Genomic DNA, 57,671 nt, shown 5'->3' with positions numbered 1-57,671 from the left:
TATGATGAAATTTTAAAGCGCCTAAGAGAAAAAAGTGATGATTTTGAGTTTAGAAGATCACTGATGATAAAGGCATTCGAGCATACAGCGGCATATGATAGCATGATCGCAAACTATATGAATGATAGATTTAATGGTGGTTTTGGCGATGCTAGATTTATCGTGGGAAGCAAGGTTTTTGACACAAGATACGGAGAAAATCCACACCAAAAAGGCGCACTTTATGAGTTTGATTATTTCTTCACAAACAACTTTAGAGCCCTAAAAGGCGAGGCAAGTTTCAATAATATGACCGATATAAATGGCGCATTGATGCTTGCAACTAGCTTTGATGACGCGCCAGCAGTGGCTATTATCAAGCACGCTAACCCTTGCGGCTTTGCGGTAAAAGATACGTTGCTTGAGAGCTACGAGGCTGCGCTTAAATGCGATCCGATCTCAGCATACGGCGGCGTGGTAGCAATAAACGGCACACTTGATGAAAAGCTAGCTAAAAAGATAAATGAAATTTACGTTGAGGTGATAATAGCTGCAAATGTCGATGATGCTGCGCTTAAAGTATTTGAGAGTAAAAAACGCATCAAAATTTTCACTCAAGACAATAAATTTTTAGTTCGCTCAAATGATAAATTTGACTTTAAGCACATCGATGGCGGTTTTGTATTTCAAGAAAGAGACTTCGTAAAAGACGAAGAGCTTGAAAATATGAAGCAAATGAGCAAGAAATTTGCAACTGGCAGCGAGCTAAAAGACGCTCAAATAGCGTGGAAAGTGGCTGCGCTAACGAAGAGCAACTGCGTAGTTTATGTAAAAGATGGTGCAATGGTAGCTATTGGCATGGGTATGACAAGCCGCGTTGATGCTGCTCGTGCGGCCGTGGCAAAGGCAAAAGAGCTAAAAATTGATCTAAGTGGCTGCGTGCTTGCTAGTGAGGCGTTCTTTCCATTTAGAGATAGCATCGACATCGCCAGCAAAGTGGGCGTAAAATGCGTCATCGAGCCAGGCGGCAGCATCAGAGATGATGAGGTGATAGAGGCTGCCAATGAGCATGGCATGTCGCTATACTTTACTGGCGTTAGACACTTTTTGCACTAAAATTTAGGGGCACTTGCCCCTTTCTTCACACTTTATAACTTTGATTTTCGTATAATCTTTCAAAAACGAAAGGAGATAGAATGAAAAATATCTTAAAATTTATCTTAATGGCGGCAGTGTTTTTTGGTCTAAATTTGATGGCAAAAGATGAGCTTATAAAGGAGCAGACGATGGCAGGGCAAAATTTGAAAGAAATTTATCTAGCAGGCGGTTGCTTTTGGGGTATGCAGGGGTATTTTAAAAAGATATTTGGTGTAGTGGATACAAAGGTAGGCTACGCAAATGGCAAGAGCGAAAATACTAGCTACCGCGAGCTTCATGAGAGCGATCATGCCGAGACGCTTTATGTAAAATACGACGAAAACAGAGTCGCTTTGGCTGAAATTTTGGCTCACTTTTTTAGAGTGATCGATCCGACCTCATTAAATAAACAAGGCAATGACGTCGGTAGGCAGTATAGAAGCGGAATTTACTATGTGAGCGAAAGTGATCTGCCAACGATAGAGAGCTTTATGAAAATAGAGCAAAAGAAATTTAAAGATAAGATCGTGGTTGAGGTGGCGCCACTTAAAAATTTTGTCTTAGGTGAGGAGTATCATCAAGACTATCTTGATAAAAATCCTTTTGGATATTGTCACATTGATCTAGGCTTAGCTGATAAACCGCTTTATGATGAGGCGAAATTTAAGCCGCTTAGTAAAGATGAGTTAAAGAAAAATTTAAGTAGCGAGCAGTATGCCGTGACGCAAGAAGCGGCGACTGAGAGGCCATTTAGCAGTGAGTATGATAAATTTGATAAAAAAGGCATTTATGTAGATATAACGAGTGGAAAGCCACTTTTCTCAAGTGCAGATAAATTTGATGCAGGATGTGGCTGGCCAAGCTTTACAAAGCCTATCACGACAACAGCTCTTTCGTATAAGGAGGACAACTCTTTTATGATGAAACGGGTCGAAGTTAAGTCTCAAAATAGTGACGCGCACCTTGGGCATGTTTTTGATGATGGTCCAAGCAATAAGGGCGGACTAAGATATTGCATAAACGGTGCGAGCCTTAAATTTATACCGCTTGAAGATATGGCAAGACTAGGATATGAGGAATTTATACCTTATGTAAAATAGCTTTTGTTGAAGCAAATCAATAGTTTGAAAAGTTTAATCAGAGTATAATTCTCCAAAATCAAAAGGAGAAAAAATGAGCGATTTTTTCAAAAACGCGGAGCAGTTTAATGTCGATGGTGCAACTGTGCCATTTTATAAATTTAATGAAAATGGTGTAAATTTTGTTGGCTTTGATTCACGTCCTTGCGTGCCGCCAGAGCCAATGGTCAATGCATTAATCGCTATTAAATTTGCTGATAAAAATACAAAAATTATGATGCTAAATCATAAATTTCCAGCTGGTCTTATACCAAAGATAGATAAGAGCTTTGATATAGAGCGTGAAGATATAGATGGTGGGGCTGTAAAGATGATTTTTAGCCTAAAAGATGGTGCAAATATAGAAGACGTAGATACTAGTCTTTGCCACTAAGATGCTTTTAAATACTTACGCACCACCATTTAAGCTAGTTGGTGGATATTTTATTGCTGGAATTTTCTTTTTAGCATTAAGTGTGCCGGCATTCTTTTATGCAGATTTTGATGCGATTAGCTCACTAAATACAGCTGGTTTTTTGCATATATTTTTTGTTGGCTTTGTTATGAGTATTATTATCGGAGCGCTCTATCAGCTAACCTCAGTCATCTTAGAAAAGCCGTTTTTTACAGCAAAAGGTGCTATTTTAAATTTGGCTATTTTTTGTCTATCATTGCTGGGCATGTGCTACGGGATGTTATTTGCTGAAGCTAAAATTTTACAAATTAGTGGAGTTTTGCTTTTTTGCTCGCTTGCTTTTTTTGCTACGACTTACGCATTAAGCTTTATGGATAATGAAAAAAAGAGCTTTGCAGCCTTTGCACTTTTTGTTTCAGCTATCTTTTTGATAATTGGAATAACGCTTGGTTTTTGCTTGCTTATGATACTTAGTGGCACGCTGATGCTTGATTTTGAGATGACACTAAAATTTCATGTTTATTTTGTGCTGGGATTTGTATTTCTTGTGATACTTGGAGCTGCTAGTGTACTCCTACCTATGTTTGCATTGGCTCACGATCTAAAATTTACACTTAGTAAGGTCTCACTAGCATGCCATATTTTGGGCGGTGTCTTACTAGCTTTTAATGAAAATTTATCTATTTTGTCAATATGTGTGGCGGCTTTACTTTTTATAGCTCAAGCACTTTATATTTTAAAAAAGCGCGTTAGAAAGGCGTATGATTACTGGAATGTAAATATAGTGCTTTCGTTGGTGGCTTTGCTTGGTGCCGCTGTTTTTATAGCTTTAGATAAATTAAATTTAGCTGCATATTTTTTAATATATGGCTTTTTGTTTGCTTTTATCGTAGCTCATCTTTACAAGATCGCACCATTTCTCATATGGTATCACTACGTAGCGCCTTTTGTCGGAAAGGTAAAAGTGCCACTTCTTGATGCCATGATACTAAAAAAGATAGCTTATTTTGGTATAGCTTTTAATGCTATCTCGCTTCTTTGCTATCTTCTCTCAACTTGCTTTGAACTAGAAATTTTAGTGCAAGCAGGTATGATTTTTATAGCTCTTAGTATAGTTTTACTATCAATAAATATAATAAATATTTTTAGATTTACTGGTTTTAAAGGATAAAAAATGAAAGAAAAAATTTATAACGCACTGTCAAATATTGTTGATCCAGAAGTTGGCTTTGATATCGTTTCGCTTGGACTTATATATGATGCGAGCTGCGATGAAAATGGCAAAGCAAAGGTTACTATGACTCTTTCAACCAAATCTTGCCCACTGCACGAAATGATACTTGGCTGGGTAGAAACTGCCGTGCTTGATATAGAAGGTGTCAAAGAGTGTGAGATCGATCTTGTCTGGGAGCCTGAGTGGAATATACAAATGGCAAGCGATTTTGTAAAAGCCCAACTTGGAGTTTAAATTTTAAGTTTTTGGATTTAAAGGTTTGTAAATTTCTAATAAGCTAGAGAGCAAAAGCTCTCTAGAAATTTTAAGGAGTTTGTTTTTTATTAGTCCATTTGATGGCGCATAAATGATGGTACATCAAGTTGTGACATATAGTCTTCGTCATATCCACCACTAACTTTTTTAAGTCTTAATATACGCTCTTTTTTTATGATATCGCTTGCATTAGAAGTTTGTACTTCATCTTTTTTTTCAGCTTCTTTTTGTGAGCTTTGAAAACCTGTTGCTATTATTGTAACTTCAACTTTATTGTCTTCTATTTTGTCATCAGTTGTTGTACCAAATATAATTTCAGCATCTTCATCCGCTGCCTCATGAATAATACTCATCGCATTATTAATATCAGCTAGTGGGCAACTAGGGCTTATTCTAAAATGAACTAAAATACCAAATGCACCATTTATTGTCATGTTATCAAGAAGCGGTGATTGTATAGCATTTTTTATAGCTTCTTGTGCTGCATCTTCGCCACTTGCTTCGCCGACACCCATTAAAGCCAGTCCTCTATGGCTCATAATCGTTCTAACATCTGCAAAGTCTAGGTTTATATCACTTTTTCCTGAATCAAGTACAATCGTACTCATACCATTGACGGCTCTTGCAAGTACTTCATCAACCATTTCAAAGCTTTCTTTTATGCCAGCATTTTTATCAATTAATGTTAAGAGCTTATCGTTTGGAATGACAACAATAGAATCGCTTTCTTTTCTGAGCTCCTCAAGGCCACAATCAGCTAATTTTCTACGTTTTTTTCCTTCAAACATAAAAGGCATAGTAACAACTGCAACTGTTAGTGCACCAATATCTTTTGCAGCTTGAGCAACAACTGGAGCAGCACCTGTACCAGTTCCACCACCAAGTCCTGTACCAATGAAAACTATATCTGATGTCTCAAGTGCACTTTTTACTTCATCGTAGCTCTCTTCAGCAGCGGCTTTTCCTATTTCAGGTCTCATGCCTGCACCTAGACCTTTTGTTGTCTTTTCTCCAAGCTGTATTTTTGTATGTGCAAGAGAATTTTCAAGAGCCTTAGCATCTGTATTAGCAACAATAAGATCTATATTTAAATTTGGATTAACTCTTATTATGTGGTTGACCATATTGCCACCACCTCCACCTACACCTACGACTTTTATCTTTGCACCATAGATGCTTTTATTTTCTTCTACTGTGAAGCTACTCATTTTTGAAATTCTCCTTAAAATAATTGTGTAATACTATACCAAAATTTTGCAAAAGCATTTGGCTTTTTTTCTTGTTTGCTAATATCTGCAATATTGGCAAGCTCTTCTTTGTTTTTTGATTTATTTGCTATCTCTAATTCAAAATCTTTATCAGAAAAACTATCCTCTTTTTCATTTGGATCCTGCACCTCTTGTCCAAAATTTTGTACATTTTCTTCTTCTGCAAAAACATTTCTAAAATTTACTTTCGGTTTTGAGGCTATTTCCCCTTGGTATCTCATTTTTTTCTCAGAATCAATCTCGTATGGACTAAAATTACCAGCACCATACAAACAAAGCCCTATAGCACAAGAATTTGCTGGGTCTCTTAAAATTTCAAATAATCCATCCATTTCTTTTGGTTTTGCTATACGAACTGGCATTTTGTCAAATATCGCGGATGCAAGATCTCTAATACCTTCTAGCTTAGTCATACCGCCAGTAAGTATTATTCCGGCACCAATGCTATCTTTATAGCCACTATCTTCTAGCATCTTGGCAAGTACCATAAGAGTTTCTTCTGCTCTGGCATATATAACATTTGATATTATATCTAGTGAAACTTCGTGGCTTTTTGTTTCATCTCCAAGGATCGGAAGCTCTATTAGATCAACTGACTTATTTATTAAAGCGCCATAACCTAATTTTATCTCTTCTGCCTTTGGAAGTGGTGTATGTAGAGCCATAGAAAGATCATTTGTAATGTTTGCTGAGCCAACAGGTAAAAATTCATTGTATCTTATAGAATTTCCAGAATGCACTACAAGATTACAAGTAGCACCACCCATATCAACAAGTGCGGCACCAAGCTCTTTCTCATCTTTTGTTAATGTTGCTATCGCAGAAGCATATCCTGAAAGGACTATGTTATCTAGTTGAACGCCTGCTAAATTTACAGCTTTTCTTAGGTTGCTAATAGATGATTTTTGTACTGTAACAATATGTGTTTGCACTTCCAGTCTACTACCATTCATGCCTATTGGATCTTCAATGTGTTCTTGTCCATCTACTTTAAAATTATAAGGAAGAACATGTAATTTTTCATATTCATGAGGTATATCGGCTGTATGATCGGCCATTTGCATAGCACGTTCGATCTCTTTTATACCTATTTCATGATTTGGTATATTTACTACACCACTACTATCAACACTTTTTGTATACGCACCAGAAATAGAAACTATAACTTTTTCATAGCGTGTTCCTGCAACTCTTTGTGCTTCTATCAATGCATTTTTTATTGACTTTGCAGCTTGCTCAATATTGGTTATAACGCCTTTTCTTATTCCCTGCGTTTTTTCAGTTCCAATTCCAATTATCTTAATACCGTTTTCATCATGTTGTGCTATTACTGCACAAATCTGGAAAGAGCCGATATCTATACCTAAAATTTTTGTACTCAAGATAAATTACCTTTTGATATATTCTTTAATTTCATAGTATTTTTTAAGTTTGTTTGTTAAATCTTTTATTAACTCATTATTTTTAAGCATTGTAACGTTTTGCTGTGTTATTTGCTTATAGTTATTATCTATATTATCTACAAGCAACCTTTGTTCCAAAATGTCGTATATAACGGCCTTATCTTCTAATATAACATAATCTTTTTTGTTGTTAGTTTCAAAAAGTTGAGAAACAAAAGCTCTAGTTTCACTTTCATTTAGTCCTAAGATAGAGCCATTTATATCTCTATTGATAAAGCCTATATCAGTTCCTTTGAAATTTTGTAAAGACTCTTTTGCTATGGTTATTAAGCTTTCTTTTTTCTTTTTATCTTTGTAAATTTCAAGCACCATTGCTCTTGCTTGTTCAAAACTCATAGGTTGTGGAGGAGTTATACTTTTTACTCTAACTATCAAATATCCATCTTTATATGTAAACGGTTTTATCACCTCACCAACTTTTGCCCCTTTTATTTCATCGAGCGAGAATGTCGCATTATCTTCATTTATACTAACAAATTCATTTGTTGCAAGCTCAGCTTTTTTGATAGAGGTATATTTTTTTAAAGCATCGGTCTTACTTTTCTCAATATTGTAGTCTTTGACAACTTCAGTCTTTACTTCGTCAAATGATTTGATTTTATCATCAGAGCCTTTGTATCTCTCCTTGTTTTCGTTATAGTAGTCACTCAAAGTAGTTTGATTTACATCATTTTTATTTGACTCTATAAAGTATGTTTCTAGACCGTATATAGTCTTTGTCATATAGTTGTTTTTATTTGCTTCCCAAAGATTCTTTAGCTCTTTTTCATCTATTTTTATATCGCTTTGATTAGCATTTATTATCTGTATTGCTAATTTGTCTTGCATAAAAAAGCTTGCTTCCATCATTGCAATGTCTTCTTTGCTAGCTGGTAAATTTAAAATAGTTCTAAGCTTATCAAGTAGTATTGTTAGTTTTAAATTTTCTTCAAAATCAGTTGGATTTATTCTAGCTCTTCTTAAAATATCGTAGTATAAATTTTTATCAAAAGTACCATCTTTTTGAAATGTTGGATCAGCGATTATATATTTTAAAATATCATCTTTACTAACACTAAGACCTATATCGTCTGCAAAATTTAATAGTAAATTCTCTTGAATTGTAGCCTGAAGTGCGGCATTTTGTAAACCTAACTCATTGGCCTTTTCTTGCGTTAATTTACCATCAAAAAGATTATTGTAGTATTGATATAAACTATCGTATTTTTGTTGCAGTTCTTGAATGCTTATATTTCTGTGTCCTACTTTTGCTACTGAAGTGGCTCGATTGCTGTTTAAATCATATGCTCCCCAGCCTACAAAGCCTGCTCCAACAAAGGCTATTGTACTTACCCAAATGGTAACAACTAGGTATTTTTTATGTTTTTGCATCCAAGACAACATTAAATTTTCCTTTAAAAGACTAACGAAATTTGTATGATATATTATATAAAATTGCCTTAAATAAGCTTAAAATAGGGGCTTTAAAAATATCTTTGTGGAGGATTTTGCTAACAATTTTTTAGTATTGTTAGCAAAATTTTTAAATACTATAATCGCTATAACCACTAGTTAAATGAAGCAATTTGCAGCTATTTTCTAGCAAAGCTATCTCTTTTGCAAGAAGCTGAGGGCTTCTACTGTATGCGTAAATGCCATATCCTTTAACGATAATAATGTTTGTATTTTTTTCTAGCATATATCTATAAATTTCAGTTTCTGCACGTTCATACCAGTCATCATATTGTTTTGGATCATAAACAGAAATTTTATCAAATCTCATATACCCAAAATAATCTTTCGGTACAATTTTTTCATGTTTCATTGCGTAGGCAGTTGCGTATGGTGGCATCGCGTAGCAAACAAATCTTGCCTCGTTTATATTTTTATAAATATTTAAGTGTATATCAGCATCAAGACTAGCTTCATTCCAACGATAGTCTTTTTTTGATGAAAGAAGCGTCAAGTCATCATCTTTTAAATTATCAAAAATGGCATTTTGTTTATTGATTATAAATTGATTTTTTTCAACTCTTGCTGAAATCGAGCCGTGAAAGACGCCAAAAAAATTCTTTCTAAACATAGAAAGTGATATTGTTTTTATCTCATTTATTGAGTGTTCTAGCTCCATTTTTTCTCCTACATTTAATCGATTATATTTAAGCTATCTTAAAATTTATGTAAAATTTTGTGTAATGATAGCTTTTTAAGTAAAATTTCGATAAATTTTCCACACTATTTACTATAAAGAGGCAGTATTGCAAAGTCCACATATCAGTGTTTTACTTGATGAAGTTCTATCTTTTTTTAAAAATTTAAATGGAAATTTTATAGATTGCACGCTTGGATATGCCGGACATTCTAGTGCCATTTTGTCTCAAAATAAAAATTTAAATTTAATTGCCTGTGATAGAGATAACGAAGCTATAAATTTTTCACTAAAAAAACTTGAGCCATTTGGTAGTAGAGTTAAAATTTATAAAAGTAACTTCTCTGAATTGACTAGCAAGCTAAGTCAAGAAGAAATTTTAAATGTTAGAGGAATTTTGGCTGACATTGGTGTTAGCTCACTTCAGATAGATAAAGACGATAGGGGCTTTGGTCTTGGCTCAAGCATGCTTGATATGCGCATGGACAAAGAGCGAAATTTTAGTGCATATGACGTTGTAAATGATTACTCTTTTGACGAGTTGGTTAGAATTTTTAGAGATTATGGCGAGCTAAAAAATGCTGCCGGGATTGCAAACAAGATTATAAATGCTAGGAATTTAGGCAAGATAACGAGTGCAAAGGAGCTTGCAAATTTAATAGGTACAGCCCAGATAAAAGGGCGCGGAGTTAGCCCTGCAATACTTGCCTTTCAAGCCATCAGGATAGAAGTAAATGGTGAGCTAGATGAGCTAACAAATTTACTTGATAGTATAGAAAAATGTGGGTTTAAAGATTGTCTTGTGTCGATTATTACATTTCACTCGCTTGAAGATAGGATCGTAAAAGAGCGCTTTAAAAAATGGGCTAATAGCTGTATCTGCCCGCCTGGTGTTTATAGATGTGAGTGCGGAAATAACCACGAACTAGGCGAAATTTTGACCAAAAAGCCACTAACAGCAAGCCAAAATGAGCTAAAGATAAACTCACGAAGCAAGAGCGCAAAACTGCGGGTTTTTAAGATAAAGGGATAAAGATGCAAGAAAAAGAAGAGCTATTGACGCTTCATGATGAGGAGCAAAAACGTGAGGTAAATTTAAGCTTTAAGACATTAGTGATGGTCTATTTAGCTGTTTTTATAGCTCTAGCTATATTTTTGCCAAAAATTTACATAGCAAATCAAATTTATTATATAAGTAGAGATATAGCGGACATTAGCGGTAAGCGAGATATGCTTTTAGAGGAAAATAGAGCTCTTAATATAAAGCTCGAAAATTTACGTTATAAAAATCAAATTTTAAATAATATGCAAGAGCGTCAATGGAAATAACTGAACATTTAAAGTTTTTAAATTTCGGTGATTCAATTACATTGGCAAATAATATAGCCATTTTGTATATAACTGCACAAAAATAAAATTAGCTCAATAAACAAAGCCAAGCTTAACTTGCTAATTACTTTCTTTTTGAGAGATTAGCTTTTCATATATATATTGTTCTAAATCTTTTTTTGATACGTCATTTTTTATAGCAGTATTATAAATTTCTTCGACCTTGCTTGAGTATTTTTCATAGCTAAAATAAGGAAAATGCACACTCCAAGCTTTCTTGATAAGATCGTGACTTATCTCTCTTCTTGCCCAAACTTTAAACATATCAAAGCCAATGAAAACGGCCGAAGTGACGACAGCAGTCGCTATTATCGATATATGCGCGTCAGTTTTTGCTAAAAAATGATGCGTGATGATTAACAATGGAAATAAAATGACAAAACAGATAAGTGCGTAAATCTGATAGAGCTTGATGTGGTTAAATCTAAAATTTAGCTTTGCTCCATCTATTAGCATGCCTTCGTTAAAAAGGGCATTTGCTTCAAGTATATCCCTGAATAAAACTGGCTGTTTTGAAACAAAAAAAACGTTTTTTATGATTCTATCTTTTAAAGTTTCTTGCATTTTTTATAGACTTTTTACCTTTGAAATTTTGGCTCATTATATCTAAGAATCTATAAATTCAAACAAAATTAGATACAATTTGCCCAAAATTTAAGGAGCTAAAATGGCAGATCAAGCTTTACAAACCGTCTTTTTAAATGGAGAATTTTTGCAAAAAGACGAGGCAAAAGTTAGTGCTTTTGATAGAGGATTTATATTTGGTGATGGAATTTATGAGGTTGTGCCTGTGATAAATTCAAAAATGGTTGATAAAGATGGATTTTGGGCGAGATTTGAAAGAAGCTTAAACGAGATAGATATAAGCTTGCCCTACGAAAAGGAAAAATTTGAGGCGATCTTAAACGAGATAATCTCCAAAAACGCTTTAAAAGAAGGCGGAATTTACATGCAAGTAACAAGAGGCGTGGCGTTTAGAAATTTCTATTTTATGGAAAATTTAACACCAAGCGTCTTTATCTTTTGCTACGAGAGTGAAATTTTAAACAATCCTGCTGCAAAAACTGGCATAAAAGTCGTAAGTGTCGAGGATATCAGGTGGAAAAGGCGCGACATCAAATCTATCTCGCTTCTAGCTCAGTGCTATGCTAAAAATGAAGCTCACAAAAAAGGCGCAGACGAGGGCTTTATGGTGGAAAATGACTTTGTCACAGAGGGCTGTAGCTCGAGCGCTTTTATCATCAAGGATAAAACTTTAATCACAAAACCGCTTTCAAATGAAATTTTGCCAGGAATTCGCCGTATGAGACTTTTAAAGATCGCTAAAGATATTGGCCTTAAGATAGAGGAGCGAAAATTTAGTATGGATGAAGTTTATAATGCTGATGAAGTCTTTATCTCGGCTGCTACGCTCATACTCTTACCAGTCGTTTATGCTGATGGCAAGGCGATAAATGGTGCAAAAGTAGGAGAAATTTCAAGCAAACTTCGTGAAATTTATGCTGGTGAACTTTTAAAAGAAGTCGGGCTTTGAGAGAAAAAATCTTAATAAGTGCTTGCCTGGTCGGCATAAATTGTAAATTTAACGGCGAAAATAATCTTTTAAATAAAGATGTTTTAGATGAAATTTCAAAGAAATTTCATTTGCTTTTTGTTTGTCCTGAAGTTTATGGTGGACTTAGCACGCCGAGGGAACCGGCTGAGATGAAAAATGGTGTGGTTGTTTGTAAATTTTCAGGTAAAGATGTGAGTAAAAATTTTAAAAGTGGAGCAGAAATTTGCCTAAAGATAGCCAAGCTAAATGGTTGCAAAAAGGCTATTTTAAAATCAAAAAGTCCAAGTTGTGGAAGTGGACAAATTTATGACGGAAGTTTTAGTAAGAGGCTTATTTTAGGCGATGGCATCACAGCAAAACTGCTAAAAGAAAATGAAATTTTAGTTTACAGCGAAGATGAGATAGTAGGGCTTGATGTTTGATAAACTAAAAGACAAAACGTTATTTTGAGATGATTTTTAAGTGTGTCGTGGTAAGGTTTTGTAAATGCTCTCAATGATGTAAAAGTGGGTGAGCTTTCAAAGAAATTTGGCTCTGATATTGTAGAAATTTTAAAATCAAATGGCATAAAAGTAAAAAGCGAGAATGAGACTATGAAGCAAATTTGTAAAAACAACGATGAAAAGATGTTTTATATTTTTGTTTTGATTGTAGAAGCTATTTTTAAGGATAAGGAAAAAATTTGAAAAAAGGTATATTTTTAGCATTTAGTGTTGCTTTGTTTTTGGGATGTTCACAGACCCAGCCAAAGCCAAGTGTGCAAAATTCTTTACCGGATGAAAATGTATATAAGCCAAATGAACGCATTAATTTGCTTGATTTTGAAATGAAGCAGGATGCCTCGTCGCTACCGCAAAATATGCAAAGTGTAAGCTTTGACCAAGAAGAAATTTTAAAAAGAAGGTTTAAGGTTTTTACATTAAGGGGCGTAAAATTTAATCCAAACGATGTCTTTTGGGCGTTTAATATATATAAGCCAAGCGAAAAGAGAAAGTATTTTGGTTCAAATTTTAGACAGATACCTCAAAGCTGGTTTGACGCACAAAAGGACAATGCAAATTTTTCAGCTCTTTCAAGTATCTCTGCTTATGCTCTAACTTCGGCAAACACAGCTTTAAGAAATTTTCCAACCGATGAGCCGATATTTTTAAATCCGCAAACTCCGGGTGAGGGCTATCCGTTTGATTATCTACAAGAATCAACCCTAAGCATCGCTCATCCACTTTTTGTCTCACATCTTTCTAAAGACAGGGCATGGGCGTTTGTTAGCGATGATGCGGTTTGGGGCTGGGTAAAGGTCGAGGATATAAAATTTATAAGCGACGATGAGGTAAATGCCTATCAAAAGTCAAGTTTTGTGACTATAAAAACGGATAAAATGCCAGTTTATGACAAGGCCGGAAATTTCTTGTTTTACTCAAGAGTTGGAGCGATACTGCCTGTTTTGGCGCAGGATAGTAAAAACTACTACGGTAAAATTTATGTAAGAAATCTCTTGAGAGAATTTGTGTTACCAAAGTCTCTTGGCGCTCTTTTTCCTCTTAAATTTAATGACTCAAATCTAAAAACACTTATTAGCTCTCTTCTTACTCAGCCTTATGGTTGGGGTGGGGTCGATAAGCTAAGAGATTGCTCGCTTTTTACAAAAGATCTGCTAGCTAGCTTTGGTGTGTGGCTACCTAGAAACTCAAGGGCTCAAGCAAATATGGGACAAAAATTTGATCTAAAAGGACTTAGTAACGCTGCTAAGACAAAAGAGATAAAAGAAAAAGGTGTGCCATATCTTACGCTTGTGCATCTGCCAGGGCATATCATGCTTTATGCCGGATACAAGGGCGATGATATATATGTGGTGCATGATGCTTGGGGGCTAAAGACTGAAAACAACGGCAGGGCATTAATCGGTGCTACGGCAGTAACTACGTTAAACATCGGACAAAACAGAAGCGACATACAAAACTCAAATTTGCTCATTTCAAAGGTCGATTCTATAAATGTGATAAAGCCCGAAAATGTAATAAGCGATAAAGCTAGAAAAATTTCAGCTTTACAAAGGGCTTATGATGTTAAGGTTGAGGATAATTTGGTCAAATTTGGTGATGGAACAATATTTGTCTATGATGACTTTAAACAAAAAGATGATGAGTGTAGTATTGGTGCTGATATAGAGGATATGAATTCGATTGATTATGCTGCATTTTCGCCGCTTAGCACTGCACTAAGTGATGCTGGCAGATGTAGAAATTATGAATTTTTAGGCAAAATTTATGGCTCAAGCGAGAGCGCGGTAAAAGCAAATTTAATAAATGTCATCTGGCTAAAGGACTTTTTAAATTTGCCTTTGAAATTTAACTCTAAAAATGGAGCTGCAGCCGCTTTGCAAGAGGTTAGCAACGAGCTAAATGAGATGGTAAAACATGATATGAGTTTGCTTGAGTATTTAAAAGATCCAGGTGGGACATTTAAGTGGCGAGTTATTGCTGGTACAAACCGCTTGAGTGCGCACAGCTACGGCATCGCGATCGATATAAATGTAAAAAAGAGCCACTACTGGCAGTGGAGCAATGGCTATCAAAACCTCATCCCTGAAAAGATAGTGCGTGTTTTTGAAAAACATAAATTTATCTGGGGCGGACGCTGGAAGCACTTTGATACGATGCACTTTGAGTATCGCCCAGAGATGTTTGAGTAGATGAAAGATCAAATTTTAGAAATTTTATCTCGCTCAAACGTCTTTTTAACAGGCGGCGGCGGTGTTGGCAAGAGCTATCTAACGGCCTCCATCATCAGACACTACAAAGAAAATTTTAAAAACGTCATAATCCTTGGCTCAACTGGCATAAGTGCCGTTAGCCTTGGAGGAGTTAGCTTGCATAGCTTTTTTAAATTTGGCTACTGCAAGGACTATGAGGAGCTAAGGCGCTTTGACTATCATCAAAAAGACAAACTAAGCAAGCTAAGAAATATGCTAGATGCATGTGATCTGCTTGTAATTGATGAAATTTCAATGGTGAGCTCAGATTTAATGGAGATGATAAGATACCGACTGCTTACTTCCAAATTTAAAGGTAGGGTGCTTATAGTGGGTGATTTTTATCAGCTTCCACCAGTGAAAAGGGAGCAAAATGAGAGCAAACTTTTTAACTTTTTATACGCTTTTAACTCCAGTGCGTGGGAGGATATGAAATTTACAAATGTTGAGCTACTGGTCTCAAAGCGCACAAGCGATCTTAAATTTTATGAGATTCTCTCTCGTCTTAGAGTAGGCGAGCTAGATGATGAAATAATGAGCTATATAGAGAGTTTAAGAGTGACCAAGATAGAGCCAGATGATGATACTAGCGTGCTTTTTGGCAGAAACGCCGAGGCTGAAATGCTAAATCAAAAAAGGCTTTCAGAGCTTAGTACACCACTTGAAATTTCAAACTCAGATGTGAGCATTTTGGATGAAAATTTAGATAAAAAAGAGTTTGAAAAATGGGCAAATACGCTAAATATATCAAGGGATTTGGAGATGAAGATAGGCGCAAAGATCATCTTTACTTCAAATAAATGGGGTGAGTACTATAACGGCGAGCAAGGCAAGATCATGCAAATTTTAAAAGAAAATGGCATTATCTCAAGCGTGATCGTGAAAAAAGATAGCGGCGAAATTTGTGAGATAGAAAAAGCTGCTTATATATTTAGTTCGTTAAATTTAAACGAAGACGAGATCGAAGAAAATGTGCAGGCATCGCTATATCAGTTTCCATTTAAACTCGCTTACGCTCTAACTATCCACAAGTCCCAAGGAATGAGCATAAACTCGCTCATTTGCAATATCAACCACATTTTTGCCAAAGGACAACTCTACGTCGCACTTTCTCGTGCAGTAAGTCCTAAAAATTTAAAACTTTTTTATGATAAAAAAAGTGATTTTAGGCAGCATTTAAGAAAAGTGGTTAAAATTGACGACGAAGTTAAGAAATTTTACCAAGAAAACGTATTTTTGCATATTAAGGAGAATTCATGAAAAAGCTATTTTTAAGCCTTGCTTTTTGTATTTTTGCATTTGCAGACGTGCTAAAAGTAAGAGATTTTCAAACAGATATCTACTCAAAAGCTGGACAAAATTTAACAAAAAAGATAAATATGAACCTTGAAGTCGTCGGACGTGATGTTGAAGAAAATGAAGCGTATGTGCTTGATGCTTTAAACATAATAGTTGGCAGCTTTTACGTGGAAGATATTTTAACCTCAATGGGAAAAGAGAAATTTAAAGAGCTTTTCATAAAATACGCAGCCAAAAAACACTCTCTTGATATTGATGATGTGCTTATCTTAAATATAAAAGTGATAAATAATCTTGAGCTAAGCGAGATCATAAAAGCAATAAAAAGCCAAAATTTATGCTCCGATCCAAGTGTTAATGAAGAGATTGTAACAAAACCAGAAAAGAAGAAAAAGGGCAATGAGATCATCATCTCGCCAGATCCAAATGACGTAGTTCAAAAGCCTATTGATCTAAATAATGTGCAGGAATTTGGAAAAGATTTTGGAGAGAAGTAAGTAAATTTGGCTAAAGCTAGCCAAATTTATTGATTTACAATGTCGTAACCTTGTGGGATAACTGGAGTTAGCGTCTCTTGTGGTATGAGCGCGTCTTTTACTGGGTTGCTTAGAGTTATTTTTATTTTATTTGAAAGTTTATCTTTATAGTCAATCGTCGTTGGGAGCGTGTTTTTAATAGTTATAAAGTATTCAACTCCGTCATATATCGCTTTGTAAAGTGTTGGTTGAATTTGCTCCGCATGAGCCAAAACTTGCGTCAAATTTGGCGTATCATCAAGCTTTGAAATGATAGCTTGCTCAAGCTCGTCCTCAATCACGATCACACGTTCTTTGTTAAAATAAATTCTCTTTGGCGTTGGACTTTCATATATCCAAAGTGCAGTATTGTCGTTTTTTGCGTAAAATCTACCCTTGTAATTTATGCTTTTGCCTTCGCTAAATACAGTTTGCGTAAAGTCACTTTGAAGGCTTTTGAAATTTAAGCCAGCACCAAATGAGCAAACTGCAACGAGAGATGCAACTAAAAATTTTCTCATTTTTTATCCTTTTTTGGCGTATTCTAGCCCAGTTTAATTAAATAAATAGTTAAACTATGCTAAGATCCAAAGTTTAAAAATTTAGGAAGGTAAAGTAATGATTTCATCGGTATTTAGAAAGATTTTTGGCACCAAAAACGATAGAGAAGTCAAAAAGTATATAAGACGCGTTGCACAGATAAACGCGCTAGAACCAGCTTATGAAAAGATGAGCGACGATGAGCTTAAGATAAAATTTAACGAGCTTAAATCCCAAGTAGTAGAAGAAAAAGTCACTTTAGATGAAATTTTAAATGATGTTTTTGCGATCGTTAGAGAGGCTAGTAAAAGGGTGCTTAGGATGCGCCATTTTGACGTACAGCTAATTGGCGGTATGGTGCTAAACGAGGGCAGGATCGCTGAGATGAAAACGGGCGAGGGTAAGACCTTGGTTGCGACTTTGCCAGTTATATTAAACGCGATGACCGGCAAAGGTGTGCACGTAGTAACAGTAAATGACTACCTAGCAAAGCGTGACGCGACGCAAATGGGCGAGCTTTATAACTTTTTGGGCTTAAGCGTTGATGTAATACTAAGCGGCGGATACGATGATAATGTAAGGCAAGCTGCTTATAATGCCGACATAACATACGGCACCAACTCAGAATTTGGCTTTGATTATTTACGTGACAATATGAAATTTGAAGCTGGTCAAAAGGTGCAAAGAGGCCATAACTTCGTTATTGTAGACGAGGTCGATAGTATCTTGATAGATGAGGCTAGAACACCGCTTATAATCTCAGGTCCAACAAACCGCACGCTTGATGGCTATATAAGAGCTGACCAGGTCGCAAAACAGCTTACTAGAGGCACTCCAGCCGATCCAAACGTGCCAGGCTCAAAGCCAACGGGAGACTTTATAGTAGATGAAAAAAATAGAACGATCATGATCACAGAGGCTGGAATAAGCAAGGCTGAAAAGCTATTTGGAGTTGAAAATTTATATAACCTTGAAAACGCCGTGTTAAGTCACCACCTAGATCAAGCTCTAAAGGCTCACAATCTCTTTGAAAAAGACGTTCATTACGTCGTAAAAGATGGCGAGGTAGTCATTGTTGATGAATTTACTGGACGTCTAAGCGAAGGCAGACGCTTTAGTGAGGGGCTTCACCAGGCACTTGAGGCAAAAGAGGGCGTAAAAATCCAAGAAGAGAGCCAAACTTTAGCCGATACAACATATCAAAACTACTTTAGGATGTATAAAAAGCTTGCGGGTATGACTGGTACAGCTCAAACTGAGGCTACAGAGTTTTCTCAAATTTATAACCTCGAAGTTATCTCGATCCCTACAAATTTACCAGTTAAAAGGATAGATCAAAACGATCTTATCTATAAAACCCAAAATGAGAAATTTAAAGCAGTTATTGATGAGGTTAAAAAAGCTCATGAAAAAGGTCAGCCAGTGCTTGTGGGAACTGCAAGTATTGAGCGCAGTGAGGTACTTCATGAGATGCTTAAAAAAGTTGGTATCCCACACTCTGTGCTAAATGCTAAAAACCACGAAAAAGAGGCCGAGATCATCGCACAAGCTGGTGTAAAAGGCGCTGTAACTATCGCTACAAACATGGCTGGACGTGGTGTTGATATCAGGATCGATGATGAGGTTAGAAATTTAGGCGGTCTATATATCATCGGTACTGAAAGGCACGAGAGTAGAAGGATAGACAATCAGCTCCGTGGCCGTGCTGGACGTCAGGGCGATCCTGGTATGAGTAGATTTTATCTAAGTCTTGAAGATAATCTTTTAAGAATTTTTGGTAGTGACCGCATAAAGGCGATCATGGATAGGCTTGGTATCGACGAGGGCGAAAGTATCGAGAGTCGCATGGTAACAAGAGCTGTTGAAAACGCTCAAAAGAAAGTTGAGAGCTTGCACTTTGAGGCTAGAAAACACTTGCTTGAGTATGATGATGTGGCAAATGAGCAAAGAAAAACTATCTACAAATACCGTGACGAACTACTTGATAAAAACTATGATATGAGCGAAAAGATAGCTCAAAACAGAAAAGAGTACGCTGCAAATTTACTTGATACGGCTGAAATTTTCCATGGTGGCTTGAAAGATGACTTTGATATTAAAAATTTATGCTCTATCATCCTTGCAGACTGCGGTGAAGAGATAGACGAGAGCGAGTTAAAAGGCCTAGAATATGATGAGCTAATAGAAAAGCTTGCGCAAATTTTTGAAGCAAGATATAACGAAAAAATGAGCGTGCTAAATGAAGATCAAAGAAAAGAGATAGAGAAAATTTTATACCTTCAAGTGCTTGATAATGCGTGGAGAGAGCACCTTTATCAAATGGATATCCTAAAAACCGGTATCGGCCTTAGAGGGTATAATCAAAAAGATCCGCTTGTTGAATACAAAAAAGAGAGCTATAACCTCTTTATGGAGCTAGTTAGCAGGCTAAAAAGTGAGAGTGTTAAGACGCTTCAGGTTGTTAGATTTAAGAGCCGTGAGGAGCAAGAAGAGCAAGCTAAAATGATGCTTGAAGCTAGCCAAAATGCTGAAAATGAAAATTTAAGCTATAACAACCAAGGCGAGAATGAAAATTTCACGCCTGAAAAAAAGATACCAAGAAACGCTCCATGTCCTTGTGGAAGTGGTAAAAAATATAAAGATTGCCACGGAAAAAGTGGCCCTAAAAAAGGCATATTTGCTTAAAATTTCTACTTTTAAGGCGCCAAAAGCGCCTTAATCTTTTAAAGGCTATTTGATGACAAGCTTACCAAAGTACCTACTTTTTAAATATTTAAGATTTGATAAAACTCAGCCATTTATCACTCTAAGTGCCTTGCTTGCCTTTCTTGGTGTTAGCATTGGACTTATGGTCTTAATCGTTGCGATGGCGATTATGAATGGATTTGACAAAGAATTTGAACGCAAACTTTTTACGATGAACTATCCTATAACCGTTCAAAGTGCTTTTAAAGGCTCTATTGATGATGACTTTGTTGATGAGCTAAAGGCTAGATTTAGCGACCTAAAATTTAGTCCATTTATAAGCACACAGGTCATTTATCGCTCGGCAAATGCGCTTGAGGGCGGACTGGTTTATGGCGTAAATTTTAAAGATGAAAAACAGATAAACTCGGTTGTAAATGAAGCTTTAAAAGATAAAGAGCTAGAGGGCTTTGAGATACTTGTGGGAAGTGGCATAACGAGTGAGTTTAGACTAAGAAGCGATGAGAAATTAACACTTATCTTTACAAAGGCCGATCCAGCTGGCTTTTCGCTAACGCCAAAGATGAAGCGATTTGATATCGGCGCTTCATTTACATCTGGGCTAATCGCCTATGACAAGGCATTTTCATACACTTCAGTTGATGCTTTGAGGAAAATTTTAGACTATCCAAAAGGCGTTTATGATGGAATTCATATTTTTTCAAGTAAGCCATTTGATGATATAAAAAGAGTGCGTGAAGAGCTTCCAGCTGGCACGGTAGCCATTGGCTGGTGGGAGCAAAATGGCAACTTTTTCTCAGCACTCGCACTTGAAAAAAGGGCACTTTTTATCGTTTTGATGCTAATTATCCTTGTGGCGTCATTAAATATCATAAGCTCGCTACTAATGACAGTGATGAACCGCAGGCAAGAAATTGCCTTGCTTCTTGCGCTTGGTGCTAGTAAAAATGAGATAAAAAGAAGCTTTTTCTATCAAGGGCTAGTAATCGGGGGCGGTGGCATTATATTTGGCTTGATACTTGGCTTTTTAGGACTATTTTTACTTGGAAATTTCAACATTATAGACTTGCCAGCTGACGTTTATGGCTCAAGTAAACTTCCACTAGAGCTTTCTTTGATTGACTTTGTGCTTATAATAGTTGGGGCTATTTTTATCGTGGCTATCTCGTCTTATTACCCAGCTAAAAAAGCCACAGAAGTAAATGTGCTTCAAACTTTAAGAAATGAGTAGAGCCTAGAGACTTAGGCTTACTCATTGCTTGTAAAAGTTATTTTTAAAAGATTATTTTAAAACTGGCATAAACTCGTAAAATTCTAGGATAAATTTATACTTTTACGCTCTTATATCATGATCGATTTTGCATTGAAGAGCCTCGTGTACGAGTGTTTTTGCCATGACACGCTCTTCGTTTATTAGGTGAAAATTTTTACCTAGCTCACCAAAAATATCTTTATTGCCTTCGCCATTTATTTTTATTATAGTTTGGGTATTTACGCCGTAGTCTTTTATCTTTTGCGCGATGAGCTCAACTCTTTGCTCATTGTTAACGGTTATAATAACAGCGGCTGCATCGCTTAGGCAGGCATTTTCAAGTGTATGGCTTTGAAGAACGTTACCTAAAAATACATTTTCTCCGCGGCTCCTACCAAGCTCAACTAGACTAATATCATTATCAAGCACAAGATATAAAAGCTTTGTCTCTTTTAGTCTTAAAACGACTTCTTGTCCAAGTCTCTCATAGCCAAAAACTACGATGTGATTTTTTATTTTTTGTGGCTTTAGGGTTTCATTTGGTTCAACAACGATCTCACGTTCTATTAGGTCTGCTATTGCGTCTAGTTTTTTAAGTATAAAAGGCGTAGCAAACATCGATACAACTGAGGCTGCGATAAAAATTTGAGCAGTTTGTATATCAAGTAAATTTCTAGTAGTCATTAGTCCAAAAACAGCTAGTGCAAATTCGCCTATTTGACAAACACTAAGTGCAGTTTTTGCAGCAACTCTTCGCTTTAAGTAGATGTTTAAGATAGCAAAAACAACAACCGCTTTTATCACCATGACACTAAATACTAGGCCAAGAACAAGCCAGATATTTGAGATGACGACAGCAAAATTTATCTGCATGCCAACGGTTATAAAAAATAGCCCTAAGAGCAAATCTCTAAAAGGTATGAGATCAACTTCGATTTGGTGTTTATACTGTGTCTCAGCCATCATCATACCGGCCAAAAATGCACCCAAAGAGTATGAGAAGCCAAAGAAGTGAGCCAAAGTGCTAGAGCCAACGACCATAAATAAAATCGTAGCTATAAAAACCTCTTGCGAATTTGTTTGAATAACTTTATAAAATATCCAGTTGATGACATATTTACCAAGCAAAAACAGCACAACGATAAGAATAATCGCACTTGTAAATGTCTTTAGTAAAAGCTCATTTATCGAGGCATCTTGTGAGCTAAACATATCTATCATAAGCAAAATAGGGATGACTGCAATATCTTGAAATAGTAAAATTCCAAGTGCTTTTCTGCCGTAAATTTTGCTCACATCGCCACTATCGTTTAGCGTCTTTAGCACGATCGCAGTTGATGAGAGTGCAAGCGCAAGACCTGCAATAAGCGCCGTTTCGTCTTTTAAGTGAAGGGCATAATAAAGCATAACGCCCATTATAAAGCCACTTAAACAAACCTGTAAGCCGCCGTTTAAAAAGACCTCTTTTTTCATGCCCATTAAGTGTTTAAAGCTAAACTCAAGTCCAATGGTAAACATCAAAAACGCGATACCAAATTCCGCGATATGAGAAATTTCATCATTGCTTTTTAGGTTGAAAAATTCTGATATAAGCGTACCTGTTACGATGTAGCCGATGATGGTTGGTATCTGAAATTTTTTAAAAATGACATTTAATGCGACTGAGATCGCTGCAACAAGCAAGAAACCTTCTAAAATTTGTTCCATAAATTATTTTTTACCTTCATAAAAGACTAGATCAAAGCTATTTTTTCTCTTTACGAGCGATCTTTTTGTGCTAGTTTGGCTGGTGGCTTCGTGCAATTTTTTATTTAGCTCATCAATAGTTGATTCTAAATCGTCAATTTTTTCTTTCAACTGAAGTATCACATCAACGCCGGCTAAATTTACACCTAGTTCTCGGGTTAAATTTAGTATAGTTTTTACGCGATCAACGTCTTTTTGTGAGTAGAGCCTCATTTTGCCATCTGTTCTTGATGGCTCGATAAGCCCCTCTCTTTCATACTGTCTTAAAGTTTGTGGATGTATGCTTAAAACCTTTGCAACAACGCTTATTAAAAAAAGTGGTTCTTCATAATTTTGCATTTTTTACTCCGGTAATTTTTCTTTTAACTCTTTTACTAAGCCTTTATCAAGCTCACTGATATTTGGAAGTTTTACCCTGGCCTTTAAGTAAAGATCCCCATAAATTCCGCTCTTTCTATTTTGCACGCCATATCCTTTTAAACGGATCTTTGTGCCTGTTTTTGAGTTTTCAGCGATCTTAATCGTGACATCTTTTTTGTAAGTATGCACATCGACTTTTCCGCCAAAAAGCATAGTTTTTAGTGGAATTTCTATATCTTTATAAAGATCGTCCCCGACTCTTTCATATTCGTCGCTTGGCTCAACGCTAATAGCAAGTATAAGATCGCCTTTTTGACCACCAGCGCTTTTACCTTTGCCTTTTACGCGAAGCTTCTCGCCGCCTTCTATGCCACTTGGAATTTTTATCTTAATGCTTTCGCCATTAAAATTTATCTTATGTTCGCCACCAGTTACAGCTACGTCAAATGGTATAGAAATTTTTGCATTTACGTCTAGATCAGCTCCGCCAAAGCCAAATCCACCACTACTAAATCCGTCAAAGCCTCCAAAATTACTACCAAATCCGCTACTAAATTTAGCTCCACCACCGCCAAATCCACCTGAGAAGATATTCTTTAAAATTTCATTTAGATCACCCATATCGGCTGAGCTACTAGCAAAGTCGTGGAAATTTTGACCACCAAACATAGTATCGCCGTACTGGTCGTATTGAGCTCGTTTTTTATCGTCGCTTAAAATTTCATAAGCGGCATTTATCTCTTTAAATTTATCTTCTGCTCCAGGGTCTTTGTTGATGTCTGGGTGATATTTTCTGGCAAGTTTTCTATAAGCTTTTTTTATCTCGTCGCTTGAGGCACCCTTTGAAACCCCTAAAGTCTCATATAAGCTTTCACTCATATATTCTCCTTATATTTTTTTGATACGGATTATATCACAAAGCTTTAGTCTATGCAAGTCAAGTTTATTTTTGTTTAATAACAAGAAAAAGTGTTAAGATTTTATTTTTTCACTATATTTATAATTTGCAAAAATTTTTAGTTTAAAGGAAAAAAATGAAAAAGATTGTGCTAATTTCATTAGTAGCAGCTTCTTTTTTAGTGGGGGCTGATATTAAATTTAATGAAGCTAACTCTAATATCACGAGAGTCTCACCACTTAGCGATAAAAATAGCGTACTTTCTTATTATGACTCGATCGCTCAGGCAAAGCTTTCAGTTGTAAATATCTCAACTACAAAAACGGTAAATAACGCTGGCATTGAGCAGATGTTTAACGACCCTTTCTTCAATGAATTTTTTGGATTTAACTTTGCAAAACCAAAAGAAAAAGAAAAAACTACTTCGCTTGGCTCTGGTGTTATTATCTCAAATGATGGATATATCGTTACAAATAACCACGTTATCGAAGATAGCGACCAAATAGTCGTAACTCTTGCAAATGGCGGCAAAGAATTTAAAGCCAAATTAATAGGAAGTGATCCAAAAACCGATCTAGCCGTCGTAAAGATAGAAGCAAACGGACTAAATGCGATAACTTTTGCAGACTCGTCAAAACTACTTGACGCAGATGTCGTATTTGCGATAGGCAATCCATTTGGTGTTGGTGAAAGCATTACTCAAGGTATAATTTCAGGGCTAAATAAAGACAATATCGGCCTTAATCAATATGAAAATTTCATCCAAACAGATGCTTCGATAAACCCAGGAAATTCAGGTGGAGCTTTGGTTGATAGTAGGGGATATTTAGTCGGAATAAACTCAGCCATACTTTCAAAAAGTGGTGGCAACAACGGCATTGGTTTTGCTATCCCATCAAATATGGTAAAAGATATCGCTAAAAAGCTGATAACTGACGGTAAGATCGAGCGTGGCTTTATCGGCGTTACGATTGCAAATTTAACAGATGAGCAAAAAGAGCTTTACACAAATAAAGAGGGTGCTTTAATAAGTGGCGTAGAGCAAGGCATGCCAGCAGATGAAGCTGGACTAAAAAGAGGCGATTTGGTCATATCAGCTAACGATAAAGCCATAAAAAATGCAAATGATCTTAAAAATTTCATCGGTTCACTAACTCCAAATAGTAGTGTTGATATAACTTACGAGCGATCAAATAAAATAATGAATGCAAAAATCAAGCTTGCAAACGCTGATCACAATTCAAAAGACATAGCAAAAAGCATTATCATCGAAGGACTTAGCGTTAGCAATCTAAGTGATGAGATAAGATATAAATACAAAATCAGCCCAGATACTCAAGGCGTGCTAGTAACTGATGTAAAATCAGGCTCAAAAGCTGAAGACTTTGGCTTTGAAAGAGGCGATGTGATCGTGCAAGTTGGCGAGGAGAGCATAAAAGATCTTCAAACATTTGCAAATACGGTTAAAAATACAAAAGGTAAAAAGACGCTAGTGTGGATAAATCGCGGTGGTATCATACAAGGCCTTGTTATAAAATAATCATCTAAGAGCTGAAATTTCAGCTCTTAACCCTTTTAAATTTTTAAAACCTTAATCTGCTATAATCCTTAAAAATTAAATTTACAACAGGAAAGATCATGACTAGAATTTTAATGATAGAAGATGATATGGAGCTTGCTGAAATTTTAACTGAATATCTAGAAAACTACGATATTGAAGTAGTGACTGCTGAAGAGCCATATATCGGACTATCTACGCTAAATACAAGTAAATTCGACCTAGTTATACTAGATCTTACACTGCCTGGTATGGATGGATTAGAAGTTTGTAAAGAGATCAGGAAAAATCACAATATTCCTATTATCATATCAAGTGCAAGGCATGATATAACAGATAAGGTAAATGCTCTTGATAACGGAGCGGATGATTATTTGCCAAAGCCATATGACCCACAAGAGCTTTTGGCTCGTATCAAAAGTCATCTAAGAAGGCAGAGTATCACCCCAGCAAGTGAGGCGAGAAATTTAAATAAAGACCTAGTTTTAAAAGAATTTGAACATGAAATTTTATTTAAAGGAAACGTACTAAATTTAACTGCCGCAGAATACGATATCTTAAAATATCTACTTTTAAAAGAGGGAGGAGCGGTTACTAGAGAGGAACTCATCTACAATTGCGAGAGCATAAACGAAGATAGCTCAAACAAAAGTATAGATGTCATCATCGGCAGGATTCGCCAAAAATTAAATGAAAATCCAAAAGAGCCAAAATACATCCACGCGATCCGCGGTATCGGCTATAAATTGGTTCTTTGATGCCAAGATCGTCTATTTTTATAACCATAACCTTTATCTTCGGACTCGCACTTGTTTCGATATTTCTAGCTTTTTTGTGGCTCATGGGCTTTGATAAGCAAAACTATACAAGAGAGCTAAACAACAAATACTCAAACGTTGCTAGGACAAATTTATTTTATATGGGTGGCATCATAAATAAAGCTCAGTACGACCGCCAGCTTTCAAACATCGATATGCCAGAGATCAAAGACGAGAAGAAAAAGGATGAAATTTTAAAACAAGCTACCGTTTTAGAAGAAATTTCAAGCGATCTAGGCTCAAGTGCGATCTTGCTTTATGACAAGCATCACTACTTAAGGATTGAGCATTTAGACGAGCTAAAGCTTTTAATGGATAAAGAATTTCAGCCTTATAGATACGAGGTGATAAAGGCAGTTTTTCTGGTGGTTGCGGTCATTTTGCTAGGTGCTTACATTTTTGTCATATATAAGATAAAACCACTTAGAAAGCTAAAGCGTCAGATCGTAAAATTTGCAAATGGTGAGCTTGACGGCGTACAAAATGTTGGCAACGGCAAGGATGAAATTTCTGAAGTTTCAGAGGCATTTTATGAGGCAGTTTGTCAGATCAAGGCGCTTAATGACTCAAGGCATCTTTTTTTAAGAAATATCATGCATGAGCTAAAAACTCCTATCACAAAAGGCCTAATAGCTGCTCAAATGATAGAAAAAAGCAAAAATCAAGAGAGGCTGATCTCTGTCTTTCATAAGCTTGAAAATTTGATAAACGAACTTGCGGCGATCGAACAAATAACATCAAAAATAGGACTTAGCAATAAAACGCCATGTTTTATGAGGGATCTCATCGATGAGGCCATCGATATAGCCATGGTAGAAAAAGAGTGTGTTGGTGTCAGTGAGCTTGATGAGGTTAGGGTGCTTGTTGATTTCAAGCTATTTTCAGTCGCTATAAAAAATATGATAGATAATGGCATAAAATATTCAACTGATAAGCACGTAAATATCGTTGTTAGCAAGGATCATATGAAATTTATAACTCAAGGCGAGAAGCTAAAAAATGATCTTGATTTTTATATCCAGCCATTTATCAAAGGAGAGGATACACAAAAGAGTTTTGGACTAGGTTTATATATAGTTAGCAATATACTTGATGCTCATGGACTCAAATTCAGATACGAATATAAAAACGGAATGAATGTCTTTGTTTTTGAAAATTTACAAGATATAATAGTGACTTAAATAAAACATAATAAACAAAAGAGGACTAAAAATGGCAGCAAAAATTTTCTCACCAGATGATATCTTATCAATAATAGATATTGAAATAGCTTTTATAAATCGTTATAAAAATGTAAAAGATTATGCAAAAAATTTATCTTTGATATATTTTTCTTTGCCAAGCACTAAAGAGTATAGTGAACTCTTTGAGAAATTTTTAAGACAAACTGACGTCGTTGTAAGAGAGAACGAGCATTATGTGGTCGTGCTTCATGGAACAAATGAAAGAGGAGCTAGCGAGCTATTATCGGGTATTCAAGAGTTTTTAAACGCTGAGCCAATTGATTTGATAGTAAGCTATCCAAAAGACGGAAGAAACGCTAAAGAGCTTACTACTAAGCTTCAAGATGAGATAAAAGACAATTATGGCGTATTGCTTGAAATGCTTTCAAATCAAGAAAAATTTGAAGCTTTTGAAAGCATGATTTAATATAATTTTGTGGAGTTTGTTTGGAGAATTTACTACTATTTTTTGCAGTTTTGCTTATAACTAGCATTCTTTTAAGTAAGATCTCTGATAAATTTGGAATTCCATCTTTAATAATATTTTTAGGTGTTGGCATGCTGGCTGGCTCAGACGGCTTGCTGGGTGTAAATTTTGATGATCAAATGATTGCTCAAAATGTCGGCATGCTAGCACTCATATTTATACTTTATGCCGGTGGGCTAGATACTGATTTTGCAGCGATTAAGCCGATTTTTGGTAGAGGTTTGACTCTTGCTACGCTTGGTGTTTTTTTAACCGCACTAGCTATCGCTCCAGTAGCAAAATATCTTCTTGATTTTACCTGGGCGGAGGCATTTTTACTAGGCTCTATCATATCTTCGACAGATGCAGCAGCTGTGTTTGCCATACTAAGAGCCAAGAAAATTTTACTTAAAAATAGAATTGCACCGCTTCTTGAGCTAGAATCTGGCTCAAACGATCCAATGGCGATATTTTTAACTATGACGATCATTCAGATGATCTCGCTAAACAGCACGCCAACAGCGACTGAGTGGGCGATTACGCTACTTAAGCAGTTTGGTATCGGCATAGGCATGGGCTATCTTTTTGGTGTGGCGCTACCAGCTATTTTCAACAGACTTCACCTAAAGAACTGGGGGCTTTATCCAGTTTTTTCTATCGCCTGGATACTGCTTTTATACACGGTTTGCTTCAAGATCGGTGGAAACGGCTATTTGGCTGTTTATATAGCGGGAATTTTTATAAATAAAAAAGAGTTTTCGCATAAGAAAAATTTGATCGGCTTTCACGACGGTATCGCTTGGACGATGCAGATAGTGGTCTTTTTAACACTTGGTCTTTTGGTAAATCCTTCACAGCTTCCAGCAACGGCACTAATGGCACTTATTTTGGCATTGTGGCTTATGTTTTTTGCAAGACCACTTGGTGTTTTTGCATCGCTTGCATTTTCAAAATTTAAGATAAATGAGCAAATTTTTATCTCCTGGGTTGGGCTAAGAGGCGTCGTGCCAGTTGTACTAGCTACCTATGTTTATGTCGATGGCGTACGTGATGCGGATATGATTTTTAACATTATATTTTTTATGGTTTTGATTTCGATTTTGATACAGGGCATGTCGCTTGGCTTTGCAGCTGATAAATTTAAGGTTAAAGAGAGTGAGCAAGAGGATACTAAACTGGTAGAAAACTCGCCGATCTTAAGCTACACACTTCGTCAGCACACCATTCACTATGGCTCAAAACTAATTGGCAAAGATTTGGCTCAGCTTGAGCTTCCAACTGAGTTTTTAATAATCCTAATAAAGCGTAAAAACGAGTATCAAAAGCCAACTGGTTCAACAATCTTTGAAGAAAATGACCTGCTACTGATACAATGCGAAAATCAAGTGCTTTATCAAGATACGATTAAGTATTTGACTTATTAAAATTTTGATAAAAATTGCCATATTTTATTTCTCTTTGTAAATTTTAAAACTTTACTCACTCACCTTAGCAGACTGCTAAATTTAGGCTATACTTTGTTTAGCACTAAATTTAGAGCCGTGATATGCTCGCTCATAAATTTTTAAAATTTTTCTGACATAAACACATACAGTGTATTAGCATAATTGCATGCTGTCTATAACGTAAGTTAAATTTCTAGCCCAAGATGAGCTAGAAATTTCTTTATTCTAAAGCTTGAGCCAGATCAGCTATCAGATCCTCGGCGTTTTCAAGCCCTATGCTAACTCTTATTAGCTCTTTTGTGATGCCAACTTTTATAAGCTCTTCACTGCTTAGCTGCTGGTGAGTCGTTGAGGCTGGGTGTGTGATGAGCGACTTTGTATCGCCGATATTTACCACGATCTTAAAGAGTTTTACGCGCTCTAGCATCTTTTTTGCGCGCTCGAAGCTATCAGTCTCAAAGCAAAATAGTCCATTTGCCATGCCATCTTTAAAGTATTTTTGCGCCTTTGCGTGATCTACGTTGTCGGCAAGTCCTGGGTATGCCACGCTTTTTATATGTTTGTGAGAGTTTAGAAATTTAGCCACTTTTAGGGCATTTTGTGAGTGCCTCTCAACTCTAACAGCAAGCGTTTCAAGCCCTTGTATAAGCTGCCAAGAGTTAAACGGAGAGATTACAGCGCCGATGTCGCGCACGATGGCTAGCCTCATTCTTAACGTATAGATATCAAAGCGATCCGTCATATCAGCATAGACGATGTCGTGATAGCTCGCGTCTGGGACGTTAAAGTGCTCATATCTCTTGTTGCCTTTTAGCTTTTCGTTTAGGTGATTTGCGCTTACAACAACACCTGCTAGGCTAAGACCCTGACCGCTCATATATTTGCTCGCACTATGCACGCAAACATCGACACCGTGGCGAAGTGGCTGAAAGATGATAGGCGTTGGTACGGTGTTATCAGTGATGCTGATGATGCCATATTTGTTTGAAATTTCTACGATTTTTTCGATATTTGGGATAGAAATTTGCGGATTTGAGAGCGTTTCAAAAAATATAGCCCTAGTTTTTTCGTCTATCAAACTCTCCAGATCATCAGCAGTGTCGCTGTCAAAGACTCTAGCCTCTATGCCAAATCTTTTTAGCGTATGCGTAAAAAGTACTGTCGTGCCACCATAAATTTTTTTGGCGATGATGATATTATCGCCTGCTTGGGCTAAATTTATGATGCTGTAAAACAAAGCTGACTGACCGCTTGCAGTCGCTATCGCAGCGGCTCCGCCCTCAAGTGCGGCGACCCTTTTTTCAAAGATATCTGTCGTTGGATTGCCAAGTCTTGTGTAGATGTGGCCGCCATCTTTTAGATCGAACCTAGCAGCCGCAACCTCGGCGCTTCCAAAGTCGTAAGCTGTGCTTTGAAAAATAGGCACAGCCATCGTGCCAAAGCCTTCATGTGTATCGTAGCCTACGTGGATCGCAGCGGTTTCTTGCCTCATTTTTGCTCCTTGTTTAAGTAATTTTGGCGTAAATTATACATTAGCAAAGCCAAAATTTAGGGGATAAAATCAAATTTTGATATAATTTGCCAAAAAAAGGAAAAATTTGAACCAAGTTACGGACAAATTTAAGCGTGTAAAATATCTTCGTGCGCTAGAAAAATTTGCAAAATCAGCGATAAATGGTCTAAAAAGAGATGATTTTGACGAGGCTGAATTTCGCCAAAGAGTGGAGAAAAACACGAAAGTCATCGAAAAAGTCGAGGCTGTCTATCTTGATCAGCCATACTCAAAGGCACTAGAAAATTTTATAAATTTGCTTATCAAAAATGCCCCAAAAGAGGAACTTTTAAAGGCGGCAAACCTACTTGATAAGCTAAAAAATCAAAAGACATATAAAAAAGAAAAACATAAAAATAAATTTAAGGATGAGGATTGAAAGTAGTTATTTTCGATATGGACGGCACGGTGATCGATAGCGGCGAGGCGATATATAAAACGGTAAATGAAGTAAGAGATGAGCTAAATTTACCGCCACTTGATAAGGAATTTATCATAAAAGCGATCAACGAGCCAGGCAGAAATTTAGCCCTTGAGTTTTACGGCATCGACACGCCAAGCAGGAGCTTAAAAGAGGGCTTTGAAGAGAAATTTAAGAAATTTTACGATGAGTGTGCGACTACCTATGAGGGTGTAAAAGAGCTTTTGCAAAAGTGCAAAGATGCTCACTATAAGGTCGTTTTGGCAAGCAACGCACCGCATGATACGCTAGAGAAAATTTTAAAGAAAAATGAAATTTATGAGTTATTTGACGAGGTCATAGGCGCTAGCAAGGAGATACCACAAAAGCCTGATCCTGCGATGCTTCACCTAGCTGTTAGTAAAACAGGAGCCAGTAAGGCGATATTTGTCGGAGATAGCCTAAAAGACGAGCTAGCGGCAAAAAATGCAAATATGCCTTTCTTGCAAGTTTGCTGGGGATTTGGCGAGGAGAGCAAAACTGCCACATATAACGCTAAAAATGTTAGCGAGGCGTGGGAGATAATATTAAATTTTTAACTTAGTTTTAATTGGCTATAATCTTAAGAAATTTTCAAAGAAACAGCGATGATAGATATATTTGAGGGCAGTGCGAGAGATAAATTTTATGACATTTTATTTAACGCAAATGCCGTTTTGGTTAAAAACGAGATAGATAAAATTTTTGAAAAATTTGTGGCTATGAGTGAGCTTTGCGAAAAGCATGGCGTTAGCGAAGATGAGATCAGAAATTTTATAGTCTCAAAGCAAGATAAAATTTATAACGGAGTAAATGACCTATATATCGAGCTTAGCGGAGAAATTTTAAGCCAAAATGAGTAAGATTTTCGCGCTCATTGCTTTGCTTGCTGCTCTTGTTTTTGCAAAAGAGCCAAATTTTGACCCAAGTTCGGTGCATACGTTTGAGCTTAAAAAAGATGAGTGGGCTAGGGTCTTTATAACTGAAAAGCGAACTCAAAGGGTCGAGACATTTGACTTTCGCTGGACGCTATTTGATAGCACAAATATAACTGTGCAAAGCTTTTTTAGGCGCTATCCAAGGCAGATGGTTTTTTCGCTAAGACAAGGACAAAACACCTATATGCAGCGAGTTTTGCCTGATTTTACGATGCCACCAAACGAGAGCGTGAGCCTTTATATATCATTTATTGATTTTAGGGACAAAAAGGCGCATTTTAGGGTGGCGTTGCTAGATGAGAGTAAGCGTGTAGACGTGGGTTTTAGAGATCCTGACGAAGCTAAATAAAAGGAAAAGTATGGATAAAATCGATGAAATAATGAATAAATTTATAAGCGAGCTTGGCTATGAAGATACCTGTGAGATGTTTGTAAAGATAAGCTCAGGCAAGAAGCTGCGCTCAAAACTTCTTTTAAAGATCGCAGGCGAGAGTGAAATTTCACTTAGGCTTTGCGCTATCATCGAGCTTATTCACCTTGCAAGCTTGCTTCACGACGACGTCATAGACGAGGCAAACATAAGACGAGGCAAGCCAAGTATAAACGCACTTTTTGGCAGTAAAAACTCAGTCATGCTAGGCGACATCCTCTACTCAAAGGCTTATTTTGAGCTTACAAAATTTGATCCAAGCATCGCAGTTATCATCTCAGACGCGGTCAGCAAGCTAAGCATCGGCGAGATGATGGATGTGAAAATGGCTGAAAATTTTAATGAAAACGAGCAAGAATATTTAAAAATGATCTATTATAAAACAGCTGTTTTGATAGAAGCCACGGCTATTTGCGGAGCAAAGCTAGCTGGCAAAGATAGTGAGAAATTTGGAATTTATGGCAAAAATTTAGGTCTTGCGTTTCAGATCGTTGATGACATCTTAGACATCACTCAAGATGAAAAAACGCTTGGCAAACCAGCGCTTAATGACTTTGTTGAGGGCAAAACGACACTTCCTTACATTTATCTTTATAAGAGCTTAGACGAAGCTGGCAAGGCAAAGCTTAGTTCGCTTTGGTCAAAGAAGCTAAATGCGGGCGAAATTTCATGGCTAAAAGAGGAATTTATTAAGACAAATTCGCTTCAAAAAGCAGTAAATGAAGCAAAAAGGCTTGGAGCTGAAGCGATAGAAGCGATAAAAGAGTATAAAAATGCCGAGCTTGAAGGGATCATAAAAAGCATGATAGATAGGGAATTTTAATGCACTATTTAGATATAAGTTTTACGTATAAAAATACTGATATTTCAGTTAGAGAAAAGCTTGCATTTGATAGCGATGAGAAAAAAGAGCAAATTTTAAAACTACTAAGATCAAACAAAAGTATAAACGAATGCATGGTTTTAAACACATGCAACCGAGTTGAGATAATTGCAAGCGTTAGTGATCTAGAAAGTGCAACGACGCATGCGTTTAGGTGTATGTCTGTATTTTCAGGTATTTTTGAAGATGAGCTTTATGAGAGGGCTGATATTTATGAAGATAGCGGAGCCGTGCACCACCTCTTTGCCGTGGCAAGCTCGCTTGATAGCCTAGTCGTCGGCGAAACGCAGATCGTTGGTCAGTTAAAAAATGCCTTTAAATTTGCTTACGATAGCTCAGCTTGCGGCGAACAAATCAGTAAAATCATCCATTATGCATGCAAATGTGCTGCTAAAGTTAGAAATGAAACTCAAATTTCTAAAAATCCGATCTCTGTTTCAAGTGTGGCTGTGGCAAAAGCAAAAGAAATTTTTGGCACGCTTGAAGGCAAAACCGCTATCGTCGTAGGAGCTGGCGAAATGGGCGAGCTAGCAGCAAAACACCTAATCTCAAGTGGCGCAGAGGTGATCATTATAAACAGAAGCTCCGAGCGTGTTGAGCAGCTAGTTGATAGCCTTGGTGACAACGCTAGCTGGGATAGCATTTTAAAATTAAAAGAGTATGTAAATAATTACGACCTAATATTTTCAAGCACCGCAGCCCCACACGCCATCATCACAGGCGAGATCATCGAGCCAAGAGAATTTCACAGATACTTTTTTGATATCGCCGTGCCAAGAGATATCGATCTTTTAAACACAGAGCTTATCAGCGTCTATACTGTCGATAGCTTAGAGGAGATCGTGCGTAAAAATTTAGCCCTAAGAGAGGAGCAGGCGCAAAAGGCTTACTCGATCGTCGGTCAAGATACGAGCGAGTTTTTAAAGACTTTAAAAGAAGATATGAGCGTGCCTCTTATAAAATCTATCCGCAAACAGGCTGAAATTTGCGCTAAAAATGAGCTAGAAAAGGCGATGAAAAAGGGCTATTTAAAACATAGCGATTACGATGAGGCGCAAAAGCTCATCCATCAGGTCTTTAAAGCCTTTTTGCACCAGCCAACGATGAAGCTAAAAGGGCTTGCAGACGAGGAGAGAGCGAGCGAGCTTTCAAACGGAGTTAAATTTTTATTTGACATAAAAGATGAACAAAATTTTCAAGCAGGAGATATAGATGAAATTTAGTAAATTTTACGCCCCAACGACCAAAGAAGCGCCAAAAGATGCATCTTTACCAAGCCATCAGTTTTTGATAAGAGGTGGCTTTGTCGAGCAGATCGGCTCTGGGCTTTATAACTATCTGCCGCTTGGAAAGATCATGCACGATAAAATTTCACGCGTGGTAAAAGAGGAGATGAACGAGGCTGGCGCGCTGGAGGTGAGCTTTAGCGTGGTCACTTCAGGCGAGCTTTGGAAGCAAAGTGGCCGCTACAACGTCTTTGGCAAGGAGCTTTTGCGCTTTAAAGATAGAAAAGAAAATGATTTTGTTATAAGCCCTACAAACGAAGAGGCAGCCGTTGCTTTGGTACGTGGCAAGGTGACTAGCTATAAGCAGTTGCCGCTAAATTTATACCAGATAAATACTAAATTTCGTGACGAAGCAAGACCACGCTTTGGCTTGCTAAGAGGACGAGAATTTACAATGAAAGATGCTTATAGCTTTCACTCAAGCAAAGAGGATCTAAAGCGTGAGTTTGACCTTATGGAGGCAACTTATAGTAAAATTTTCACTCGTTTGGGGCTAAATTTTAGAGCTGTTGAGGCTGATAGTGGAGCTATCGGCGGTAGTGGCAGTAAAGAATTTATGGTGCTTGCAAGTAACGGAGAAGATGACATCCTTTGCTGTGAGGCTTGCAAATACGCTGCAAATATAGAGGCTGCTAGAAGAAAGGCTAGAACAACCGATACTGAAGCGCCAGAGGCTGACGCGGCTAAATTTAAAACACCAGATACAAAGACTATAAAAGGTGTGGCTGAGTTTTTTAAAGTTAGCGAGTTTTACTGCATAAAAGCTGTTATTAAAAAAGCTATTTATGAAGACAAAGAAGAGGTTGTGGTCTTTTTTGTAAGGGGCGATGATGAGCTTCAAGAGACAAAGGCGCAAAACGCTTGCAAGGCGCTTGAACTTGTTGATGCTAGCGAGACTGACGTGGCTAAATCTGGACTATCTGCTGGATTTTGCGGACCAGTTGGGCTAAAAGATGTGAAATTTTTCATAGATAATGAGCTAAGGGGCGCAAATAACATGATATGCGGTGCCAACGAAAAGGACTATCACTTTGTTGGCGTTAGCGTTAGCGGATTTAACGAAGAGAGATTTAAAGACCTTGTAAAGGTAAAAGAGGGTGATGACTGCCCAGTTTGCGGCGGAAATTTAAAACTTAGCAAGGGTATCGAGGTCGGCCATATCTTTCAGCTAGGCGATAAATACTCAGCTGCGATGAACGCGACATATCTTGATGAAAACGGCAAAGCAAAGCCATTTTTGATGGGCTGCTATGGTATCGGTATTAGCAGGCTAATCGCTGTAATGATAGAGGCTAGCCACGACGAGAAGGGCTGTATCTGGAAAAAAGAGTGCGCGCCGTTTGATGTGGAGATCATTATCTCAAATTTAAAAGATGAAGCGGGCGTGAAATTTGCATTTGAACTCTATGAGAGTCTTAAAAAAGCTGGCGTTAGTGTCATCATTGATGATAGAAACGAGAGATTTGGCGTTAAAATGAATGATTTTGAACTTATCGGCTTTCCTTACGCGCTGCTTGTGGGTAAAGAATTTGCAAATGGCAAGGTTGAGTTTATAACAAGAGATGGTTTAAGCAAAGAAACGATCGACGCAAACAAAGCCTTTAAAAAGATAAAAGAAAGCTTATGAGATTTTTCGCATTTTTATTTTTTTTGATAGAAGCGATATTTATCTATCTTTTTGTTGATAAATTTGGCTTTTTAAACTATTTTCTCGAGGTGCTAGTCTCTGGATTTGTAGGCATCGCACTTCTTTTTAATGCTGGATTTTCTAGTTTAAATTCGCCTCAAGTAGCGTTTAAGAGCTTTCTTGGTGGAAATTTATTTAGCCAGCTAGGGCTTAGCTTTGGTGGAATGCTTTTGTTTTTGCCAGGAATTTTAACAGATATTTTTGGTATAGCCGTAGTCATTTTTTCTTTGATATTTAAGAAAAATGTGGCGAAAAATGAGAGTTATCAAGAGTTTAAATTTCAAAATTTTAGTGAGCAGAGTGCTAAAAAAGATGATGGCGAGATCATCGATGTTGAGGTCATAGAAGAGCCAAAAAGAGTAAATTAGGAGAGATGATGAAAGAGATAAAAATAGCAACTAGAAAGAGTATCTTAGCGCTTTGGCAAAGCGAGCATATCAAAGCTAGAATAGAATCAAAACATAATGATATAAAAGTTGAGCTTGTTGGCATGAAGACAAAGGGCGATGTGATCCTTGATACGCCACTTGCGAAGATCGGTGGCAAAGGGCTTTTTACAAAAGAGCTTGAAGATAGCATGCTAAAAGGCGAGACTGACATCGCCGTGCATAGCCTAAAAGACGTGCCAGTAGTCTTTCCAGAAGGGCTTAGACTAGCTGCCATTTGCTCACGCGAGGACACAAGAGATGCGATGATAAGTGAGAAATTTGCTAAATTTAGCAACCTACCGCACGGCGCAAAGGTTGGTACAACGAGCCTACGCCGCAAGATGCAGCTACTTATCATGAGGCCCGATCTTGAAATTATCTCGCTTCGTGGAAATGTGCAAACTAGACTTAGAAAGCTAAAAGAGGGCGAATTTGACGCGATCATTTTGGCAATGGCTGGCATAAACCGCCTAAATTTAAAGGCTGAAGTGGCGCACATCTACACATTTGGCTTTGACGAGATGATACCTGCAATGGGGCAGGGTGCTCTTGGGGTAGAGGCTAGAGATGAGAAGCAAATTTTAGATGAAATCTCCTTTTTAAACGATGAAAATGCGGTTATAGAAACGACTATAGAGCGTGATTTTGTAAGCGTTTTGGAAGGCGGCTGCCAGGTACCAATAGGCATAAGCGCAAGGCTAAAAGGTGATGAAATTTCTATTGATGCGATCGTTGGTCTGCCTGATGGAAGCGAGTTTATAAAAGATAGCTTAAAGGTCAGTAAAGATAAATTTCAAAGCGTTGGTAAGGAGTTGGCTCATAAATTTATAGAAAAAGGGGCAAAAGAGCTTCTAAAACGCGCTGAAGAGATGGCTTAGAGTGTGTTTTTGCTAAATTTTAAAGCAAAAGCCCTAAGCGCTACAAAAAATAGCAAAGACAACTACTATATGATCGGTCTTGCAGATGACAAATACGACTACAAAAACTACATAATCTTTCAAAGACCGATCAAACTAAAAAAGGGTGACGACGAAAACTCTGACATAAACGGCATATACGCAGAGTGTGATGGCGACGTTTGCTACAACGCTTGCAAATGCGTAACTATCACTGATAAAACTATCATTTTTGAGGTGCAAGATAGCATTATTAGCGTTGATATAGAGGGTGTTAAGCTTAGTGATCGCTTTATGAAATATAGCAAAGAGATATTTGGCGAGCTACTAAAATGTAATATGTCGGAGTAATTAATAAAATTTACTGCCGTTTTCAAAACCATGATGCTATCTAACGTTTAAAAAAAATTGTAATGAATCACTTTGGAAAAGACGTAAGTATGCCGGCCATGTGTGGCTGTGCGTTGAGCGCTAGTTTGCGGACGTTATAACAATGGAGTATAAATTTAGTACTTGCGTCTATTTAAACGGCGAGGCAATATCGCAAAGAATGCGTCCGAAATAGCGATCGATACTCTGATAGCTATCGGTACGTGCGGCAAATAATAAATACCCGCTTTGCTTCGCCTTTTTCAGTTATTTTTGGCTAAAATCGCCCAAAAATCAAAAAAGGCGAAATATGGACTACATCAAGCTTTTAAGAGAAAATAATCTACTGCGCGTCATCGACGAGCCAGTAGATATTGATCTTGAGATCGCGCACGCAAGCTATATCGAGGTCAAGCGTGAGAGCTCGCAAGCGCTACTTTTTAAAAACCCAGTCTGCAAAAAAACTGGGTGTAAATTTGCCCCAGTGCTTACAAATATCTATGGCTCAAAACGCGCGCTTGAGCTTATCTTTGGGCTAAATCCTGATGAGATCGCAGCCGAGATAGAAAAGCTTTTAAAGCCCAAAAAACCTGAAAAATTTAAAGAAAAGCTTGATTTTTTAGCCTATCTTTTTAGCATGAGAAAAATTTTTACTAAAAGGCTAAAAGGCGAGGGTGAGTGCCAGCAGGTGAAATTTATAGGTGAAGATGCTAATTTGCTATCGCTTCCAGCACTAAAGACATGGCCATATGATGGTGGCGCTTTTATTACGATGGGGCAGGTTTATACGCAAAGCTTGGACGGCGCTTTGCAAAATTTAGGTATGTACCGCCTACAAATTTATGACAAAAACCGCCTTGGCATGCACTGGCAGATCCACAAAGACGGCGCAAATTTCTTTCACGAGTACAAGCGTGCAGGCAAAAAAATGCCAGTCTCTGTAGCCATTGGCGGCGATCCACTCTACATCTGGTGTGGTCAAGCACCGCTTCCAAAGGGAATTTTTGAACTTTTGCTTTATGGTTTTATCCGTAAAGAGCCAGCCAAACTTGTAAAATCCTTAACAAATGAAATTTACATCCCGCACGATGCGGACTACGTGATAGAGGGCTTTGTGGATACGGCTAAGTGTGAGCTTGAAGGCCCATTTGGCGATCATACTGGCTTTTATACGCCTATCGAGCCTTTTCCAGTGATGGATGTAACGGCGATAACTAGCAAGCGTGAGCCGGTATTTCATGCGACTGTGGTTGGAAAGCCACCACTTGAGGATAAATATATGGGCTGGGCGACTGAGCGGGTTTTTTTGCCACTTTTGCGAACGACCGTGCCCGAACTACTGGACTACAATATGCCTGAAAATGGCGTTTTTCACAACCTAATCTTAGCCAAGATAAATACGCTCTATCCAGCTCATGCAAAGCAGGCCATGCACGCATTTTGGGGCGTTGGGCAGATGAGTTTTGTAAAACATGCCATTTTTGTTGGAGCCGATGCGCCTGAGCTCAAAGATTATGATGAATTTACTAGCTTTGTTCTAAACCGTTTTGGTAGCCAGAGTGTGCTAATAAGCCAAGGAGTGTGTGATCAGCTTGATCACGCCAGCCCAAACTCGTGCTTTGGCGGCAAGCTTGGCATCGACGCGACGCAGGACTTTTGTAAATTTAGTCCTGCGGTATTAAACGATGATGAACTTTTGGCTAAGTTTCAAAGTGTAGCGCCAAATGTAAAAGAGCTTAAGCAGTTTAAAACGGATGCCAAAACGCCTATTTGTGTGGTGAAATTTGAAAAAGATTGTGTGGTAAAAGAGCTTTTTGATAAACTTTTGACATTTAGAGAATTTTTCAAACTCCTCATCGTTGTAGATATGCAAAATCACCTTGAAAACCCATATATGCTACTTTGGCGTGTGACAAACAATATCGATGCGTTGCGTGATATTTTCATAGATGGTGAAAATTTCTGCATAGATGCCACTAGTAAAGATGAGCGTGAGGGATATACTAGAGGCTGGCCGTTACAAACGGATTGTGACCGCGAAGTAGTTGCTGATCTAGTTAAGCACGGCATAGTAAAAGATGAGCCAGAGCTATTTAAAAAATTTGAAATATTTGGTTAGCTTTGAGGGGCTCAAGTAAATTTATAAATTTTGCTTTTTGCTGCGGATTTGAAATTTTTAATAAGACTTACTTAATCAAATGCTAGTGTTTGTTTGCTAATTTAAAAATAGCTTTTAGACTAGGTCTAAAAGCTTAATTTATTTTTAACTCTCTTTTAAGAGCTTGCTTGCGAGCATATCGGCTTTTGCTTTATCTGTATCTTTTTTTACGGATTTATAAATTTTAGATATATAATTTTCCAAAACTTCGTGGCAAGATATTACTTTTTCATTTTCACTTCTTGCTACTTTTACGTATTCACCGCTATTTTGTAGCTCAAAAGCTAGGTCATTATCGCTTAGCTGAAGCTCTAAAATTTCAAGCAACCTCTCTTGAAGCCTTGGCTCAAAAATAGGCGTCATAAGCTCCAAGCGACGCTCTAGATTTCTTGGCATCCAGTCAGCACTTGAGATATAAATTTTTGGCTGAGCATGTTTAAAATATAAAATTCTAGCGTGCTCTAAGTATTTGCCAATTATTGAGCGAACTTTTATATTTTCGCTTTTGCCTTTTATGCCAGGCCTGAGTCCGCACACACCACGAACTATGAGATCGATCTTCACACCTGCGGTTGATGCGCGGCTAAGCTCATTTATCACATCTTCGTCGATTAGCGCATTCATTTTGGCAATGATCCTACCCTCGCTGCCTTTGCTTGCTTCTACTCTTATCTTTTCGATGATGCGCTCTTTTATCTGAAAAGGCGACATGCTAAGAGCGTTTAGACGGCGATTTTTATTATATCCTGAGAGGATGTGAAAAAACGAAGTCGTATCTTGGCTAAATTCTTCTTTACTTGTAAATAGGCTCACATCGGTGTAAATTTTAGCTGAACTGCCGTTATAGTTGCCTGTACCAAAGTGCATATAAAATTTAAGCTTATCGCCGATTTGGCGGATGACCTGGCTAACTTTTGCATGCACCTTAAAGCCTGTGATGCCATATATCACGTGCGCGCCTGCGTCTTCAAGCGCCTTTGCCCAGTGCAGGTTGTTTTCCTCATCAAACCTTGCCTTTAGCTCAACCATCACGGTTACTTGCTTGCCGTCACTTGCGGCGTCTATTAGACTTTGAATTATTGGTGAGCTTTTATCGACTCTATAAAGTGTCATTCGAATAGATATGACTTTTGGATCTTTACTAGCTTCTTTTATAAAGCTTACAACTGGATCAAAACTCTCAAATGGATGCACTAAGAGCACATCTTCTTTATCTATGGCGTCAAATACAGATATGCCATTGCCAAATGGTGGTAGCGTTTTTGGAACATAAGGTGCATTTGCCAGGTGGGTAAAATTTTTGCTTCCAGCTATCTCCCAAAGTGAGCTAAGAGTGAGCGGAATGCTTGAAAAATAGACATCTTTATGAAAAATTTTCATATGAAAATTTAAGAAGTCCAAGATGTCAGTATCTACGTTTTTATCGATTTGCATACGAACAAAAGCCCCTTTTCTGCGAAGCTTTAGCCCTTGCTCAAGTATCATCATAAAATCATCCGCTTCTTCTTCTTCGATGACGATATCAGCGTTTCTTGTCACTCTAAAAGCAGCCGAGCTAAGTAGCTTATACCCTGGAAAAATTTCTTCTGCGTGGCGATGTACGATCGTTTCAATCGGTACAAAAACATTGCTGCTTGGCTGTGTAAAACGTGGCAAGACTCTTGAAATTCTTATCATGCCGTATTTTAAAATTTCAGGATGCTCAATGTCAGCAAGCTTAACTGCAAGCGAGAAGCTAAGGTTGTTTAAGTGCGGAAACGGGTGAGTCGCATCGACAGCGATAGGCACGATGACTGGCAAGATATTTGAGAAAAAGTATTCGTCGCACTTTTGCTTCAAGCTATCATCAAGCTCGTCATAATTTTTTATAAAAAGTCCCTCTTTACTAAGAGTATTTACTGTTTTTTTATAGTGATCTTCTACTAAATTTTGCTCATTTTGTAAATATTTTCTAATCTCTCTTAGCTGATCAAGTGGGCTCATACCATCGCCACTGCTTGTAGTAGCTCCAGCTGCAAAAAGCTGCTTTAAGCCAGCGACTCTGATCATATAAAACTCGTCTAGATTTGTCATATAAATGGCTATAAATTTTAGCTTTTCAAGTAAAGGAATTTCCTTTTCACACTGAGCGAGCACCCTTGAATTAAAGCGTAGCCAGCTTAATTCTCGGTTTATAAAAAGAGTTTCATTTTCGCTCATCATCTTCTCCTTGTGCGTTTTTGAGTTATTTTACGATATGTGCGGTTATAAAGTTCTTACTTTATTTAAAATTTTGGTTACAATAAGCCAAAACTTAAATTTAAAGGCTTGTTATGTCTGATTATGTGATATTAGTTGGTATCTTTTTAGTGGCAGTCGTTGTTTTTGCGCTTATTAAAAAGATATCGTTTTAGCTTTTAAATTTCTCCCACCACAAATAAGCAAAGATGAGCCCAAAACCCTTGACTTTGCTCTCGTCGAAGGCAAATTTCATCATATCTTCTCGTTTTATGAAAACAAGCTCGATATCTTCGCCATCGACGCCACCGCCAGAATTTACCTTCATGCTCTCATCGATCTTTGCGTAAAACATAGTTTGCATGTTGCCTCCAAAGCCAAAAGCACCGTATGTCATCGTGATACGCTCTATCTCTTTTAGCTCATAGCCCACTTCTTCGATCGCTTCTTCTCTAGCTGTTTGCTCTTCGCTTAGTCCTTTATCCATAAGTCCTGCGCAAAGCTCGTAAGTAAAGCCTTGCTCATTTGTTTTGATGCCTTCTTTTTCTTGTGAGTACCAAACAGCCGGGCGAAACTGCTTTACGAACAAAAAGGCATCTTTTTGCTCGTGATATAAAAAAATACTAACGCTATTCATCACTTTTACGCAGTCCCAATCTCTTTGGACACCATTTTGCATAAATTTCATCTTAAATGGCTTTAGATATTTTGACTCACCAAGAGGCAGAATTTCTAAATTAGTTATAGTAGTATCCATTTTGCAAGTCCTAAAAAGCTAAAAAATCCTATCGCATCAGTAAAAGTAGTAAGAATGACGGCTGAGCCGACTGCAGGATCTATGTTGAAGCGCCTTAGCGTCAAAGGTATGATCGTGCCAAAAAAGCCAGCAAAAAATAAATTCGTAACCATGCTAAGCCCGATAACAACGCCAAGCATACCTTTGTCAAACCAAACAGAGGCGATTATGCCCATTACCACACCAAAGATTAGTCCATTTATGAGTGAAATACTAACCTCACGTTTTAGGACATTTTTGGCATCTTTAAACTCGATCTCACCAAGTGCCAGACGGCGAACCGTAACGGCAAGCGCTTGCGTGCCGGTATTCCCACCCATTGACGCAACTATTGGCATTAAAACAGCAAGAGCGACGTAGGCTGCGATTGTCTCGTCAAAAAGTCCGATTATAGACGAGCTAAAAAGAGCTGTTAGCAAATTTACACCAAGCCAAACCGCACGACCACGACCCGCTTTAAATAGCGTATCATCCTCTTCTGACTCGTCATCAACGCCGGCTAGGTTATAAATTTGCTCAGTTGCACTCTCTTGAATGTAGTCGTGGATGTCATCAGATGTGATACGACCAAGTAAAATCCCAGTACTACTAGTAACTGCAATAACGTTTAGATCGTACTCTTGAAACATATCAGCGACATTTTGCATAAGGTCCATATCATTTGCAACATGTGGCTTGTAATGATCGATCTGTGCTGACTCGATATTTTGCTTTAGCGTCTTTGTAAAATCAAAAAGTATAAGATCTTCAAGCGGGATAGCGTATTGTAAAACGCCATTTTTATCGATAATAAAAAGCTGCGAGATATTTTCTAGCTTGCCTTCTTGCTTTTCTCGTCTAAGCCTTGCTACTGCACTGCCAAGCTTTTCTTCAAGGTGAGCCGAGAAAAGCTCTGTTTGCATGTGAGCACCGGCTCTATCTTCTTCGTAACTTCTAAGTCTTAAAATTTCATTTTGGTTTTCTCTATCAAGCTCATTAAAGAGCTCTCTAGCTTTATCCTCGTCAATATCCTCGATATATTGAAGCAAGTCAGTCGCATCATCACTCTCTAGCTCTTCAAGCGCCTCTACTATCTTTTCGGCTGGTAGTGTGTCGATCACGTCTTTTAGCATGTGATCAGGTAGCTCGATAGCAACATCACCTAAAATTTCAGGATCTAGCTTCTCAAGATACTGAGCAAAAAGCTCTTCGTCATGCTTTTTAAGTGTTTTTAGGTGTTGGGCTAGCTCATAAGGTGAGAGTTCATTATCTTCTAAATTTTCATCTAAATGCTGGTCTATCAGCTCTTTTGCTTCTTCTAGTTCTTGGCTCAAGTTTTACCTTTAAAATTCTATTACGTTAGGGAAAAATTCCACTTTGTGATACTCTTTTTCATTACTTAAAGCATTTTTTATTAGCTCGTCATTTTTACTAACAACTGCTTTAAATTTAGCTGATTCTTTCTTGTCTTCTAGGCTTTTAACAACCTTTATTGCACTTTCTGGATTGATAGGTTTATTGTCTCTATAAAGACCAAAATGAAGGTGTGGTCCTGTGCTCATACCGCTTGTGCCAACGTAAGCTATAAGCGTACCTTGCTTGACTTTTAAACCACCTTTTATGCCTTTAGCAAAGCCATTTAGGTGAGCATAAAGTGTCTCATAGCCACCAGCGTGAGAGATGATGACGGTTCTGCCATATCCACTTTTTTGTCCGACAAATTTAATCGTGCCATCGCCTGCGGCTTTGATTGGTGTTCCTTTTGGAGCACCGTAGTCAACGCCAAGGTGCGCTCTATATCTTTGTAAAATAGGGTGCCATCTTTTTAGGGTAAAAGCTGATGTGATTCTAGCGTTTGCAAGAGGGCGAACTAGTAAAAATTTATCATTTTTCTTACCATTTTTATCATAAAATTTATCTTCAAATTTATACATAACATATCGTTTATTTTTTGTTTCTATCATCGCAGCATAAATTTCTGGAGTTCCAAAAGAGCGGCCCATGCGTATTTTTTGATTATAAACGATAGCGATCGTATCGCCTTTATTTATCTTTTTAAAATCAATGCCACTTCCTTTAAAAATTTCCTTAAAGCCAAGAGCTAATGTGCCAGAGCCAGTGTAGTCAAAAATGTCTTCTGAGACTGATTTGTCCACCTTTAAGGCTAAAAATTTATCTTCGCTTTGATAAGAGATGGGAAGAAATTCGAGCTTAAATTTATCATTATCATCTCTAAAAATATGCATTTGAAGCTCGTCACTAACAGGGATTAGCACTTGTTTGGTATTGCCGTTGTCGTCTTTATAAATTTGATACTTTGTGCCAGCGATGATCTCTTCTGTTAGTTCTTGATCTTCGGTTGCTAAGTTATAGTAAAGTGAAAGTGGGATTTTATTTGTCTCTAAGAAATTTAAGAAGTTACTTCCATTTGGCCAGCTAAGCTCGTCGACACTTGGCTTTATAGCGTATAAATTTATAGATAATATTGCAAAAATTATAAAAATACGAGGCATTAATGTCCTTTTAAAAAGCTGGTGGGATTTTAACTAAAACTTGCTTTAATTTTGCAAAAGATAAAGCATTTTAGGCTATAATCGCTCTAAAAATTTAAACTTAGGAGATATTTTTGAAACGTATATTTGTGATTTTATCGCTAGTTTTTGGCTTTGCTTTTGGGGCCGATTTTTCTTTAAATGAGTATAGAACTCCTATAATTAGTGTCGATAGTGATGGCACAGCGACGATAGTTGATAGTCCAGAAATTTTAATCGGCTCAAGCGGCGTTGTACTTCATAAATTTGATACTGATAGCTCTATCATCGCAAGAGTTAGTGTTATCTCAAAAAATTCTGGCTTTGCTAAGATTAGATTTGAGGTGTTTGATCTGCTTGAGCAAAAGGCGCTCCCACTTCCAGGCATTGCACCTGCAAATGGCGATATGGTCGTGCTAAACTATCTTTATAACCGCTCATTAATCATCGTGCCAAATAAAGAAATTTATGAAGAGATCACATCTGCGTTTCCAAATATGATATTTATCCACCCAGATATTATAGGAGCATATCTAAGCTACGAATACAAGCCAAATCCAAGCAGAGATGACTTTAGAAAAATGTGTGCTCAAAGTGCAGCTGGTCTAATTTTCGTAGCGATGGATGGCAGAAGCGTTTTTGCTGATTGCCAAAGCTTTAAAGTGCTAAAAGAATTTAAAAGTGGCGAGGTTGAGTACTATCAGCTACCATTTTATACAAGAGTTAGCGACATAGACACTGTGTTTTGGAAGCTAAATAGCGAGCACATCAACAACTACGACGCTCACTACGAAAAACTTTTCGAAGAAGATAACTGATAAATGAGCCGTTTGTCCTTAAGTAAGCAAAGATTAAAAGAGCTTTTAAATTTACTTCCAACGCTTAAGGACAAAGAGCTCTTTCACTACGCTTCAAGCCTTAGTTTTCATACGATTTTATCGATTATTCCGATACTTCTTATATCATTTTCTATCTTTACAAAATTGCCTAGTTTTGAGGATTATTACGCCAAAATTCAAGACTTTATCTTCTCGGCTCTTTTGCCAAGTAATCAAGAGATCATCTCAAACTATTTGCAAAATTTCTTACAAAATAGCGGAAATTTAGGCTTAGTTGGCTTTGTGGCGATGATATTTACATCAGCCATGTTTTTTAGCGACTATGAATATGTAGTTTTGAAAGTGACACGTGCAAGTAGAGCTAGAGGATTTTGGTCAGCACTTAGCTCGTATTGGACACTTATCACGCTCGCGCCACTTGGTCTTGCTGGTAGTTTTTATCTTTCAAGCCTCATTCAAGAGATGCTAAACTCAAACGTGATCACAAACTCGATAAATTTTTTAAGCATATTCCCATATCTCATCATCTGGGCGATATTTTGCATCACATATCTCATCTCAGTAAATGACGAGATAAAATTTAAGAGCGCATTTTTTAGCTCATTTGCCGCTTCGCTCGTTTGGTATATTGGCAAGTCGGCCTTTGTCTATTATGTCCTTTATAATAAAACCTATCTAAGCGTTTATGGCTCGTTTTCAGCAGTGCTTTTCTTCTTTGTCTGGATCTACATCTCGTGGATCATCTTTTTATATGGACTAAAGCTTTGCGCTTATCTCTCAAACAGCTCAAAATTTAAAAGATAAATTTAATAGTTCACACCAGCTAGCGTGATTTATATTATTTTATGTAAAATCTTATGTAAAATCAGCGTTTAAACTCGCAAATTTCTATCTTTATACCAAGCTCTTTACTAAATTTGCTAGCAGTCTTGGCCAGCTCATCTTTATCAAAACAGATAAGATCTATGTAAGATCGTATCTCGCCATTTGCTTCACCTATGATCTCGCAAATTTCACTCTCTTTTAGCGCATCTGAAATTTTGTTTTTGCTATCAACGCCAAACTGTATGTCGCCACCGTGAGATATGGCTAAAAAGCAAAAATTTATGCCAAGCTCAAAAGCTTCGTTATAAGTATCGCTTGCGCCGTCGTAGTATTCGTTTAGTAGCTCGCTAAGAGATGTATATCCTGTGAAAACGTCGTCACGTAGTTCATTTGAGCGAGGCTCTAGCTCATAGACCATAAAATTCTTAAGCGGCTCGTTTGAGGCTTCTTTGCCAAATTTCTCATCTATAAGATCGGCAAAGTCGATCAGTGGCACGCCTTTTTCTCTTGGTTCGTCTATTATCTCAAACTCTCCAAGCATATTTATCATGATCATCTCGCCAACTACGTTGTCACAAAGTATGAGCGATAATGTATATGCCTTATTTTCATCTTCGCTTTTAAGCTTGCTTAGAGTTTCGTTATATAGGCACATATCTACGCTTTTGTCGTTGAAATTTGCATAGACCATGACCTCATTTGCATCAACGCTTACGCCATACATCTGTATAGTAGCGACGTTTCGTGGTGCACGTGGCTTGCCAAGTGTGCAAGTAAGCTTTGCTTCATACTCTTTTGGCATACGCGATTTGATAAATTTAAGCCACAAAAGCCTATGTTTAAGTCCTTCTGGAGTGAGTACTAGATCGATCTTTCCATCAATAAGGCCTATCATAAAAGTTGGATCAACTAAACATAAATTTAGCGCTTCTTCGGTCATTTTGCTTGCAGCTTCAAAATTTTTATCTTCTAAATTTTGTTTGATGGCGTCTAAATTTTTGCCAAACTCGCTCCAAAATTTATCAACTCTGCTTGCAAAGCTAGAGCTCTTTTTAGAAAACCACATTTTTATCCTTGTTTATTAAAATTTTCAACATTTTTTTGCGTATAAATTTTCATCGATGGAAATTCTAAGGCACTTAGTTTATCATATCCTTCTTCGTTAAAAACACATCCTGTATCGATATTGGCGCTATTCGTATAGAGCTTAGCCTCACGCACTGGCGTGTGTCCGTAGACATTAAATATGCCTTCAACTTGCATCATATCGCCTCTACCTGATAGTACATGCCTTCTAAATTCATCTCTTGAGCTATCATCATCTCTTAAACCCCAAAATTTACCAACAGCCGAGTGCGAAACGACCAAATGCTCGCCATTTTGGTTTTTGTGGTTTTTAAACTCTAAATATACTGGGCTACTCTCTAAAAATTCTATGTGTCTTTGTTTAAAATTTAGGCTTTGAGCTAGGTATGATCCATATGTCGCCACGCCACCATTGTTGAAAAACCAACTCGTATCAAATGGTGCTTGGTTGTTTAAAAATTCATATTTATTGCTTAGTAACCTTCTTTCGTGGTTTCCCATTACCATTTTATAGTTATTTTGTATGATAAGCTCGACTACATCGCAACTAAAAAGCCCCCGATCTATCACATCTCCGACAAAGCAAATTTGTGATTTTTCTTTGTCTGGAAACTGCTTGATAAGCTCTAAAAGTGTGTTAAAACAGCCGTGCACATCGCCTATGATATAAATTTGCTCGCTCAATTTTTCTCCTTTGTGCCAAATTTTAGTCTATTAAGCTTAAAAATGTAGTGTTAAGAAAACACTTTTGTATAGCTGTACTATATTGGCGTAATGCTAGCGATATATAAAGTTAAAACCTAGTAAAAGATATTTAAAATTTAAGGAATTTAAAGTAGAAGGGAGCCTAAGCTCCCTAAAATCATTGTGCGTAAAAGCCGCTGACCTTACCGGTTAGGTCGATCATGATGTTTTTCATTTGAGTGTAGTGCTCAAGGATGATCTTGTGAGTTTCGCGGCCGATACCTGAGTTTTTGTATCCGCCAAATGGGCTGCCTGCTGGGATTTGGTTGTAGGTGTTGATCCAGACTCTGCCAGTCTCCATAGACCTTGCAACGCGAAGTGCTTTTGTGATGTCTTGCGTGAAAATTCCGCCACCAAGGCCGTATTCGCTGTCATTTACCATTTTGATAAGCTCGGCTTCATCTTTAAATTTAATGACAACGCCAACCGGGCCAAAAATTTCTTCTTGCGCCACTCTCATATCATTTGTCACATCAACTAGCAACGTTGGCTCGACAAATGCGCCCTTGTCGCAACCATTTGCAGTGTAGGCTTTGCCACCGACTGCCACTTTTGCGCCTTCTTTTTTGCCGATCTCGATGTAGTTTAAAATTTGCTCAGCTTGTTTTTTATTGATTTGTGAGCCCATTTGAGTGCTAGGATCAAGCGGATCGCCAACTTTTATGGTGCTAAATTTCTTCACCGCAGCCTCTATAAATTTGTCATAAAAGCTCTCTTCTACGAAAATTCTTGAACCTGCGCAGCAAACTTGACCTTGGTTAAACAAAATTCCAAGCTGAAGGCCGTCAAGCGCCTTGTCTAAATTTGCGTCGCTAAAGAAGATATTTGCGCTCTTGCCGCCAAGCTCAAGTGTGGCTGGGATGATACGGCGAGCAGCAGCTATGGCGATATCACGGCCGATCTCGGTTGAGCCAGTAAATGCTAGCTTGTCAAGGCCTGGGTGGTTTTTGATCCACTCGCCGCTCTTGCTGCCTTTGCCGGTTATGATGTTTATTAAACCTTTTGGCAAAATTTTATCTATCAGTCTAAATAGCTCAAGCACGCTTAGACTTGTCTCGCTTGAAGGCTTAAATACGCTCGCATCGCCTGCTGCGATCACTGGAGCTAGCTTCCAAGCTGCCATTAAAAATGGAAAATTCCAAGGTACGATCTGACCCACAACACCTATTGGCTCGCGTAAAACGATAGAGAGTTGCTTCTCGTCAAGCACGTTTGCGCTGCCTTCTTCGCCCATGATAACGCCAGCAAAGTATCTAAAATGCTCTGCTGCAAAAGGAATATCGACATTTAGCGTCTCGCGGATCGGCTTGCCATTATCCATGCTCTCAACTTTTGCCAAGTGCTCTTTATTTTCATCGATGATGTCAGCGATCTTGTTTAAAAGCTTTGCTCGCTCGCTAATTGTAGTGTGTTTAAATTTCTTAAAAGCCTCATGTGCAGCACGAACTGCGTCATTTACATCTTCTTCGGTAGCATCAGCGATCTTTGCAAGGTGCTCGCCGTTTGCTGGATTTTTTGCATCAAGTGTAGCGCCGTCTTTTGCGTCGCGCCACTCACCATTTATGAAAAGCCCATATTTTTCTAGTAGTTTCATACTTTTCTCCTTGATTAAGATTTTGTAAAAGGATTATAATATTAATAAAATTTATCAAAAATAAATTTTGGACATAAATTATCTTTTTTAATAAATTTTATTATTTAAAGTAGGATTATTTTAAAATTTAACTCTGCCAAGAGAGCAAAAACGTAGTCTCGCCATCAAGTTCGCTTTGGCATTTTACGACGATATCATTTTTCTTACAGCACTCTTTAACTAAATTTAGCCCTATGCCAAAGCCGCCTTGATCGTCGTTAAATCTCGTGTAACGATCAAAAATTTGAAGTTGCTGCTCTTTGCTGATGCCTCGACCGGTGTTACTTATGCTAAAGAAATTTGGCTCTAAAGTGATGCGTACTTTTGAATTTGGCGCTGCATATTTGGAGGCGTTGCTAAGAAGGTTGTCTAAAATTTTGCTCACATCCCCAAGATCTGCATTTATAAGGCTTGGCTTTAGGCTAGTATCTATCTCAAGTCCGCGTTTGGCAAAAAATGGCGAGAAATAGTTCAGTCTTTGTGTGGTTAGCAAATTTAGATCTATGAGCTCTTTTTTGCTAGGCTTGTCTAGGTTAAAGCTTAGATGAACGAGCGCGTCATAAATGTTATTTAGGCTCTTTGCGGCAAGGCTGATATTATTAAAACGCTTTAAATTTCGCTCATTTAGGTTGTCAAGATCGGCTGTTTCTATACTCATCGAGATGACGCTTAGAGGCGTGTTTATCTCGTGTGTTGAGTCTTTTATAAAGCGGTTTAGCGTATCTATCTTTTCATAAAGCGGTCTTAGGCTCAGTTTTGCGAGGTAAAAGGCGACAAAGAGTAGGGCAAAAAAGAAAAAGAGTGCCTTTAGTATGGTTGAAATTTGTAAAGATAAAATTTCAGCCTTGATATCTTTGCCAACTAGAAAAATATCTGCGTACGAGAGCTCGTCTGTGGTGTTGTCCTCCATGTACTGGATCTTTTCAAATATCGCGACCTTGCCGCTAATCAAATTTACATTTTTGCTTTTATCGATCTTTTGACAGTCAAAGTCTTTATAAATTTTCTCGCCATTTTTTAGCACGATGCAAGCATGCACGCCTTTTTCTTTTGTTAGACTTGAAATTGAGTCAAGTCCATTCATTCTAGCTTTCATGTAAATGCCCATCTTTATCTCTTTTAGCATTTTGACCTCGTTTAAGATGAGCGCATTTTTTTTATTTTTGTAGTCGTTTATGAAAAAATAGCCCAGAAAGAGCACGGAGCTAACAAGATAGAGGGATAAAATTTTAAATAAAATTTGCGTCTTTTCAGACATAGATGTAACCATCTCCACGCCTGTTTAAAATGGCATCTTTGCCTAAAATCTGGCGTAGATTTTTGATATAGACACGGAGGCTAAGCTCGCTTGGCTCCTCGTCAAATTTCCAAATTTTATTAAAAATTTCATCTTTGGTTAAAATTTTGCCTTTGTTTTGCAAAAATAGGGCGAGTAGGTCGCTCTCTTTACTAGAGATATTTACATTTTTACCATCTTTACTTAGTGTTTTGCTCTGTGGATGAAAGCTAAATTCGCTTGAAATTTTGATCGCATCTCCACTGTGATGTGAGAAATTTCTCTTTAGAAGTGCTTGTATACGTATGAGTAGTTCTTTTAGCTCAAATGGCTTTTTTAGATAGTCGTCGCAGCCACTTTTGTAGCCTTTTTCAAGATCGTCTATGGTGTTTAGCGAGGTGGTAAAGATGCTAGGTGCGCTAACACCTAGCTCTCTTAAGGAAGAAAGAAGTGAAAAGCCATCTCCTTGTGGGAGTTTGACGTCAAGTATAAGCAGGTCGAAATTTTGCTCGTAGGCGAGATCAAGTGCTTCTTTGGCATTATCTGAAGTAGTTACCTCATAGCCATTTTCGCTTAGATACTCACTGATGAGATCAAGTAAAATTTCATCATCTTCAACGAGCAAAATTCTAACCATTAAGCACCTTTACATGCCTTTTTTCATTTCGTCTTTTTTCATACCCATGTCGTCTTTTTTCATTTCGTCTTTCATGCCCATGTCATCTTTTTTCATTTCATCTTTTTTTATCATGGGTTTTTTGCCCATGTCATCTTTCATCATCTGCTCTTTCTTCATCATCTCGTCTTTGCCCATGTCATCTTTTTTCATCATTTCAGTAGCATTTGCAAGACCACCAAGCATAAACATAGCACCAAGTGCAACTAGTAGTAATTTCTTCATAACGTCTCCTTTAAATGAAATATGATGAAATACTATCTCTTTAGTGTTAAGTGAGTGTGAATTTACGCAAATACAAAATATATAACTGGAAGCGTGATAAATGAAAAAAGCACGCCTATGGCCACTGATGAGATGGCTAGCGAGCTATCAAGGCCAGCTTTTATGACCATCGCACTTGCAAGGGCTGATGTTGGCATTGCACATTGAAAGAGACCAACGACCCAAGTTTTGCTCATCTGGATACCTGAAAATTTTAATATGATGAAAAATACGATAGCTGGCAAGATCATCTTACACAAAAGCACAACGCTAACGCCTTTATAGGAGCTTGTGATGCTGCTAAAGTTAAGACCAACACCAATCGCAAAAAGTGCCACCGGAGTGACGCTGCCTTCAAACATCCTAAGTGGCGCAAAGATAAATTCTGGCAAAGGGACTTCTTTTAAGATAAGAGCCATAATAAGCGCGATAAATGGTGGAAATTTTAAAATTTTCATCGTATTTTGAAATAGAGAAACCTTCTCTGGTGCAGCAAAAGAGAGGATGAGTGGCCCAAGGATCGAAAGAGGGATACCAGTGGCTATTTGATCGTAAAAGATAACTTCATTTACCATCGCATCGCCAAAGAAGCCCTGAATGACAGGCATACCGACAAATAGGGTATTACCAAAAAGGCTTAGCATGACCATACTAACAGTTGTTACTTTAGTAAATTTAAAAATCTTACCAAGCACCAATGCCATGACAGCGCTGATAGCTGTTGAGCCAAAGCCAATTAAAATTGTATTTATGAGCGAAACATCGACGTTTACGTGATAAATTTTGTCAAAGATTAGCGCAGGCATTGCAAAACAAAGGACAAAATCCACAAAAGGGATCGAGTGCTTTTGCTCAACAATGCCGACTTTTTTAGCAAAGAAACCAGTTGCGATTATGAAAAAAATTGCAAAAAGTGGAGTGAAGTTCATAGCATTCTCTTTTAAATCTAAATTTTTACGGAAAATTGATTATAGGACCCATAAGATTAAATTACAATAAACCTTTTTTAAAATTTGCTCTCAAAATTTATGCCTTAATATCAACCTTTTTATAAAATTTATCTCTCTCATCTATCTTTTCTTTACTCTTTAAATCATTCTCAAGATAGCTGATATTATAAATTTCTCTTGTAGATATGCTTTTGCCATTATTTAGACTGATTAAAAATTTACTCTCAAATTTATTAGATAGATTGGCAATAGCGATCGCTCCAGCATCTTTTAGACTTACGATTTTATCACCTTGCATGAAGCCAATATCTTTAAAATCCAAGCTATTTAGCTGCACATTGTTCATCTCTTTTGCCTCTAAATTTATGCTAGTTTTTAGCTCACTTGATGTATTTAGCTTGCCAGTATCGTTATAAAGCTCTTTTACGTCTATCTCTCTACCACTATCAAATTTTAGCCTTATGGTGCCGTCTTTGTTTAGCTTCATAGCTATGACGCTATCGCTATCTTGCAAAGATGCGGCAGCTGTGGCTTCATTTGTTATAAAAGCCTTTTTTACTTTTTTTAAATTTGAGATACTAAACTCAAGCCCAGTTGCTTGTTTAAATTCATTTTCCATCGCGATCATTTTGGCTGATTTTGTCTTCTCAAGCTTTGATATATAAGCATCCGAATTTTCTTCAAATTTCTTTAAATTATTGCCAAGATTTTCTATCATCTTGTTGTATGCGTCAAACTCAGCGTTATAATCTTTGTAAAATTTCATAAAACTATCTTTTTGAAATTTTGTATATGAGAAATTTTCATCTTTTTTGTAATCTTTACTTGGCTCAATGATCGGATTAAACTCGCTTAGCCTTGCAGTATCATCAAAACCCACTTTAAGATAGGCAAAATTTTTAAAAGAGCTATCTTTGCCAAAGATATTATTGTGTCTTAGATCGACCCAGCCATCTTTTTGGGCATATTTTTTAAAGAAATTATTTATATCATTTTTCTCTATCTTTTCATATCTGTTTTCTGCAGCGAACAAAGTATTTGGATCTGAGGCGTAGTAAGAGTGTCTATAATCAATATCTTTTGTATCTACGTAAAGATCGGGATTATTTGTGATCGTTGCTTTACGATTTAACTCTTCTCTTTCTATTTGGTTGTGATTTATGACATTTGTGCTGATAAACTGCCTAAGATCAACCCTTGGCATTACATCGCTTAAATTTGCTATTTTTTCATTTCCGTCTTTGTCATAACCTCTTACTTTTAGCTTATCAAAGAGTATATCTTTTTGGTCTAGCACGCCGTCATTGTTGCTATCAAAGCTAAAAAGATAGCTATTATTTTCCAATTTTGTAGTGCCAAGTTTATCGTTATCGCCGTAAATATCTAAAAATACTTCTACTTCTCCATACTTTGTTTTTAGAGTGTTTGAATAAGCGTAATCGTTTAAATTTTTAAATTTTGTATTTTCTAAGTATCCACTTTTTAGTGTAGATAGCATGCTGCTACTATCTGAAGCTTTTATATTTTTAAAGTAGGATTTTTCACTAAAATGATGACCTTTGGAAAGCTCATCGGAGTAGATTTTGTTGTTGCTGTAGATGAGATTTTTTGAGTAGTTATTTAAAATTTCTTCTACTTTTTGTAGGATTTTATGTCTATTTTGCTCTTTGATCTCGGCATCAGTGACATTTATAACTTTGCCTATTTTTATACTTTCTTTTAGACTTGAAATTTGTTCGTTATTTATCTCTAAACCTTGTTTATCCTTAAAGGCATGGAGCATATCTGTAGGATTTTCTAAATCTTTTAAATTTATAAAGTTATATTTTAAAGGTGCAATATTCATCTAAAATCCTTTTTAAAGATGTTGCAGATAATATCGGATAAATTTAGAAAGTATTTAGGTTTATAATGGTGCCCGAGGTCGGACTCGAACCGACACAAGGTTGCCCTTACCAGATTTTGAGTCTGGCGCGTCTACCAGTTTCACCACTCGGGCTAAGTTAAGATTGAAATTTTAGATTTGTGAGAAGAAAGAAAAAAAAGGGAGACTTGCTCTCCCCCCTAAAAAGAAATTATTTCTTTTTACCTTTTTTAGCAGCACCAGCAGCAACCGCTTCTTTAAGTTTTTTGCCAACTTTGAATTTAACTGCTTTGCTAGCAGGAACGTCGATAACTTTTTTAGTTCCAGGAACTCTAGCTTTTCTTGCAGCTCTGTCAGCAGTACCGAAAGTACCAAAGCCTATAAAGCTAATTGTATCGCCTTTTTCAAGAACTGCTTGGATTGTCTCCAAAGTAGCATCAACAACTTTTAGAGTATCTTTTTTTGAAAGACCAGCCTTATCGGCAACAGCTTGAATAAATTCAGCTTTTTTCATGAACCATCCTTTTAAGAAGTTATGTGGCTATATTACACTCTTTTAAAAAAAAATACAATACTTTTTCCCTAAATTTAGCTCTTTTTTACGTTTTTTTAACAAAAAATGCTATTTTTTTAAAAATTTACTCGCAAATTTCAAATGTGATTTCATTTTTTAACCCCATCTTCTTCATATCAATAAGCTTTAAATTTTTAAAATTTAAGCTCATCAGTTCATCTTTATTTTTTATAAGTTTATTTGCTATCTGGCGCAAGACTTCGCCTCTATACGCTTTTGCGTGATGACTCACTATTTTTTTATTTTTTACAAAACAAAAAGTTATGTATTCTTTTTTTATAGTGTAAAATTTTTCATAAAACTTAGCTCTAAGGTCTAAGATCTCATCATTTTGCAAAAAATTATCAACCGCTTTACTAAAATTTTTTTCATAAAATTTTGAAATTTCAAAGCCACCCAGCTTTTCACCTTGCTTTAGTTTGTATTCTGGTATCTCATCTTTTGCTAAGATAGGCCCAAATAAATTTGAAAATATTAAAACATTATTATCTATATATTTTTGTGCCTTATTGTCTAAACCACGATAGTTTAGATGTTTATAAGCCACTCCATCATACCTTAAAATAGCTTTTATGCTGCCTTTTTGAGATAAGCTTTCTCGCAGCTGTTTACTCTCTTCAAGCTCTTTTAGTCCAAAAAGCTTTTTTATCTCGTCTAAATTTGCATTTTTTAAAAATTCATCGTATCTGTTTAAAATTTCAACTCTTTTGTCAAAAAGCTCTGGAAATATCAAATCCTTACCATTAAATTTATTATTCGTATTTAGAGAAATTTTACTTTCGCTTGGAGAAAAGAGAATTTTTAGTGCCATTTTTCTTACCTATTTTATATG

Annotated in this window: 55 protein-coding genes, 1 tRNA gene and 3 pseudogenes (1 of these 59 running past the window's edge); 34 read left to right on the top strand and 25 right to left on the bottom strand. The window is 37.1% G+C overall.

The genetic code is table 11. From position 1 onward, the window contains the following. The 5 genes from purH to CVS92_RS00600 all read left to right on the top strand — a co-directional run. Positions 1-1,095 carry the 3' portion of a bifunctional phosphoribosylaminoimidazolecarboxamide formyltransferase/IMP cyclohydrolase gene (gene purH / locus CVS92_RS00620; RefSeq protein WP_107788144.1) on the top strand. It extends 438 nt beyond the left edge of the window, so 1,095 of the gene's 1,533 nt are visible here — the last part of the coding sequence; the start codon falls outside the window, past its left edge; its stop codon occupies positions 1,093-1,095. An 80-nt stretch (positions 1,096-1,175) separates the two neighbouring features. Beyond that, complete coding sequence (gene msrB, locus CVS92_RS00615; protein ID WP_107788143.1) at positions 1,176-2,216, top strand: peptide-methionine (R)-S-oxide reductase MsrB; 1,041 nt, start codon at positions 1,176-1,178, stop codon at positions 2,214-2,216. A 73-nt stretch (positions 2,217-2,289) separates the two neighbouring features. Further along, positions 2,290-2,628 (top strand): hypothetical protein, encoded by a 339-nt coding sequence (locus tag CVS92_RS00610; protein WP_021090578.1) that lies wholly within the window; start codon positions 2,290-2,292, stop codon positions 2,626-2,628. A 1-nt stretch (position 2,629) separates the two neighbouring features. Beyond that, positions 2,630-3,820, top strand: a complete 1,191-nt coding sequence (locus CVS92_RS00605; protein ID WP_107788142.1) for a peptidase M50 — start codon at positions 2,630-2,632, stop codon at positions 3,818-3,820. 3 nt (positions 3,821-3,823) lie between these two features. Beyond that, positions 3,824-4,117, top strand: a complete 294-nt coding sequence (locus CVS92_RS00600) for a metal-sulfur cluster assembly factor (RefSeq protein WP_021091019.1) — start codon at positions 3,824-3,826, stop codon at positions 4,115-4,117. A gap of 89 nt (positions 4,118-4,206) precedes the next feature. Here the strand turns inward: CVS92_RS00600 and ftsZ are convergent, their stop codons facing one another. The 4 genes from ftsZ to CVS92_RS00580 all read right to left on the bottom strand — a co-directional run bounded on the left by ftsZ (position 4,207) and on the right by CVS92_RS00580 (position 8,979). Further along, positions 4,207-5,346, bottom strand: a complete 1,140-nt coding sequence (ftsZ, locus tag CVS92_RS00595; RefSeq protein ID WP_087579938.1) for a cell division protein FtsZ — start codon at positions 5,344-5,346, stop codon at positions 4,207-4,209. Positions 5,347-5,360: 14 nt separating this feature from the next. Beyond that, the gene (ftsA, locus tag CVS92_RS00590; RefSeq protein ID WP_107788141.1) at positions 5,361-6,788 is read right to left on the bottom strand and encodes a cell division protein FtsA; all 1,428 of its coding nucleotides are present in this window, start codon (positions 6,786-6,788) and stop codon (positions 5,361-5,363) included. 6 nt (positions 6,789-6,794) lie between these two features. Further along, a complete protein-coding gene (locus CVS92_RS00585; RefSeq protein ID WP_107788140.1) occupies positions 6,795-8,252 on the bottom strand; it encodes a peptidylprolyl isomerase in 1,458 nt (485 codons plus the stop codon). Positions 8,253-8,391: 139 nt separating this feature from the next. Beyond that, positions 8,392-8,979 carry a class II aldolase and adducin N-terminal domain-containing protein gene (locus CVS92_RS00580; RefSeq protein WP_084108231.1) on the bottom strand — a complete coding sequence of 196 codons (588 nt, stop codon included), beginning with the start codon at positions 8,977-8,979 and terminating at the stop codon, positions 8,392-8,394. A gap of 127 nt (positions 8,980-9,106) precedes the next feature. Here CVS92_RS00580 and rsmH point away from each other — a divergent pair, with 127 nt between their 5' ends. Both rsmH and CVS92_RS00570 read left to right on the top strand, forming a co-directional pair. Next, positions 9,107-10,030, top strand: coding sequence for a 16S rRNA (cytosine(1402)-N(4))-methyltransferase RsmH (rsmH, locus tag CVS92_RS00575; protein WP_107788139.1), 924 nt, complete (start codon positions 9,107-9,109; stop codon positions 10,028-10,030). A 2-nt stretch (positions 10,031-10,032) separates the two neighbouring features. Next, positions 10,033-10,326 (top strand): hypothetical protein, encoded by a 294-nt coding sequence (locus CVS92_RS00570; RefSeq protein WP_021090986.1) that lies wholly within the window; start codon positions 10,033-10,035, stop codon positions 10,324-10,326. Between the two features lie 120 nt (positions 10,327-10,446). On the opposite strand, the gene CVS92_RS00565 is transcribed toward CVS92_RS00570, so the two are convergent. Further along, positions 10,447-10,950 carry a hypothetical protein gene (locus CVS92_RS00565; protein WP_107788138.1) on the bottom strand — a complete coding sequence of 168 codons (504 nt, stop codon included), beginning with the start codon at positions 10,948-10,950 and terminating at the stop codon, positions 10,447-10,449. Between the two features lie 103 nt (positions 10,951-11,053). Here CVS92_RS00565 and CVS92_RS00560 point away from each other — a divergent pair, with 103 nt between their 5' ends. The 6 genes from CVS92_RS00560 to CVS92_RS00535 all read left to right on the top strand — a co-directional run bounded on the left by CVS92_RS00560 (position 11,054) and on the right by CVS92_RS00535 (position 16,489). After that, complete coding sequence (locus CVS92_RS00560) at positions 11,054-11,920, top strand: D-amino acid aminotransferase (RefSeq protein WP_107788137.1); 867 nt, start codon at positions 11,054-11,056, stop codon at positions 11,918-11,920. After that, positions 11,917-12,363 carry a DUF523 domain-containing protein gene (locus tag CVS92_RS00555; RefSeq protein WP_107788136.1) on the top strand — a complete coding sequence of 149 codons (447 nt, stop codon included), beginning with the start codon at positions 11,917-11,919 and terminating at the stop codon, positions 12,361-12,363. The genes CVS92_RS00560 and CVS92_RS00555 overlap by 4 nt, the downstream gene beginning before the upstream one ends. 84 nt (positions 12,364-12,447) lie before the next feature. Continuing rightward, entirely contained in the window at positions 12,448-12,627 is a 180-nt protein-coding gene (locus tag CVS92_RS00550; RefSeq protein ID WP_234398671.1) for a hypothetical protein, read from the top strand. Next, positions 12,624-14,633, top strand: coding sequence for an SH3 domain-containing protein (locus tag CVS92_RS00545; RefSeq protein WP_107788135.1), 2,010 nt, complete (start codon positions 12,624-12,626; stop codon positions 14,631-14,633). The genes CVS92_RS00550 and CVS92_RS00545 overlap by 4 nt, the downstream gene beginning before the upstream one ends. After that, entirely contained in the window at positions 14,634-15,953 is a 1,320-nt protein-coding gene (locus CVS92_RS00540) for an ATP-dependent DNA helicase (RefSeq protein ID WP_107788134.1), read from the top strand. It abuts the gene before it with no gap. Next, entirely contained in the window at positions 15,950-16,489 is a 540-nt protein-coding gene (locus tag CVS92_RS00535; RefSeq protein ID WP_087584339.1) for a hypothetical protein, read from the top strand. Before CVS92_RS00540 ends, CVS92_RS00535 begins: the two co-directional genes overlap by 4 nt. Before the next feature lie 26 nt (positions 16,490-16,515). Here CVS92_RS00535 and lolA read toward each other — a convergent pair whose 3' ends face one another. After that, positions 16,516-17,028, bottom strand: coding sequence for a LolA-like outer membrane lipoprotein chaperone (gene lolA, locus CVS92_RS00530; protein WP_084041469.1), 513 nt, complete (start codon positions 17,026-17,028; stop codon positions 16,516-16,518). A gap of 97 nt (positions 17,029-17,125) precedes the next feature. On the opposite strand from lolA, the pseudogene secA reads away from it, so the two are divergent. From secA to CVS92_RS00520, 3 genes and pseudogenes are all read left to right on the top strand, one after another. Further along, positions 17,126-19,522 (top strand): annotated as a pseudogene (gene secA / locus CVS92_RS00525) (preprotein translocase subunit SecA); the annotation flags it as partial. 108 nt (positions 19,523-19,630) lie between these two features. Next, positions 19,631-19,732, top strand: a pseudogene (locus CVS92_RS09265) (SEC-C metal-binding domain-containing protein); the annotation flags it as partial. 52 nt (positions 19,733-19,784) lie between these two features. Further along, positions 19,785-20,984 carry an ABC transporter permease gene (locus CVS92_RS00520; protein WP_107788132.1) on the top strand — a complete coding sequence of 400 codons (1,200 nt, stop codon included), beginning with the start codon at positions 19,785-19,787 and terminating at the stop codon, positions 20,982-20,984. A gap of 102 nt (positions 20,985-21,086) precedes the next feature. Here the strand turns inward: CVS92_RS00520 and CVS92_RS00515 are convergent, their stop codons facing one another. From CVS92_RS00515 to CVS92_RS00505, 3 genes are read right to left on the bottom strand one after another with little or no spacing between them, the layout of a single operon-like run. After that, positions 21,087-22,712 (bottom strand): cation:proton antiporter, encoded by a 1,626-nt coding sequence (locus CVS92_RS00515; protein ID WP_021090872.1) that lies wholly within the window; start codon positions 22,710-22,712, stop codon positions 21,087-21,089. Between the two features lie 3 nt (positions 22,713-22,715). Beyond that, positions 22,716-23,090, bottom strand: a complete 375-nt coding sequence (locus CVS92_RS00510) for a heat shock protein transcriptional repressor HspR (RefSeq protein ID WP_072594938.1) — start codon at positions 23,088-23,090, stop codon at positions 22,716-22,718. Positions 23,091-23,093: 3 nt separating this feature from the next. Then, positions 23,094-23,990, bottom strand: a complete 897-nt coding sequence (locus CVS92_RS00505; RefSeq protein WP_107788131.1) for a DnaJ C-terminal domain-containing protein — start codon at positions 23,988-23,990, stop codon at positions 23,094-23,096. Between the two features lie 155 nt (positions 23,991-24,145). On the opposite strand from CVS92_RS00505, the gene CVS92_RS00500 reads away from it, so the two are divergent. The 5 genes from CVS92_RS00500 to CVS92_RS00480 all read left to right on the top strand — a co-directional run bounded on the left by CVS92_RS00500 (position 24,146) and on the right by CVS92_RS00480 (position 29,498). Then, a complete protein-coding gene (locus CVS92_RS00500; protein WP_107770477.1) occupies positions 24,146-25,549 on the top strand; it encodes a Do family serine endopeptidase in 1,404 nt (467 codons plus the stop codon). A gap of 98 nt (positions 25,550-25,647) precedes the next feature. After that, on the top strand, positions 25,648-26,325 hold the full coding sequence (locus CVS92_RS00495) for a response regulator transcription factor (protein WP_021090796.1): 678 nt from the start codon (positions 25,648-25,650) through the stop codon (positions 26,323-26,325). Next, complete coding sequence (locus CVS92_RS00490; protein WP_107788130.1) at positions 26,325-27,566, top strand: ArsS family sensor histidine kinase; 1,242 nt, start codon at positions 26,325-26,327, stop codon at positions 27,564-27,566. Before CVS92_RS00495 ends, CVS92_RS00490 begins: the two co-directional genes overlap by 1 nt. A gap of 31 nt (positions 27,567-27,597) precedes the next feature. Beyond that, entirely contained in the window at positions 27,598-28,035 is a 438-nt protein-coding gene (locus tag CVS92_RS00485) for a pyridoxal-5'-phosphate-dependent protein (RefSeq protein WP_107788129.1), read from the top strand. 20 nt (positions 28,036-28,055) lie between these two features. Next, entirely contained in the window at positions 28,056-29,498 is a 1,443-nt protein-coding gene (locus CVS92_RS00480) for a potassium/proton antiporter (protein ID WP_107788128.1), read from the top strand. Between the two features lie 241 nt (positions 29,499-29,739). On the opposite strand, the gene CVS92_RS00475 is transcribed toward CVS92_RS00480, so the two are convergent. Next, the gene (locus tag CVS92_RS00475; protein WP_107788127.1) at positions 29,740-31,011 is read right to left on the bottom strand and encodes an O-acetylhomoserine aminocarboxypropyltransferase/cysteine synthase family protein; all 1,272 of its coding nucleotides are present in this window, start codon (positions 31,009-31,011) and stop codon (positions 29,740-29,742) included. A 106-nt stretch (positions 31,012-31,117) separates the two neighbouring features. Here CVS92_RS00475 and CVS92_RS00470 point away from each other — a divergent pair, with 106 nt between their 5' ends. The 11 genes from CVS92_RS00470 (at position 31,118) to CVS92_RS00420 (ending at position 40,546) form a co-directional block, all read left to right on the top strand. Then, positions 31,118-31,450 (top strand): hypothetical protein, encoded by a 333-nt coding sequence (locus CVS92_RS00470; RefSeq protein ID WP_107788126.1) that lies wholly within the window; start codon positions 31,118-31,120, stop codon positions 31,448-31,450. Continuing rightward, positions 31,447-32,070 (top strand): HAD family hydrolase, encoded by a 624-nt coding sequence (locus CVS92_RS00465; RefSeq protein ID WP_107788125.1) that lies wholly within the window; start codon positions 31,447-31,449, stop codon positions 32,068-32,070. The genes CVS92_RS00470 and CVS92_RS00465 overlap by 4 nt, the downstream gene beginning before the upstream one ends. Positions 32,071-32,118: 48 nt before the next feature. After that, positions 32,119-32,373 (top strand): DUF2018 family protein, encoded by a 255-nt coding sequence (locus CVS92_RS00460; protein ID WP_107788124.1) that lies wholly within the window; start codon positions 32,119-32,121, stop codon positions 32,371-32,373. Then, positions 32,366-32,797, top strand: coding sequence for a hypothetical protein (locus CVS92_RS00455; protein WP_103560273.1), 432 nt, complete (start codon positions 32,366-32,368; stop codon positions 32,795-32,797). The genes CVS92_RS00460 and CVS92_RS00455 overlap by 8 nt, the downstream gene beginning before the upstream one ends. A gap of 10 nt (positions 32,798-32,807) precedes the next feature. Continuing rightward, positions 32,808-33,701, top strand: coding sequence for a polyprenyl synthetase family protein (locus tag CVS92_RS00450; protein WP_107788123.1), 894 nt, complete (start codon positions 32,808-32,810; stop codon positions 33,699-33,701). Beyond that, positions 33,701-34,984 (top strand): glutamyl-tRNA reductase, encoded by a 1,284-nt coding sequence (gene hemA, locus CVS92_RS00445; protein WP_107788122.1) that lies wholly within the window; start codon positions 33,701-33,703, stop codon positions 34,982-34,984. The genes CVS92_RS00450 and hemA overlap by 1 nt, the downstream gene beginning before the upstream one ends. Beyond that, positions 34,974-36,674 (top strand): proline--tRNA ligase, encoded by a 1,701-nt coding sequence (locus tag CVS92_RS00440; protein ID WP_107788121.1) that lies wholly within the window; start codon positions 34,974-34,976, stop codon positions 36,672-36,674. The genes hemA and CVS92_RS00440 overlap by 11 nt, the downstream gene beginning before the upstream one ends. Beyond that, a complete protein-coding gene (locus CVS92_RS00435; protein WP_107788120.1) occupies positions 36,671-37,102 on the top strand; it encodes an FxsA family protein in 432 nt (143 codons plus the stop codon). Before CVS92_RS00440 ends, CVS92_RS00435 begins: the two co-directional genes overlap by 4 nt. Before the next feature lie 8 nt (positions 37,103-37,110). Next, on the top strand, positions 37,111-38,040 hold the full coding sequence (gene hemC / locus CVS92_RS00430; RefSeq protein ID WP_107788119.1) for a hydroxymethylbilane synthase: 930 nt from the start codon (positions 37,111-37,113) through the stop codon (positions 38,038-38,040). 3 nt (positions 38,041-38,043) lie between these two features. Next, positions 38,044-38,409 (top strand): Imm10 family immunity protein, encoded by a 366-nt coding sequence (locus CVS92_RS00425; RefSeq protein ID WP_107788118.1) that lies wholly within the window; start codon positions 38,044-38,046, stop codon positions 38,407-38,409. Between the two features lie 328 nt (positions 38,410-38,737). Next, positions 38,738-40,546 (top strand): menaquinone biosynthesis decarboxylase, encoded by a 1,809-nt coding sequence (locus tag CVS92_RS00420; RefSeq protein WP_107788117.1) that lies wholly within the window; start codon positions 38,738-38,740, stop codon positions 40,544-40,546. A gap of 144 nt (positions 40,547-40,690) precedes the next feature. Here CVS92_RS00420 and CVS92_RS00415 read toward each other — a convergent pair. The 4 genes and pseudogenes from CVS92_RS00415 to CVS92_RS00400 form a co-directional block, all read right to left on the bottom strand. Further along, positions 40,691-42,796, bottom strand: a pseudogene (locus CVS92_RS00415) (RNA degradosome polyphosphate kinase); the annotation flags it as partial. A 178-nt stretch (positions 42,797-42,974) separates the two neighbouring features. After that, on the bottom strand, positions 42,975-43,559 hold the full coding sequence (locus tag CVS92_RS00410; RefSeq protein WP_021090636.1) for an NUDIX domain-containing protein: 585 nt from the start codon (positions 43,557-43,559) through the stop codon (positions 42,975-42,977). Beyond that, on the bottom strand, positions 43,544-44,911 hold the full coding sequence (mgtE, locus tag CVS92_RS00405; protein ID WP_084108144.1) for a magnesium transporter: 1,368 nt from the start codon (positions 44,909-44,911) through the stop codon (positions 43,544-43,546). Before mgtE ends, CVS92_RS00410 begins: the two co-directional genes overlap by 16 nt. Positions 44,912-44,920: 9 nt before the next feature. After that, complete coding sequence (locus CVS92_RS00400; RefSeq protein ID WP_084108141.1) at positions 44,921-46,090, bottom strand: peptidoglycan DD-metalloendopeptidase family protein; 1,170 nt, start codon at positions 46,088-46,090, stop codon at positions 44,921-44,923. Between the two features lie 113 nt (positions 46,091-46,203). Here CVS92_RS00400 and CVS92_RS00395 point away from each other — a divergent pair, with 113 nt between their 5' ends. Both CVS92_RS00395 and CVS92_RS00390 read left to right on the top strand, forming a co-directional pair. Further along, positions 46,204-46,926 carry a plasminogen-binding N-terminal domain-containing protein gene (locus CVS92_RS00395; protein ID WP_021090557.1) on the top strand — a complete coding sequence of 241 codons (723 nt, stop codon included), beginning with the start codon at positions 46,204-46,206 and terminating at the stop codon, positions 46,924-46,926. Between the two features lie 3 nt (positions 46,927-46,929). Next, entirely contained in the window at positions 46,930-47,751 is an 822-nt protein-coding gene (locus CVS92_RS00390) for a YihY family inner membrane protein (protein WP_103644441.1), read from the top strand. 61 nt (positions 47,752-47,812) lie between these two features. Here CVS92_RS00390 and CVS92_RS00385 read toward each other — a convergent pair whose 3' ends face one another. The 11 genes from CVS92_RS00385 to CVS92_RS00335 all read right to left on the bottom strand — a co-directional run bounded on the left by CVS92_RS00385 (position 47,813) and on the right by CVS92_RS00335 (position 57,650). Beyond that, positions 47,813-48,838 (bottom strand): hypothetical protein, encoded by a 1,026-nt coding sequence (locus tag CVS92_RS00385; protein ID WP_103644440.1) that lies wholly within the window; start codon positions 48,836-48,838, stop codon positions 47,813-47,815. Positions 48,839-48,840: 2 nt separating this feature from the next. After that, complete coding sequence (locus CVS92_RS00380) at positions 48,841-49,542, bottom strand: metallophosphoesterase (protein ID WP_103618615.1); 702 nt, start codon at positions 49,540-49,542, stop codon at positions 48,841-48,843. 178 nt (positions 49,543-49,720) lie between these two features. Then, entirely contained in the window at positions 49,721-51,196 is a 1,476-nt protein-coding gene (locus CVS92_RS00375) for an aldehyde dehydrogenase family protein (protein WP_107788116.1), read from the bottom strand. Positions 51,197-51,323: 127 nt separating this feature from the next. Next, positions 51,324-52,493, bottom strand: a complete 1,170-nt coding sequence (locus CVS92_RS00370) for a sensor histidine kinase (protein WP_107788115.1) — start codon at positions 52,491-52,493, stop codon at positions 51,324-51,326. Further along, the gene (locus CVS92_RS00365) at positions 52,486-53,148 is read right to left on the bottom strand and encodes a response regulator transcription factor (RefSeq protein WP_084041439.1); all 663 of its coding nucleotides are present in this window, start codon (positions 53,146-53,148) and stop codon (positions 52,486-52,488) included. Before CVS92_RS00365 ends, CVS92_RS00370 begins: the two co-directional genes overlap by 8 nt. A gap of 9 nt (positions 53,149-53,157) precedes the next feature. Continuing rightward, the gene (locus tag CVS92_RS00360; protein ID WP_054196512.1) at positions 53,158-53,412 is read right to left on the bottom strand and encodes a pyruvate kinase; all 255 of its coding nucleotides are present in this window, start codon (positions 53,410-53,412) and stop codon (positions 53,158-53,160) included. A 62-nt stretch (positions 53,413-53,474) separates the two neighbouring features. Then, complete coding sequence (locus CVS92_RS00355) at positions 53,475-54,380, bottom strand: AEC family transporter (protein ID WP_087579976.1); 906 nt, start codon at positions 54,378-54,380, stop codon at positions 53,475-53,477. Between the two features lie 97 nt (positions 54,381-54,477). Further along, positions 54,478-56,247, bottom strand: a complete 1,770-nt coding sequence (locus tag CVS92_RS00350; protein ID WP_107788114.1) for a response regulator — start codon at positions 56,245-56,247, stop codon at positions 54,478-54,480. 66 nt (positions 56,248-56,313) lie between these two features. After that, positions 56,314-56,400: transfer RNA gene (locus CVS92_RS00345), tRNA-Leu, on the bottom strand. Positions 56,401-56,476: 76 nt separating this feature from the next. Beyond that, a complete protein-coding gene (locus CVS92_RS00340; protein WP_012001719.1) occupies positions 56,477-56,779 on the bottom strand; it encodes an HU family DNA-binding protein in 303 nt (100 codons plus the stop codon). A gap of 124 nt (positions 56,780-56,903) precedes the next feature. Then, a complete protein-coding gene (locus tag CVS92_RS00335) occupies positions 56,904-57,650 on the bottom strand; it encodes a YaaA family protein (RefSeq protein WP_084108122.1) in 747 nt (248 codons plus the stop codon). Positions 57,651-57,671: the final 21 nt, after the last annotated feature.

The organism is Campylobacter concisus (genome assembly GCF_003048555.1).
Classification (GTDB): domain Bacteria; phylum Campylobacterota; class Campylobacteria; order Campylobacterales; family Campylobacteraceae; genus Campylobacter_A; species Campylobacter_A concisus_AO.
This window is presented reverse-complemented; position numbering and strand designations above follow the sequence as displayed.

Bases quoted from the DNA above. Each gene is read 5' to 3' on its own strand.
- msrB (WP_107788143.1), top strand. From the start codon at position 1,176: ATGAAAAATATCTTAAAATTTATCTTAATGGCGGCAGTGTTTTTTGGT.
- CVS92_RS00610 (WP_021090578.1), top strand. From the start codon at position 2,290: ATGAGCGATTTTTTCAAAAACGCGGAGCAGTTTAATGTCGATGGTGCA.
- CVS92_RS00605 (WP_107788142.1), top strand. From the start codon at position 2,630: ATGCTTTTAAATACTTACGCACCACCATTTAAGCTAGTTGGTGGATAT.
- CVS92_RS00600 (WP_021091019.1), top strand. From the start codon at position 3,824: ATGAAAGAAAAAATTTATAACGCACTGTCAAATATTGTTGATCCAGAA.
- ftsZ (WP_087579938.1), bottom strand. From the start codon at position 5,346: ATGAGTAGCTTCACAGTAGAAGAAAATAAAAGCATCTATGGTGCAAAG.
- CVS92_RS00585 (WP_107788140.1), bottom strand. From the start codon at position 8,252: ATGTTGTCTTGGATGCAAAAACATAAAAAATACCTAGTTGTTACCATT.
- CVS92_RS00580 (WP_084108231.1), bottom strand. From the start codon at position 8,979: ATGGAGCTAGAACACTCAATAAATGAGATAAAAACAATATCACTTTCT.
- CVS92_RS00570 (WP_021090986.1), top strand. From the start codon at position 10,033: ATGCAAGAAAAAGAAGAGCTATTGACGCTTCATGATGAGGAGCAAAAA.
- CVS92_RS00565 (WP_107788138.1), bottom strand. From the start codon at position 10,950: ATGCAAGAAACTTTAAAAGATAGAATCATAAAAAACGTTTTTTTTGTT.
- CVS92_RS00560 (WP_107788137.1), top strand. From the start codon at position 11,054: ATGGCAGATCAAGCTTTACAAACCGTCTTTTTAAATGGAGAATTTTTG.
- CVS92_RS00540 (WP_107788134.1), top strand. From the start codon at position 14,634: ATGAAAGATCAAATTTTAGAAATTTTATCTCGCTCAAACGTCTTTTTA.
- CVS92_RS00535 (WP_087584339.1), top strand. From the start codon at position 15,950: ATGAAAAAGCTATTTTTAAGCCTTGCTTTTTGTATTTTTGCATTTGCA.
- lolA (WP_084041469.1), bottom strand. From the start codon at position 17,028: ATGAGAAAATTTTTAGTTGCATCTCTCGTTGCAGTTTGCTCATTTGGT.
- CVS92_RS00520 (WP_107788132.1), top strand. From the start codon at position 19,785: ATGACAAGCTTACCAAAGTACCTACTTTTTAAATATTTAAGATTTGAT.
- CVS92_RS00515 (WP_021090872.1), bottom strand. From the start codon at position 22,712: ATGGAACAAATTTTAGAAGGTTTCTTGCTTGTTGCAGCGATCTCAGTC.
- CVS92_RS00510 (WP_072594938.1), bottom strand. From the start codon at position 23,090: ATGCAAAATTATGAAGAACCACTTTTTTTAATAAGCGTTGTTGCAAAG.
- CVS92_RS00505 (WP_107788131.1), bottom strand. From the start codon at position 23,990: ATGAGTGAAAGCTTATATGAGACTTTAGGGGTTTCAAAGGGTGCCTCA.
- CVS92_RS00500 (WP_107770477.1), top strand. From the start codon at position 24,146: ATGAAAAAGATTGTGCTAATTTCATTAGTAGCAGCTTCTTTTTTAGTG.
- CVS92_RS00495 (WP_021090796.1), top strand. From the start codon at position 25,648: ATGACTAGAATTTTAATGATAGAAGATGATATGGAGCTTGCTGAAATT.
- CVS92_RS00490 (WP_107788130.1), top strand. From the start codon at position 26,325: ATGCCAAGATCGTCTATTTTTATAACCATAACCTTTATCTTCGGACTC.
- CVS92_RS00485 (WP_107788129.1), top strand. From the start codon at position 27,598: ATGGCAGCAAAAATTTTCTCACCAGATGATATCTTATCAATAATAGAT.
- CVS92_RS00475 (WP_107788127.1), bottom strand. From the start codon at position 31,011: ATGAGGCAAGAAACCGCTGCGATCCACGTAGGCTACGATACACATGAA.
- CVS92_RS00460 (WP_107788124.1), top strand. From the start codon at position 32,119: ATGATAGATATATTTGAGGGCAGTGCGAGAGATAAATTTTATGACATT.
- CVS92_RS00455 (WP_103560273.1), top strand. From the start codon at position 32,366: ATGAGTAAGATTTTCGCGCTCATTGCTTTGCTTGCTGCTCTTGTTTTT.
- CVS92_RS00450 (WP_107788123.1), top strand. From the start codon at position 32,808: ATGGATAAAATCGATGAAATAATGAATAAATTTATAAGCGAGCTTGGC.
- hemA (WP_107788122.1), top strand. From the start codon at position 33,701: ATGCACTATTTAGATATAAGTTTTACGTATAAAAATACTGATATTTCA.
- CVS92_RS00440 (WP_107788121.1), top strand. From the start codon at position 34,974: ATGAAATTTAGTAAATTTTACGCCCCAACGACCAAAGAAGCGCCAAAA.
- CVS92_RS00435 (WP_107788120.1), top strand. From the start codon at position 36,671: ATGAGATTTTTCGCATTTTTATTTTTTTTGATAGAAGCGATATTTATC.
- hemC (WP_107788119.1), top strand. From the start codon at position 37,111: ATGAAAGAGATAAAAATAGCAACTAGAAAGAGTATCTTAGCGCTTTGG.
- CVS92_RS00420 (WP_107788117.1), top strand. From the start codon at position 38,738: ATGGACTACATCAAGCTTTTAAGAGAAAATAATCTACTGCGCGTCATC.
- CVS92_RS00410 (WP_021090636.1), bottom strand. From the start codon at position 43,559: ATGGATACTACTATAACTAATTTAGAAATTCTGCCTCTTGGTGAGTCA.
- CVS92_RS00400 (WP_084108141.1), bottom strand. From the start codon at position 46,090: ATGCCTCGTATTTTTATAATTTTTGCAATATTATCTATAAATTTATAC.
- CVS92_RS00390 (WP_103644441.1), top strand. From the start codon at position 46,930: ATGAGCCGTTTGTCCTTAAGTAAGCAAAGATTAAAAGAGCTTTTAAAT.
- CVS92_RS00385 (WP_103644440.1), bottom strand. From the start codon at position 48,838: ATGTGGTTTTCTAAAAAGAGCTCTAGCTTTGCAAGCAGAGTTGATAAA.
- CVS92_RS00375 (WP_107788116.1), bottom strand. From the start codon at position 51,196: ATGAAACTACTAGAAAAATATGGGCTTTTCATAAATGGTGAGTGGCGC.
- CVS92_RS00370 (WP_107788115.1), bottom strand. From the start codon at position 52,493: ATGTCTGAAAAGACGCAAATTTTATTTAAAATTTTATCCCTCTATCTT.
- CVS92_RS00365 (WP_084041439.1), bottom strand. From the start codon at position 53,148: ATGGTTAGAATTTTGCTCGTTGAAGATGATGAAATTTTACTTGATCTC.
- CVS92_RS00360 (WP_054196512.1), bottom strand. From the start codon at position 53,412: ATGAAGAAATTACTACTAGTTGCACTTGGTGCTATGTTTATGCTTGGT.
- CVS92_RS00355 (WP_087579976.1), bottom strand. From the start codon at position 54,380: ATGAACTTCACTCCACTTTTTGCAATTTTTTTCATAATCGCAACTGGT.
- CVS92_RS00350 (WP_107788114.1), bottom strand. From the start codon at position 56,247: ATGAATATTGCACCTTTAAAATATAACTTTATAAATTTAAAAGATTTA.
- CVS92_RS00340 (WP_012001719.1), bottom strand. From the start codon at position 56,779: ATGAAAAAAGCTGAATTTATTCAAGCTGTTGCCGATAAGGCTGGTCTT.
- CVS92_RS00335 (WP_084108122.1), bottom strand. From the start codon at position 57,650: ATGGCACTAAAAATTCTCTTTTCTCCAAGCGAAAGTAAAATTTCTCTA.